At 60.9% G+C, this 57671-nt stretch carries 49 protein-coding genes, 2 tRNA genes and 1 other RNA gene (2 of these 52 only partly in view); 32 read left to right on the top strand and 20 right to left on the bottom strand.

The window, feature by feature from the left end; all coding sequences use genetic code 11:
• From BUQ73_RS28545 to hsdR, 3 genes are all read right to left on the bottom strand, one after another.
• Nucleotides 1–585: the start of a restriction endonuclease subunit S gene (locus BUQ73_RS28545; RefSeq protein ID WP_237772736.1), read on the bottom strand. 720 nt of this gene lie to the left of the window's left edge; only the first 585 of its 1305 coding nucleotides appear in the window; its start codon is at nucleotides 583–585; its stop codon lies off the left edge, out of view.
• Entirely contained in the window at nucleotides 582–2123 is a 1542-nt protein-coding gene (locus BUQ73_RS01890; RefSeq protein WP_079226454.1) for an N-6 DNA methylase, read from the bottom strand. The genes BUQ73_RS28545 and BUQ73_RS01890 overlap by 4 nt, the downstream gene beginning before the upstream one ends.
• A gap of 299 nt (nucleotides 2124–2422) precedes the next feature.
• Nucleotides 2423–5896 (bottom strand): type I restriction-modification system endonuclease, encoded by a 3474-nt coding sequence (gene hsdR, locus BUQ73_RS01895; protein ID WP_079226455.1) that lies wholly within the window; start codon nucleotides 5894–5896, stop codon nucleotides 2423–2425.
• 201 nt (nucleotides 5897–6097) lie between these two features.
• Here hsdR and BUQ73_RS01900 point away from each other — a divergent pair, with 201 nt between their 5' ends.
• Nucleotides 6098–7153, top strand: coding sequence for a hypothetical protein (locus BUQ73_RS01900; protein WP_079226456.1), 1056 nt, complete (start codon nucleotides 6098–6100; stop codon nucleotides 7151–7153).
• Between the two features lie 48 nt (nucleotides 7154–7201).
• On the opposite strand, the gene BUQ73_RS01905 is transcribed toward BUQ73_RS01900, so the two are convergent.
• Nucleotides 7202–8281 (bottom strand): helix-turn-helix transcriptional regulator, encoded by a 1080-nt coding sequence (locus BUQ73_RS01905; protein ID WP_237772737.1) that lies wholly within the window; start codon nucleotides 8279–8281, stop codon nucleotides 7202–7204.
• Nucleotides 8282–8367: 86 nt separating this feature from the next.
• On the opposite strand from BUQ73_RS01905, the gene BUQ73_RS01910 reads away from it, so the two are divergent.
• Nucleotides 8368–9243: a hypothetical protein gene (locus BUQ73_RS01910; protein ID WP_079226457.1), complete on the top strand. Its 876-nt coding sequence runs from the start codon at nucleotides 8368–8370 to the stop codon at nucleotides 9241–9243.
• Nucleotides 9244–9258: 15 nt separating this feature from the next.
• Nucleotides 9259–9600: a hypothetical protein gene (locus BUQ73_RS01915; protein WP_079226458.1), complete on the top strand. Its 342-nt coding sequence runs from the start codon at nucleotides 9259–9261 to the stop codon at nucleotides 9598–9600.
• Between the two features lie 88 nt (nucleotides 9601–9688).
• Here the strand turns inward: BUQ73_RS01915 and BUQ73_RS01920 are convergent, their stop codons facing one another.
• The 7 genes from BUQ73_RS01920 to BUQ73_RS01950 form a co-directional block, all read right to left on the bottom strand.
• A complete protein-coding gene (locus tag BUQ73_RS01920) occupies nucleotides 9689–9958 on the bottom strand; it encodes a DUF3077 domain-containing protein (RefSeq protein ID WP_079226459.1) in 270 nt (89 codons plus the stop codon).
• Nucleotides 9959–10020: 62 nt separating this feature from the next.
• The gene (locus tag BUQ73_RS01925; RefSeq protein WP_079226460.1) at nucleotides 10021–10263 is read right to left on the bottom strand and encodes a hypothetical protein; all 243 of its coding nucleotides are present in this window, start codon (nucleotides 10261–10263) and stop codon (nucleotides 10021–10023) included.
• Nucleotides 10264–10657: 394 nt separating this feature from the next.
• Nucleotides 10658–11049: a transfer-messenger RNA gene (gene ssrA, locus BUQ73_RS01930) on the bottom strand.
• A 102-nt stretch (nucleotides 11050–11151) separates the two neighbouring features.
• Nucleotides 11152–11445, bottom strand: coding sequence for a hypothetical protein (locus BUQ73_RS01935; RefSeq protein WP_079226461.1), 294 nt, complete (start codon nucleotides 11443–11445; stop codon nucleotides 11152–11154).
• 258 nt (nucleotides 11446–11703) lie between these two features.
• Entirely contained in the window at nucleotides 11704–14514 is a 2811-nt protein-coding gene (locus BUQ73_RS01940; protein WP_079226462.1) for an FAD-binding and (Fe-S)-binding domain-containing protein, read from the bottom strand.
• A 74-nt stretch (nucleotides 14515–14588) separates the two neighbouring features.
• Entirely contained in the window at nucleotides 14589–15734 is a 1146-nt protein-coding gene (gene lldD / locus BUQ73_RS01945; RefSeq protein ID WP_027917706.1) for an FMN-dependent L-lactate dehydrogenase LldD, read from the bottom strand.
• A gap of 63 nt (nucleotides 15735–15797) precedes the next feature.
• Nucleotides 15798–17468 (bottom strand): lactate permease LctP family transporter, encoded by a 1671-nt coding sequence (locus BUQ73_RS01950; RefSeq protein ID WP_079226463.1) that lies wholly within the window; start codon nucleotides 17466–17468, stop codon nucleotides 15798–15800.
• A 256-nt stretch (nucleotides 17469–17724) separates the two neighbouring features.
• Here BUQ73_RS01950 and BUQ73_RS01955 point away from each other — a divergent pair, with 256 nt between their 5' ends.
• Nucleotides 17725–18492 carry an FCD domain-containing protein gene (locus BUQ73_RS01955; protein ID WP_060484221.1) on the top strand — a complete coding sequence of 256 codons (768 nt, stop codon included), beginning with the start codon at nucleotides 17725–17727 and terminating at the stop codon, nucleotides 18490–18492.
• A gap of 163 nt (nucleotides 18493–18655) precedes the next feature.
• Here BUQ73_RS01955 and smpB read toward each other — a convergent pair whose 3' ends face one another.
• A complete protein-coding gene (smpB, locus tag BUQ73_RS01960) occupies nucleotides 18656–19138 on the bottom strand; it encodes an SsrA-binding protein SmpB (protein ID WP_027917703.1) in 483 nt (160 codons plus the stop codon).
• Nucleotides 19139–19301: 163 nt separating this feature from the next.
• Here smpB and BUQ73_RS01965 point away from each other — a divergent pair, with 163 nt between their 5' ends.
• On the top strand, nucleotides 19302–19736 hold the full coding sequence (locus tag BUQ73_RS01965; RefSeq protein WP_027917702.1) for a type II toxin-antitoxin system RatA family toxin: 435 nt from the start codon (nucleotides 19302–19304) through the stop codon (nucleotides 19734–19736).
• Nucleotides 19729–20019, top strand: a complete 291-nt coding sequence (locus BUQ73_RS01970) for an RnfH family protein (RefSeq protein WP_079226464.1) — start codon at nucleotides 19729–19731, stop codon at nucleotides 20017–20019. Before BUQ73_RS01965 ends, BUQ73_RS01970 begins: the two co-directional genes overlap by 8 nt.
• A 61-nt stretch (nucleotides 20020–20080) precedes the next feature.
• Here the strand turns inward: BUQ73_RS01970 and BUQ73_RS01975 are convergent, their stop codons facing one another.
• Nucleotides 20081–20614 carry an outer membrane protein assembly factor BamE gene (locus tag BUQ73_RS01975; RefSeq protein ID WP_079226465.1) on the bottom strand — a complete coding sequence of 178 codons (534 nt, stop codon included), beginning with the start codon at nucleotides 20612–20614 and terminating at the stop codon, nucleotides 20081–20083.
• A 97-nt stretch (nucleotides 20615–20711) separates the two neighbouring features.
• Between BUQ73_RS01975 and fur the strand changes: the two genes are divergently transcribed.
• Entirely contained in the window at nucleotides 20712–21116 is a 405-nt protein-coding gene (gene fur, locus BUQ73_RS01980; RefSeq protein WP_008096237.1) for a ferric iron uptake transcriptional regulator, read from the top strand.
• Nucleotides 21117–21361: 245 nt separating this feature from the next.
• Here the strand turns inward: fur and recN are convergent, their stop codons facing one another.
• Nucleotides 21362–23035, bottom strand: coding sequence for a DNA repair protein RecN (gene recN, locus BUQ73_RS01985; RefSeq protein ID WP_079226466.1), 1674 nt, complete (start codon nucleotides 23033–23035; stop codon nucleotides 21362–21364).
• 191 nt (nucleotides 23036–23226) lie between these two features.
• On the opposite strand from recN, the gene grpE reads away from it, so the two are divergent.
• The 8 genes from grpE to BUQ73_RS02025 all read left to right on the top strand — a co-directional run bounded on the left by grpE (nucleotide 23227) and on the right by BUQ73_RS02025 (nucleotide 33648).
• Complete coding sequence (grpE, locus tag BUQ73_RS01990) at nucleotides 23227–23781, top strand: nucleotide exchange factor GrpE (RefSeq protein WP_079226467.1); 555 nt, start codon at nucleotides 23227–23229, stop codon at nucleotides 23779–23781.
• Nucleotides 23782–23883: 102 nt separating this feature from the next.
• Complete coding sequence (gene dnaK / locus BUQ73_RS01995) at nucleotides 23884–25809, top strand: molecular chaperone DnaK (RefSeq protein ID WP_079226468.1); 1926 nt, start codon at nucleotides 23884–23886, stop codon at nucleotides 25807–25809.
• A 197-nt stretch (nucleotides 25810–26006) separates the two neighbouring features.
• Nucleotides 26007–27131, top strand: a complete 1125-nt coding sequence (gene dnaJ / locus BUQ73_RS02000) for a molecular chaperone DnaJ (protein WP_027917696.1) — start codon at nucleotides 26007–26009, stop codon at nucleotides 27129–27131.
• Nucleotides 27132–27144: 13 nt separating this feature from the next.
• Nucleotides 27145–27948 carry a 4-hydroxy-tetrahydrodipicolinate reductase gene (gene dapB, locus BUQ73_RS02005; RefSeq protein WP_079226469.1) on the top strand — a complete coding sequence of 268 codons (804 nt, stop codon included), beginning with the start codon at nucleotides 27145–27147 and terminating at the stop codon, nucleotides 27946–27948.
• Between the two features lie 329 nt (nucleotides 27949–28277).
• The gene (gene carA, locus BUQ73_RS02010; RefSeq protein ID WP_003249935.1) at nucleotides 28278–29414 is read left to right on the top strand and encodes a glutamine-hydrolyzing carbamoyl-phosphate synthase small subunit; all 1137 of its coding nucleotides are present in this window, start codon (nucleotides 28278–28280) and stop codon (nucleotides 29412–29414) included.
• 106 nt (nucleotides 29415–29520) lie between these two features.
• Complete coding sequence (carB, locus tag BUQ73_RS02015) at nucleotides 29521–32742, top strand: carbamoyl-phosphate synthase large subunit (protein WP_079226470.1); 3222 nt, start codon at nucleotides 29521–29523, stop codon at nucleotides 32740–32742.
• Nucleotides 32739–33221 carry a transcription elongation factor GreA gene (greA, locus tag BUQ73_RS02020; protein WP_177326679.1) on the top strand — a complete coding sequence of 161 codons (483 nt, stop codon included), beginning with the start codon at nucleotides 32739–32741 and terminating at the stop codon, nucleotides 33219–33221. Before carB ends, greA begins: the two co-directional genes overlap by 4 nt.
• Nucleotides 33199–33648, top strand: coding sequence for an MFS transporter (locus BUQ73_RS02025; protein ID WP_079226471.1), 450 nt, complete (start codon nucleotides 33199–33201; stop codon nucleotides 33646–33648). Before greA ends, BUQ73_RS02025 begins: the two co-directional genes overlap by 23 nt.
• A gap of 12 nt (nucleotides 33649–33660) precedes the next feature.
• Here the strand turns inward: BUQ73_RS02025 and yhbY are convergent, their stop codons facing one another.
• A complete protein-coding gene (yhbY, locus tag BUQ73_RS02030; protein WP_027917692.1) occupies nucleotides 33661–33969 on the bottom strand; it encodes a ribosome assembly RNA-binding protein YhbY in 309 nt (102 codons plus the stop codon).
• 102 nt (nucleotides 33970–34071) lie between these two features.
• Between yhbY and rlmE the strand changes: the two genes are divergently transcribed.
• The 16 genes from rlmE (at nucleotide 34072) to BUQ73_RS02115 (ending at nucleotide 50050) form a co-directional block, all read left to right on the top strand.
• On the top strand, nucleotides 34072–34698 hold the full coding sequence (gene rlmE, locus BUQ73_RS02035; protein WP_079226472.1) for a 23S rRNA (uridine(2552)-2'-O)-methyltransferase RlmE: 627 nt from the start codon (nucleotides 34072–34074) through the stop codon (nucleotides 34696–34698).
• A gap of 203 nt (nucleotides 34699–34901) precedes the next feature.
• On the top strand, nucleotides 34902–36806 hold the full coding sequence (gene ftsH / locus BUQ73_RS02040) for an ATP-dependent zinc metalloprotease FtsH (RefSeq protein WP_060509363.1): 1905 nt from the start codon (nucleotides 34902–34904) through the stop codon (nucleotides 36804–36806).
• An 8-nt stretch (nucleotides 36807–36814) separates the two neighbouring features.
• Nucleotides 36815–37666, top strand: a complete 852-nt coding sequence (gene folP / locus BUQ73_RS02045) for a dihydropteroate synthase (protein WP_079226473.1) — start codon at nucleotides 36815–36817, stop codon at nucleotides 37664–37666.
• Nucleotides 37667–37682: 16 nt separating this feature from the next.
• On the top strand, nucleotides 37683–39023 hold the full coding sequence (gene glmM, locus BUQ73_RS02050; protein ID WP_079226474.1) for a phosphoglucosamine mutase: 1341 nt from the start codon (nucleotides 37683–37685) through the stop codon (nucleotides 39021–39023).
• Nucleotides 39024–39089: 66 nt separating this feature from the next.
• Nucleotides 39090–39845 carry a triose-phosphate isomerase gene (tpiA, locus tag BUQ73_RS02055; RefSeq protein WP_079226475.1) on the top strand — a complete coding sequence of 252 codons (756 nt, stop codon included), beginning with the start codon at nucleotides 39090–39092 and terminating at the stop codon, nucleotides 39843–39845.
• A gap of 4 nt (nucleotides 39846–39849) precedes the next feature.
• Nucleotides 39850–40245, top strand: coding sequence for a preprotein translocase subunit SecG (gene secG, locus BUQ73_RS02060; protein WP_060484224.1), 396 nt, complete (start codon nucleotides 39850–39852; stop codon nucleotides 40243–40245).
• Between the two features lie 21 nt (nucleotides 40246–40266).
• Nucleotides 40267–40352, top strand: a tRNA-Leu gene (locus BUQ73_RS02065).
• Between the two features lie 100 nt (nucleotides 40353–40452).
• A tRNA-Met gene (locus BUQ73_RS02070) sits at nucleotides 40453–40529 on the top strand.
• A gap of 130 nt (nucleotides 40530–40659) precedes the next feature.
• Nucleotides 40660–41118, top strand: a complete 459-nt coding sequence (gene rimP / locus BUQ73_RS02075; protein WP_033696040.1) for a ribosome maturation factor RimP — start codon at nucleotides 40660–40662, stop codon at nucleotides 41116–41118.
• A 59-nt stretch (nucleotides 41119–41177) separates the two neighbouring features.
• Entirely contained in the window at nucleotides 41178–42659 is a 1482-nt protein-coding gene (gene nusA, locus BUQ73_RS02080; protein ID WP_027917685.1) for a transcription termination factor NusA, read from the top strand.
• Nucleotides 42660–42686: 27 nt separating this feature from the next.
• Nucleotides 42687–45227, top strand: a complete 2541-nt coding sequence (gene infB, locus BUQ73_RS02085) for a translation initiation factor IF-2 (protein ID WP_079226476.1) — start codon at nucleotides 42687–42689, stop codon at nucleotides 45225–45227.
• A 116-nt stretch (nucleotides 45228–45343) separates the two neighbouring features.
• Complete coding sequence (gene rbfA, locus BUQ73_RS02090; protein WP_033696035.1) at nucleotides 45344–45742, top strand: 30S ribosome-binding factor RbfA; 399 nt, start codon at nucleotides 45344–45346, stop codon at nucleotides 45740–45742.
• A gap of 3 nt (nucleotides 45743–45745) precedes the next feature.
• A complete protein-coding gene (gene truB, locus BUQ73_RS02095) occupies nucleotides 45746–46663 on the top strand; it encodes a tRNA pseudouridine(55) synthase TruB (RefSeq protein WP_027917683.1) in 918 nt (305 codons plus the stop codon).
• 149 nt (nucleotides 46664–46812) lie between these two features.
• The gene (gene rpsO, locus BUQ73_RS02100; protein WP_012274241.1) at nucleotides 46813–47082 is read left to right on the top strand and encodes a 30S ribosomal protein S15; all 270 of its coding nucleotides are present in this window, start codon (nucleotides 46813–46815) and stop codon (nucleotides 47080–47082) included.
• Between the two features lie 249 nt (nucleotides 47083–47331).
• Nucleotides 47332–49437, top strand: a complete 2106-nt coding sequence (pnp, locus tag BUQ73_RS02110) for a polyribonucleotide nucleotidyltransferase (RefSeq protein WP_027917682.1) — start codon at nucleotides 47332–47334, stop codon at nucleotides 49435–49437.
• Between the two features lie 262 nt (nucleotides 49438–49699).
• Entirely contained in the window at nucleotides 49700–50050 is a 351-nt protein-coding gene (locus tag BUQ73_RS02115; RefSeq protein ID WP_079226478.1) for a BON domain-containing protein, read from the top strand.
• A gap of 80 nt (nucleotides 50051–50130) precedes the next feature.
• On the opposite strand, the gene BUQ73_RS02120 is transcribed toward BUQ73_RS02115, so the two are convergent.
• Nucleotides 50131–50433 (bottom strand): putative quinol monooxygenase, encoded by a 303-nt coding sequence (locus BUQ73_RS02120; RefSeq protein WP_079226479.1) that lies wholly within the window; start codon nucleotides 50431–50433, stop codon nucleotides 50131–50133.
• Nucleotides 50434–50493: 60 nt separating this feature from the next.
• Between BUQ73_RS02120 and BUQ73_RS02125 the strand changes: the two genes are divergently transcribed.
• Nucleotides 50494–50907, top strand: coding sequence for a VOC family protein (locus BUQ73_RS02125; protein WP_054885629.1), 414 nt, complete (start codon nucleotides 50494–50496; stop codon nucleotides 50905–50907).
• Between the two features lie 158 nt (nucleotides 50908–51065).
• Here BUQ73_RS02125 and BUQ73_RS02130 read toward each other — a convergent pair whose 3' ends face one another.
• From BUQ73_RS02130 to pgi, 4 genes are all read right to left on the bottom strand, one after another.
• The gene (locus tag BUQ73_RS02130; protein ID WP_079226480.1) at nucleotides 51066–54002 is read right to left on the bottom strand and encodes a DUF748 domain-containing protein; all 2937 of its coding nucleotides are present in this window, start codon (nucleotides 54000–54002) and stop codon (nucleotides 51066–51068) included.
• A gap of 78 nt (nucleotides 54003–54080) precedes the next feature.
• Nucleotides 54081–54950, bottom strand: a complete 870-nt coding sequence (locus BUQ73_RS02135; protein WP_079226481.1) for an oxygenase MpaB family protein — start codon at nucleotides 54948–54950, stop codon at nucleotides 54081–54083.
• A 42-nt stretch (nucleotides 54951–54992) separates the two neighbouring features.
• The gene (gene acs, locus BUQ73_RS02140; RefSeq protein ID WP_079226482.1) at nucleotides 54993–56927 is read right to left on the bottom strand and encodes an acetate--CoA ligase; all 1935 of its coding nucleotides are present in this window, start codon (nucleotides 56925–56927) and stop codon (nucleotides 54993–54995) included.
• A 239-nt stretch (nucleotides 56928–57166) separates the two neighbouring features.
• On the bottom strand, nucleotides 57167–57671 hold the end of the coding sequence (pgi, locus tag BUQ73_RS02145; RefSeq protein ID WP_079226483.1) for a glucose-6-phosphate isomerase. It continues 1160 nt past the right edge of the window; only the last 505 of its 1665 coding nucleotides appear in the window; its start codon lies beyond the right edge, outside the window; its stop codon occupies nucleotides 57167–57169.

Below are 57671 nucleotides of genomic sequence, written 5' to 3' on the forward strand. Positions count from 1 at the left end.
GCTGGATTTTTGGGTATGCCCGTCCCGCCACGTCTCCGTCAACCGCCCGGAAACGGCGGCGGTGAGGACAGACTGACGAAAGCCTTTGAGTAACGCTGGTACTCCGTCGATACGGGCCTTCAGGGTTTCCACTTGAGCCAGCAATTTGTCTATATGGGCAGCGATTCGGGTTTGCTCCTCAAGCGGCGGAGCCAGATATCTTGCATCTCTTACAATTTTGAAATGTCGTGCATATCCTTTGCTCTCAATTGGTAACCATCGCAAAAAGAAAAACAGGAAACGGGCATTCATTTCAGGATTCGGCCTGAGAATTTTTACCCCGTCCGCGCCCGGAATAAACGCGAAATCTATCCACTTAATTTCGCGCGTATGATCGCCGAATATTATCAGTGGACTATCTTCCGCCACGACCAAGCTCGCATCGTCCAGATAGCCAGAAATGAATATTCGCCCTTGATCGATTATGGGGAACCTACCCTCAGCCAGAGCGTCAGCGGTTTTTACCTTCTTCCCTGCCGTGGAGATTTGAGTGAATACATCATCGAAGCTGACAGGTAACCAATTCGTGGTAGCCCCATTAGTCATACGTCCTCCTCGCTTGCAGAAAATCCCATCACTTCTGCCAGGAGTAGTTTCTGCGCCGTAGCTTCGTCCCCTGCGCCCAAGCTGTACATCAGTTGATCCAACTCTCGCAGCGCTTCGGTCAATTCGGCCATCACTTCTCCGGCCATCACTTCCGGGGTGGGTAAGTCGGCCGCGTTGACGCTACTGTTGTCCTTCAGCCAGCTGATATCTAGCGAGTCTCCGCGCTCGCGAATCTGATCGCGGCTAAACACGCGGAATCGGCTCAGTTCGCCGATGCCTTCGATGTTCTCCGCACGCGGGCTACTGCCATTCGGGTCAACGCCATAGGCCTTTTCAAAGGCCTCGAGGTGCTGTGCCCCAAACGGGGAACGTTTGCCAAAGCTGGGCATGTTGCTGCGCAGGTCATAGAACCATACTCGCTGGGTGCAGCCTTCGTCCTGGCGCGGGTTGTCCTGGCTGCCTTTCTGAAAGAACAGTACGTTGGTCTTCACGCCTTGCGCGTAAAAGATGCCGGTCGGCAGACGCAGGATGGTGTGCAGGTTGCATTTGTTCATCAGGTCGCGACGCACATCCGTGCCGACGCCAGCCTCGAACAGCACGTTGTCCGGAAGAACTACGGCAGCGCGGCCGCCGGGCTTGAGGCCACGGTAGATGTGCTGCAGGAACGCCAGCTGCTTGTTGCTAGTGCGGTAGGTAAGGTCGTCGCGGGTCGGGCCTCCGCCGCCTTTGGCAGTACCGAACGGCGGGTTGGAGAGTATGACGTCGACCTTGGGCAGGTTAGCGCCGGTCTGACCCAGGGCGTTGCCAAGGTGCACCACACCTTCTTCATCACCTTCCATGCCATGCAGCAAGGTGTTCATCAACGCCAGACGGCGAGTACCTGGCACCAACTCCACCCCGACAAAGGCGCGATTGCGCTGGAAGCTGCGGGCTTTTTCGTCGAGGTTGTAGTGGTCGTCGGTCTGGCTTTTGATGTAAGCGTCAGCGGCAATCAAGAAGCCTGCGGTGCCAGCGGCCGGATCCTGGATGGTTTCACCGGGCTGCGGTTTGATGCAGCGGATAATGCTGTCGATCAACGGACGCGGTGTGAAGTACTGGCCAGCACCAGACTTGGTCTCGCTCGCGTTCTTCTCCAGCAGGCCTTCATAGAGATCGCCGAGGCCATCTTCGCGGGCGCTGAACCAGTCGATGCCATCCAGACTCTTGATCAGTTGCTCCAGATGACGCGGTTCCTTGAGCCGGGTCTGGGCGTCGGCATAGATGGCGGCAATCAGCGGGTCGCTGTTTTTGCCCAGGTCCAGCAACATTTGTCGATAGTAGTCGAGCAGGTTGAGCCCGGATTTACCCGCCAGGTCTGGCCAGCGTGCACCCACTGGCAGCTTGTGGTTGAAGGCGTCGTTGTTCTGGACCTGTTCGTATTCCATCTTGATGAACAGCAGCAGTACCAGTTCGGTGACGTAATCGCTGTAGTTGATCCCGTCGTCGCGCAGTACGTCGCACAGGTTCCAGAGCTTCTGGACGATGTCGGAGTTGGTCATGGTAACTCTCAAAAAAGATAGGAATGCGAGCCCGCGTTGCTTGAGCAGCGCGAATTGCAAAGGAATGTCGAGGCCGGTTTTGCTGGAAAGCTGCCGGGCAAAGAAAACCCGCTCAATGTGTGCGTAGCTGCCGGAGCAACCATAGGCATGGCGGGTGTATTGCGGGGGAGGTTATGCACGGCAGGTCTGTTTTGCAAGCTGATTCGGGCACTGGCCCAGTGAGCGGATAACACGAATTTCCGCTCGACCGGGGCGCAGTATGGACACCTGCTGACTGGCCTTCGAGTGAATAGAACGCTTCAAGCCGCCGACCACAAATTATCGTTCAACGCTTCCAGCACCTGATCAAGCTTACCGCCAAGATTGCGGTCCAGGCCTCTGATGCCGCCATCGACCCGGAATGCGTCATTGACTTGCTGCGTATCGATCACCACCTCATGCACCAACTGCCTGGCAAGGCGATCCAGCCAGCGGCGCTGCACTGGGGTCCAGGCCTGCATGGCATAAATGCGTTTCATGGCTTCTGCCACACGTTGATCGAACGGCAACAGTGCCTCGCCAATAGCAGCCTGGCGAATATACCCAAGGATGCTTGCCGCGATTTCCTGGTTGGTCTGATTACGCCAGGCGCTTTTCAGGCTGGCTTCGTTGAAACCGTTCTGATCGAGCAGCAACCGCACTTCGCGCAAGTGCTCGCGAGTCAGATCCTTGGGGCGGTTTACCACAACGCTTAGCGCGGCCGACTGGTTCAGCTGTTTGTGGATGAACTCGTGGAAGCTTTCCAGGAAGTCAGCCGGCTTGCCATAGTTGCCGTAGTTCTGCTCACGCACCACCAACTCGTCTTCGTGCGCAGAGATGATCGGATACCGCTCCGACCCGAGCAGGGCACTGACAGCCGCCAGCTGATTGATCAGTTGGCCGTGTTGGCGAACGAAGTTGGCAGCTTGCTGCGGCCCAAGCTCGTGCAAATGGGTATGCAGTTTGCCGGGTTCGACGCCCCAGGACTGCTGCAATTCATCGAGCTTCTGTTTGATGGCCGGATTGTTTTCGGCCTTGTGCTCGGCTTTGCGCAGGATACGCATGACCCGTTGATTCAATTGGTCGAGCACGTCATGGGCGTGACTGCTGTCTTCCTGGCTGCCAGGGGCGTCGTGGCTGGCGTCGTCAGTCAGCTCACCCACCAATTGCTCCAGGGAGATATTCGGGTTCTTGACCAACGGTTTCATGGTGTCGACCTCTTCCAGGCTGGCATAGAGGTCGACGGGGTCATAGATGCGGAATACCGTTTTCCCTATCTCGTCACAGCGTCGGGTAGCCCGGCCTTTCATCTGCTCATAGAGGATGCGCGAGCGCACGCGGCGCATGAACACCAGGTTGCAGATGGTCGGCACGTCGATGCCGGTGGTCAGCAGGTCTACGGTAATGGCGATACTCGGGTGCGGTTCATTCTTGTAGCAGCGAATCAGTTGCTCGACCCGATCGCTCTGGCCAGTAATGATGCGCACGGTCGCTTCGTTGTATTGCTCCCCATAAGCGGCCTTGAAGGCGTCATCCAGCAGGTTTTTCACGCGTTCTGCGTGGGCCTGGTTGACGCAGAAGATCATGGTCTTCTCTTCGCCGAACGGGTCCAGTTCCTTGGCCAGCTCATCGCAGATGACCTTGTCGAAGGCAGGCGTGATGACGCGGCGGTTGAACGACTCGATATTGAAATTGAGCTCGTCTTCCAGTTCCGTCGTATCGACTTCACCGGTCTGGGCGTTGATGACACTGACCGACTCGCCCTTCTCATAGTGGATGCCACGCTGGGTAAGCTGGGTTTCGTAGCGGATTGGTGGCTCATGATCGATCAGCCAGTCATCGGCCACGGCCTCCCGGTAGCTGTAGGTGAACACCGGCTTGCCAAAAATCTCGCTGGTCTGTTTTGCGGGCGTAGCCGTGAGGCCGATACGGCAGGCGTCGAAGTAATCCAGCACGCGACGGTACTGCGAGAGGTACTGGCTGGCATCGCGCACGACCAGTTCGCCCTCGGTCATCTCCTGGTCGAGGGTGTAGCCCCGGTGGGCCTCGTCGACGATGATGCAGTCGAACTCGCCTACAGGTGGCGGGTTGTCCGAGCGGAAAATGCGGCTGACCATGGCTTGCACCGTGGCCACCTGAACTCGGGTTTGCGCTTCGGCAGCCATGTCGCCCAGTGCCTTGATGTCGTAGATCTGGGCCAGGGTGTGGTTCTGCTCAAGCGTGGTGTCGTTGAACGAATCAATGGCCTGCTCGCCAAGGGCGCTGCGGTCTACCAGGAACAGAATACGTTTGAAACGTTCTGCCTTGAGGAAGCGGTACATCAGGCCAATGATGGTGCGGGTCTTGCCGGTGCCTGTCGCCATCGCCAGCAGGCAATTGCGTTGGTTGCCGGCCAGCGCCTGTTCGACGGCCTTGATGGCCTTCTCCTGGTAGTCGCGCAACTTCAGATAGCCAAAGCCTTCTTTTGCCAGCCTTTCCTCGGCTTCTGCCTTGCTGCGTTTGAGCAGGTCGAGGAGGTCGCCAGGTGTGTGGAAGTCTTGCAATGGCCGACGGGTATTGGCAGGGCTGCGCAAATCGCGGAACCAGGTACCAGACTGTTCAGCAAGCTGCTTGATATAGGGGCGACCATTGCAGGCAAAGGCAAAGGGCACCTGGAAGTGGCCATTGCTGCCATCAACCCAAGGCTGGGGTTGGCCGGCCAGCGGCCAGGGCTGTACATGTTCGGCAGAGAATCTGAATTCTCGAGCGTACCGCTCGGCTTGGGTGATCCGGTCGGCAACATCGATGCCTTGCCGTTTGGCTTCGACAATGGCGATGGGTACCAGGCCGGCGAACAGTACGTAGTCGGCGCAGGCTTTCGGGCTACTGGTGGGCCATTCGGCGATTGCCTTGTTTTTGCCTTTCTCCGGGCGTGCACCTTTGCTGTAGGTCAGTTCCAGAGAGTCGGCTTCCCAACCTGCGTCGTTCAGCTGCTGGTCGATGAGGATGCGGGTAAGGTCCTCCGACAGCTGGAACTTGTTGCTGGCCTTCCTGGTTTTTTCGGCAACGTCCTTGCTGGCCTGCGGCTGTGCGGCGATTTGCTGCTGCAGTGCCTTCAGGCTTTGCTCATGTTCTGCGCGCAACTTGGTCAAAGCCGCTTCGTGCTCTGCTGCCAACTGCTTGTGATTTCTCGACTCGGCATCCATCTGCTCGGCGAGGACTGCATATTCCTCTGCTTCACGCTTGAGCAGGGTGGCAAGTTGCTGATTGCTTTCCAGCTGCTGGCTGGACTCGCTGAGCTGCGCCTTGAGCTGTTCGATCTGGCTTTGCAGGTCACGTAGCGAAGTGCTTGGGTCGCTAGGTGTAACGAAAGGCCCGGGCTTGAACGAAGCGGTGTTCTTGCCAAATGACTGGTGGTACCAGATAGCCAAGGCACGCCCCACCTTCAGCCCATCCATGGCCTCGCGGTGCTGCGTGCGGAACTCGTGAGTGGCCTTGTTCCCTTCCACGCGCAAGGTGTGAAACAGGTTGCGAATGTTCTGATCCAGCTGGATCTCACGGCTGAGCTTGTACAGCAGGTCAGATTGGGTGGTGTGGGCTTCGAACACGATACCGGCACGGCTGGCCAAGTCCTGGGCCAAGGCTTCGCCGAGCTGGCGAAGTTTGATCAGCGTGGTGTTTGGATCGCTGGCGAATGCCTGCTCGGCGGTACGCGCAAGCTGAAGGAACACGGGGTCATGTTCCTGAAGAAAGGCGAAATTGCTGCTGGCTGCCATGGTCGTTCCTTCGGTTGCTTGGCCACTTTGTGCGCACATCTGCAGATGCGTAAGTGGCGGTAGCTTAACCAAGGTAAGGCGGTGTTGGCCATGGCAGAGGGCCATCGTGCAGGCGGCCGTGCACTGTAGCGGGCATGGATGCTGCCGATATAGGCGCTAGTGGCTATTTGCAGTCGTATTCGAAATACAAGGAAAAGCTCAATGACGCTGTACGAGTCGATCGTTCTGGAAGTGGAGCAGGGGGCTTTGCCTCGTCAACTTCGGGCCACGGACCTGCTGGGAGAGGACCGTCGAGTCATTCGCCAGACACTTGAAGGGAACGTTGAGTGTTATCGGGTTGGCTTTGGTTTCTTCAAGAAGAGCCATATCCGCACGCAGATGGCCAATGCGGCCCAAGGCACGGGCCATTGGGTCAAGGCAGGCCAGGCGCCGCAGTACAAGCGTATTGCCGAGGGGCTCTATGAAGTATTAGGCCTGACCGAGCAGGAGGAAACCGCCGTGGAGGCCGAAGCACCCCAGCCGGTGGCCGCACAGGCGAACCTGCAGGCCGCACCAAGCATCGAAGCGCATTTGATGAATCATCTGATTCAGACACCTTTCCAGATCTTCGACCGCAAGCGTCGAACGCTTTATCCCGAGCAACCGGTGACGGGCTTCAAGGCTCGCCTGGACACTTACTTCTGGCCATCCCCGGCAACTGGCTACATTGCCACTGAAAAGGTTCTGGACGATTTCATTGCGCGGGCGCGTTTGCTGGCTGAGGATCTGGACCGCAATGCCGACGCAGTGCTTCAGCTGTTCGCTGAAATCTGTGCGTGGGGCGGGGTGCGCGTGCCCACTGAAGATGCCCAGGTGGTGGTCGACAACCTGCGCCTCGCCCAGCGTCGCAGCCGCAAACAGGCAGCCGCAATGAATGGCGCCTGGACCAAGCTGTACGCAATGTTCTATCCCGATGATTTCCTTATCTATGACTCGCGGGTGGCAACGGCATTGCTCGAATTGGCCGAGCAGGCACTAACGGATAATGACGTCGCGCTGTTGCGCCAGCGCTACCCGGCACTGGGCCGCGTTGCTGGCCGCGGCGGCTCGCGCCCTCGGTCGACCAGTATGGTCTGGCGCAATGCCTACACTTGCTGGGCGGCTCAACTCGACGCCAATGCGCTGGGTCAGGCCATGTTGGTGGCTCTGAACCAGGCAGGCTCCGAGCAGTACAGATTGCGACATCTTGAGGCGACGTTGTTCATGGAAGGTTACTGAGGCGTTGACCAGGTCGATCATTTCGACCTGATCTGCCGCTGCGGGGTATCACAGCTCGTCGCCAGCGTACATTTTCAGGGCCCGACGCAATGCATGCTTGATGTGTTCGCGAAGGTAGTCGGGCCCCATAACTTCAATTTCGTCAGCGTTACTCATCAAGAACAGGCGCAGGCCCTGGGTATCTTGAATAGTGCATTGCAAAATCGCTCCGCCAGGGACGTGCTCGATCTGCTGATTTTCGCTTAGCGGGTTTTCCGTGAGGCGGTTAAGGAGGTTGGTTTCAAGGCGTAGCCGCAAGCCAATTGGCACTTCGTGGTGAATGGTCATGAGATCTCGCTGCACCTCAAACGAGCCAACTTGGTAACCCTCCGGCTCAGGCGTGTCACGCCAATAGGTCTCAACGCCGACCATCCGATGAAGCATGAGCACGCACTGCTTGTCCGGGCCATTGCTGCTGTATTTCCCGCGCGGGGCATTCGGCTCGGGCGCTTTATCTTTGGGCCATTGTTCGGATTCGACGAAGGCCGAGAGATAGATGTTGGAGTCTTGGAATGACAGGGCGAGCGGCTTCAAGATGTAGGTGCATTCGATATCGCCAACATCGCGGGGCTTGTAAACAACCTTTAGCGTTTGGCCCTCAAGCATCGCCGCTTGGATCGTCTCGAGGTGAGCTGGATCATAAGCGCCGGGCAGCAGGGTCATGAAGCGAGTGCCCGTAGTGATTCTGCCCTGGCCGACCAGGTCGTGTTTCGAATTTCGGCCAATCACCCCAAGCGCGTAGTTCCGGAGCTCCACGAGTTGATCAGCAACCACTTTGAATCCGAAACGCTCGGCATGCTGCAGCATGGCTTCCAGCGTCATTGATTCAGATGGCGTCAGTGCGAGATCCAGCCGAGCCTTTCGCAGCTTCCAGCGATACGACTTTTGCCCTACCGGCTTTTCACCAGAGACCAGTCCCTCCGATGCGAGGTTCTGGAGGTCGCGCAATGTAGTTTTGAGATGGGGGACCTGTTCGATCCAATGGGCCTGTTGAGCGTGAAGCTCTTCAGTGGCCAGCGAGCCACGCTCACGCTGCAAGATACCCAGCAGTGCCTTGCACCTGCTTTCTTTGGAAATTTTCTTAGCCACAGGCGCCTCACGGACAAAATGTGTCCCTATTGTCCGTCAGTATCACTTTGCCAGCAAGAAAGGCCCTCAAATTAGTGGAGCGTCGCATGAAGATCAAGGTCTCGCACCGTAGTTTCCCCGCTTACAAAGACCGCGCAGAGGTCAATGCTTTTATTGAGTGGCTCGCTGAGCTGCTTGGATCGAACAAGGACGTGAAGCATGGATACACCAACCGGCAGACGGCCAAGCACTGGCAGTTCTGCAACCTCCACGATGCCTATGAGCAATACGAATGGCATCACTCGGGTGTGCCGCATTTGAACATCAGCGCAGGCAGTTGCGCCGACAGCAATGCTGCAGCCCTCGAAGCGCTGGCTGCAGACCTTGGCGCCGCAGCCTGTGACGACACGATGCTGCGTGGCACTCAGGCGACGATGTCCTGGGGCGGGGTTTCTGCTCGAAACAACCAATGGCTTGAAGAGAATCGTGTGGGGCTGGCAGCGATGATTGAACAGGTCGCACAGGTACTGCGCCAGGGAAATCTCGATAGCCCGAAATTCCTCAGTGATCTGCGCTTCAACGCTGGTATGACCAAGATTTACTCGCTGATATGCGAAAACTTCATCATCTATGACAGCCGCGTCGCTGCGGCCTTGGGCTGGCTTGTGATGAGATATTGCAGCGAACGAAAACTGACTGCCCTCCCGGAGGGGCTTCGCTTCCCTTGGGCGCCGGCGAAGGAGGCTCAGAACGCTACCGCGCCGAAGAACCGCGACCCGGGTAACGAGCATGAATTCAAGTTTCCCCGCTTGCGACGTGGTCATCACCACGCGCTCTGGAACATGCGCGCGAGCTGGGTGCTGAGTGAGGCTTTGGCTCATCCGTTGGCGCAGGGAAGCCGCTTCCACGAGGGAGCCGGGAAGCCTGTTCGGAAACTCGAAATGGGGCTGTTCATGATGGGTTACGACCTTGGCAGCCGCTGAGCGCAAGGGGTGCCTATGAGCAAGCTGCCTGAACTTGAAGCGCTGATCCTGAATCTGGTTGGTTCGGGGATTACCAGTTCGATGTTGAGAGAATTGGTCGCCAGGCAGGCACCCCACGTGTCTCGCCAAGAGCTCGATGCTGCGCTTGTGGCGCTTCAGTTCTCCGGTGCATTGCATCAGTTGCACAGTGAGATGGGGTACCTCTGGGCGGTGGGGCCAACCGAGGATGAATTTTTTGAACACATCAATCCTGATGTGCTGGAGCAGATTCTCAACCCAGGAGAATTTGTTGAGCTGGATGTGGATCAGCTACTGGCTGAGCTGGATGCCATGATTGTCCGGGCGCGGAAGAAATGATTGGCTGACTCTGGGATTGCCGGGGCCGCTTTGCGGCCCTTTCGCGACACAAGGCCGCTCCTACAAAAAAGCGGCTGCCAAGGCCAGTTCAAGGCGTTTTTGTCATGCCTAACTCAGCGTCATCCAGCAGAGCCTTGGCCAAGGCGCAGAGGTAGTGCGAGGCCCAGAGCAGTTGGGGTTTGTCTTCCATCAGCCCGTCGATGCTCAGGTCTCGCGCATAGCCCATCAGTTCCGAGGCCTGTTCGCGGGCGGCCTGGCAAGGGATGCCGGCTTCGATGCGAAATAGCGGGTGGGTCTGGTTTTCACCTTGGAAGAAGGTGGTTTTGCCTACGGTGAACCGGGTTTCTTCGGTGGCCATTTTTTGATCTCCCTGAAGTCGTAGATGCCTGGCTTGGCCGGCCAGGCAGATCAAGATGCAGATCAGTGCAGCGTCTGCGGATCGGCGGGCTTCTGGATCTGGGCCAGCGCCGTTTCGAGCAATTTGCGCAAGCTGTCGAGCTCGTGCATTGACGTCATGATCAACAACGACACAGGTGACTTGGGCTGCATCAGCATTGCCTGCTGGGCGACGGCCTCGGCGCATAGCGCGTAGTCAGCGGCCATCATCAGCGTGTCTTCCAGGGAATGGAGGAGGTGGGGTGGATCGGGGACTATCTTCAACATGATTGCTTCCATTTCAGGGCTGTCACCATCTGCTGTCAAACAGAGGGTGGCAGCTGTACGCGGGTTGACAGACCGGCGGAAACAACAAGTTCCGGCGCACGCAAGCGTGCCCGCACGTACAGCCGCCATAACGACGAACCGTTTTGTTGTTTACCGTCGCGACCTGTCAAAGTCATGCCGCTGATGTGCAACGACCCAGCGAGACTAAGACCCTGAAAAACGTACCGCAACGGAAAACAGGGTCGGAGAGTATCTTTGGGAAACGGACTACAAGAAAGGAGTTAAATCTGATTTTTTCGCTGCATTTCGAAACAATCTGTAACGCCAGGGCAGTCGTGATTTGATTATTCCAGGCACAAAAAAAGACGCCCTAAGGCGTCTTCTTTTTTGGATTTGGTGGAGCCGGGGGGATTTGAACCCCCGTCCGCCAGTACTCCGCTGTCGGTACTACATGCTTAGCCGTGTCTACTGATTTAATCCGCAGCCGCCCGACGGGCAGGGTGCTTTGGATGAGTTGGGTAAGTTTTAGTCGCTTTGCCCCCAACGTGCTACACGACGATCCTGTTCTGTATGACAATCATTTCGGGTTTACAGGCATCCCCTGATGATTGCTGGAGCCGAAGCTACCAGGAGAGCGGGCTCAGCTGCTTACGCAGCGAGAGCGTAACCCTCGTAGTTTTCGTCATTGGCAACTATAGAAAGTTGCAACAGTGGATTTACGAGTTCTGTTACCAACTCGGCATGCACCTAGAGTTTCGCTACCGGCGTCGAATCCTGATCGGCCCCACACTAGCTCTTGGCTAACGCACCTTACGGCACGTGAGGCTGAGTATACGCCATTGCGCGGGCGGCGTCGACAACCGGTCCTGTCGCCCGCGCTGCGAGGGCTCAAGCACCGCTGCCGCCGGCTGCACCGCCGCCTTTCTCGGTCTTTTCCAGGCGCTCCAGCACCTTGCTGGTGATGGCGATGCAGTCCTTGGTGTTGCCTGCGGCCTGGGCGGACTTGGCCTTGTCGACTTGCTCGGTGAGGGCTTTGTCCAGGCCTTCGGAGGTGGCGCCGGCGGTGGCCATGCTGTCGTCGATCTTCTGCAGGTTGGTGGTGCACAGGTCATCGGCGGCGAATGCCGGCGAAGCGAGGAGGGTAGCGGCCGCGAAGAGGGCCGAAAGCGCGGTACCTTTCATGGGTGTCTCCTTTCATGGCCGCTGGGAGGTGGGCCTATAAAGGTGGACTGCCGGGTTTTGGCGAGGGTTCAATCGGGGTGATGGCTCGTCGACAGGGTGGTGTGTGGCGGGATGTTGCCAACGATGGGCAATTGTGGGAGCGGCCTTGTGTCGCGAAAGGGCTGCGAAGCGGCCCCAGGATTTCAGCTTCGCAGCTTGCACTGCTGGGGCCGCTTTGCGGCCCTTTCGCGACACAAGGCCGCTCCCACAGGGATAACCTCAAATTGCGCGTGGGCGGGTGACGCGGTCTACGAGGTAGACCAGGCCGTGGTAGTCGATACCGCTATGGCTGGACAGGCCGATCTCGCAGGTGCGGCTGGTGGAGATGCCTTCGCTGCAATACTGCACCGCATCCTTCAGGCTGCGCAGCGAGTGGGCGTTGAGCTCCGGCGTGGTGAAGCCCTTGTCGCCGGCAAAGCCGCAGCAGTGAATGCCTTCCGGAATCACCACCTGCTTGCTGCAGCGGCGTGCCAGGTCGATCAGCGCCTGGCTTTCGCCCAGGTGCTGGGTGCTGCAGGTCACGTGCACGGCTACCGGCTCTTCCTGGGGGGTGAATTCCAGTTTGTCGACCAGGTGGGTACGGATGAAACGCACTGGGTCGTAGAGGTCCAGCCGGGTTTCGCCAAGGTCCTGGACCAGGCGCAAGGTGCAGGGGCTGGTGTCGCAGTAGATCGGGTCGAGGCCGCCGCGGCTGGCGTGGAGCAGGGCGTTGATCAGCTCCTGGCGCTTGTGTTCGGCCTGCTCGGGGTAGCCTTTGGAGGCGAACGGCTGGCCGCAGCAGAGGCTGTCGGCGTTGTCCGGGAACACCACCTGGTAGCCGGCCTTTTCCAGCAGGGCGCGAGTCTTGTCGAGCAGCGAGCTTTGCTCGCGGTCGGCGTAGGCGGGGCCCATTACGCGTGACACACATGCGGCGAGGTAGACCACGCGGGGGCGGGCATCGTTGCTCGCCGGGCCGAAGTCCATGGTGCGTAATGGTTGTGGCATGGCCGGGGTCCACTGCGGCAGGCGGCCTTTGCTGGCCTTGCTCAGTGATGCGCTGAGGCGCCCGAGGCGGGGGGCGCCGAGCAGTTTGCGGGCGGTGTTGGCGGCTGTCAGGGTGAAGCGGGCGCCGCCAAGGGCGGTGTGGAAATGCTCGGCCAGCCAGTCGGCGGTCCTGGCGTGGTCGGCGGCCTGGCTGCGCAGTTTCTTCACCAGCTCGCCGGTGTTGATGCCGACCGGGCAGCGCTGGGCACACAGGCCGGTGGCGGCGCAGGTGTCGATGCCTTGGTACTGGTAGGTTTGCAGCAGCTCGCGGGTGTCGACGCCGGCGCGTTTTTTCGCCTGGATGTCGCGCCACATGACGATGCGCTGGCGTGGGCTGAGGGTCAGGCCTTTGGAAGGGCACACCGGTTCGCAGAAACCGCACTCGATGCACTTGTCGACGATCTCGTCGGCAGCGGGCAGCGGCTTGAGGTTTTTCAGGTGGATGTCCGGATCTTCGCTCAGCACCACGCCGGGGTTGAGAATGCCGTTGGGGTCGAGCAGGCGCTTGAGCTTCCACATCAGCTGGTAGGCGTCGTGGCCCCATTCCAGCTCCACGAATGGCGCCATGTTGCGGCCAGTACCGTGCTCGGCCTTGAGCGAACCGCCGAACTCGACGGCCACCAGTTGGGCCACGTCGTCCATGAAGGCCTGGTAGCGCGCGACTTCCTCGGCGCTGTTGAAGCCCTGGGTGAACACGAAGTGCAGGTTACCTTCCAGCGCGTGGCCGAAGATGATCGCCTCGTCGTAATGGTGCTTGTCGAACAGCTGGATCAGGCGGTTGACGCCCTCTGCCAGTTGCTCGACGGGGAAGGTGACGTCTTCGATGATCACCGTGGTGCCGGTCTGGCGCACGGCGCCGACGGCGGGGAAGGTGTCCTTGCGGATCTTCCACAGCTGGTTGTACACGGCCGGGTCCTCGCTGAACTCGACCTTCTGCTCCAGCGGGTAGTCGGCGATCGAGGCCATCACCAGCTGCAGTTGTTCGTGCAGCAGGCTCTGGCTGGCGGCGCGGGACTCGATCAGCAGCGCGCAGGCGTTGTCCGACAGGCCTTTTACCCACAGCGGCATGCCCGGCATGTTCTGCACCGAGCGCAGGCTGCGGCGGTCGAGCAGTTCAACGGCAGACACCGGCTGGCGCTTGAGCACGGTAACGGCGCGGCAGCAGCTTTCCACGCTGGGGAACACCAGCAGGGCGCTGGCCTTGTGTGGGTGGTCTGGCACGGTGTTGTAGGTGACGGCGCTGATGAAGCCCAAGGTGCCTTCAGAACCGACCAGCAGGTGCTGCAGGATATCCAGCGGCTGGTCGTAGTCCACCAGTGCATTGAGTGACAGGCCGGTGGTGTTCTTCAGCCGGTATTTGTGCCGGATACGGTCGGCCAGCTCGGTGTTGGCGCGGGTTTCGCGGCCGAGGCGGGCCAGCGAGTCGAGCAGTTCGGCGTGGCTGTTGGCAAAGGCCGCAACACTGGTTGGGTCTTCGCTGTCCAGGCGGGTGCCGTCGGCCAGCACCAGGCGCAGGCCGGCGAGGGTGTGGTAGGTGTTCTGCGCGGTACCGCAGCACATGCCACTGGCGTTGTTGGCGACGATGCCGCCGATCTTGCAGGCGTTGATCGAGGCCGGGTCGGGGCCGATCTTGCGCCCGTAAGGTGCCAGCCAGGCATTGGCCTGGGCGCCGATGACGCCGGGTTGCAGGCGGATCTGTTCACCCTGGCCGCGGATTTCACGGCCGTTCCAGTTATCGCCGAGCACGATCAGCACCGAGTCGCTGATGGCTTGGCCGGACAGGCTGGTGCCCGCGGCGCGGAAGGTTACCGGCACGCGTTCGCGCTGGGCCAGTTGAATCAGCCCGACCACTTCGTCCTCGGACTCGACGCGCACCACCAGCTTGGGGATCAACCGGTAGAAGCTGGCGTCGGTGCCGAAGGCCAGGGTGGAGGTCGGGTCGTCGAAACGGCGTTCGGCGGGGATCAGGCGTTCGACATCACGCAGGAACGCAGCGGGCAGGCTCATGCAATCTCCTCGCGGGGCCGCGGCGTCTGGCGCGCGGCGTGCCCCGGTCATTCAGGCGGTACTGTAGAGGGCGCTCAGGCGCCCAGTTCGCGGACCAGCGAATCGCGGGTGATCTCGCTGATCGACTTGGCGCCGGTCAGCACCATGGCCACGCGCATTTCCTTCTCGAACAGTTCGAGCAGGTTTTTCACTCCGGCCTGGCCATGCACGGCCAGGGCCCACAGGAAGGCGCGGCCGATCAGCACGGTGTCGGCGCCGAGGGCGATCATGCGCACCACGTCGAGGCCGCTGCGGATGCCGGAGTCGGCGAGGATCTTCAGGTCACCTTTGACGGCATCGGCAATCGCCGGCAGGGCGCGGGCGCTGGACAACACGCCGTCGAGCTGGCGGCCGCCGTGGTTGGACACGACGATGCCGTCGGCGCCGAACTTGACCGCATCACGGGCGTCATCGGCGTCGAGGATGCCCTTGATGATCATCGGGCCGTCCCAGAATTCGCGGATCCACTCCAGGTCCTTCCACGAGATCGACGGGTCGAAGTTGTTGCCCAGCCAGCCGATGTAGTCGGCCAGGCCCGTTGGGTTGCCACGGTATTTGGAGATGTTGCCCAGATCATGCGGGCGGCCCATCACGCCAACGTCCCACGCCCACTCGGGGTGAGTCATGGCCTGCAGCACGCGGCGCATCGGGCCGTTCGCACCGCTCATGCCGGAGTGGGCATCGCGGTAGCGGGCACCGGGTACCGGCATGTCGACGGTGAATACCAGGGTCTTCACGCCGGCGGCCTTGGCCCGCTCCAGGGCGTTGCGCATGAAGCCGCGGTCCTTGAGCACGTACAGCTGGAACCACATCGGCCGGTCGATGGCTGGGGCCACTTCTTCGATCGGGCACACCGACACCGTCGACATGGTGAACGGAATGCCGTGGGCCGCTGCCGCGCGCGCCGCCTGCACTTCGCCACGGCGGGCGTACATGCCGGTGAGGCCGACCGGGGCCAGGGCCACGGGCATGCTCAGGGTTTCGTCGAAGAGCTTGGTTTCGAGGCTGAGCGCGGACATGTTCTTCAGCACGCGCTGGCGCAGGGCGATGCTGGCCAGGTCCGAGACGTTGTGGCGCAGGGTGTGCTCGGCGTAGGCGCCGCCGTCGGCGTAGTGGAAGAGGAACGGGGGCAGCTTGCGTTGGGCCGCGGCGCGATAGTCGGTGGAGGCGGAAATGATCATGGATTCTCGCAGCGTGGGTTGAAGGAGATGCCGGGCGCGTCACGGCGCCCGGCCCCTTTCACTTTAGTGATGAACCAGCATGCCGGTCAGCCAATAGGCCTGGATCAAGGTGATCAGGCCGACGATGGTGGCGAAGAACAGGCTGTGCTTGACGGTGAAGCGGAACAGGTCGGATTCCTTGCCGACCAGGCCGGTGGCGGCGCAGGCCACGGCGATCGACTGTGGCGAGATCATCTTGCCAGTCACGCCGCCGCTGGTGTTGGCCGCGACCAGCAAGGTGTCGTTGACCCCGATCTGGTGCGCGGTGGTGGCCTGCAGCGAGCTGAACAGGGCGTTGGACGAGGTGTCGGAACCGGTCAGGAACACGCCCAGCCAGCCGAGGAACGGCGAGAAGAACGGGAATGCGGCGCCAGTGCCGGCCAGGACCAGAGCCATGGTCGAAGACATGCCCGAGTAGTTGGTGACGAAGGCGAAGGCCAGCACCATGCCGATCGACAGGATTGGCCAGCGCAGTTCCCAGAAGGTCTCTTTGAAAGTGGTCAGACCAGTTTTGAAATTGATCTTCAGTACGGCCATGGAAATCAGCGCCGAAAGGAAGATCGCGGTACCGGTGGCGGAGATCGGGTCAAGCTTGAACACCGCAGGCATGGCGGTTGGCGCGGTGACGATCGGCGCGGTCTTGATCACCAGCTGGTCGAGGTGCGGGATGGCGAAGTTGAACACGAAGTTGTACATCGCGCCGCCCGGGGCGAAGGCCGCCTTGAACGGTTTCAGGGTCCAGATGGTGACCAGTACGGTGAGGATCAGGAACGGCGACCAGGCCTTGAAGATCTCGCCGAAGCTGTATGGGGTTGGCTGGCTGCCGCTCGGCTGCACCACGGCGGCGCCGACGCTGCCTTTGGCTTCGCTGAACGAGCGCTTGGGCTGCCAGACTTTGAGGAACAGGGTCAGGCAGATCAGGCTGGCCAGGGCCGAGGTGATGTCGGGCAGTTCTGGGCCGATGAAGTTCGAGGTGAAGTACTGGGTCACGGCGAAGCTCAAGCCGGCGACCAGGGCTGCGGGCCAGGTTTCTTTCACACCGCGCAGGCCGTCCATCATGAACACCAGCCAGAACGGTACGAACAGCGACAGCAGCGGCAGCTGGCGGCCGGTCATGGCGCCGATGTGGAAGGCGTCGATGCCGGTGACCTGGCCGGCCACGATGATCGGGATGCCCAGGGCGCCGAAGGCCACCGGTGCGGTGTTGGCGATCAGGCACAGGCCGGCGGCGTACAGCGGGTTGAAGCCCAGGCCCACCAGCAGTGCGGCAGTGATGGCCACCGGGGCGCCGAAGCCGGCCGCGCCTTCGAGGAAGGCACCGAAGCAGAAGCCGATCAGCAGCACCTGCAGGCGCTGGTCGTCGGTGATCGACAGCACCGAGCTGCGGATGACTTCGAACTGGCCGCTCTTGACCGTGAGTTTGTAGAGGAACACCGCGGCAACGATGATCCAGGCAATCGGCCAGAGGCCGTAAAGGAAGCCATAACCTGCGGCAGCCAGGGCCATGTCGACAGGCATCTGGAAGGCGAAGATCGCTACCAGGATCGACAGGGCAAGGGTGATGCTGCCAGCCACGTGGCCTTTGAGGCGGAACACGGCCAGGGCCAGGAAGAAGAACACGATAGGGATGACCGCCGCCAGTGCGGACAGGCCGAGACTACCAAGCGGGGTATAGAGTTGTTGCCAGGTTTGCATATGGGGTGGCCCCTAATTGTTGTTGGTCAGGCACTGGCATTGGATAATTGGTAAGACCAATTTACAATGGCTGGTCGCTAGGTTAAAAGCGCTGTCGTGGGTGTGTCAATTTGTCCCGTGCAAAACTTTGGTCGTGGGTCGATGAACGGGCAGCTGCTTGCTTGCGAAAACCGTCGGCTGATGCGTGCTGGCGCGGCGCGGATCGGCGAGAATAGACGCCCCCTGAAATTGGCTGGGGGTTTGTGGAGAGCATGTGATGGTTTTTGATCAGGTCCGCCAACGGCGCCTGTCCGACGACATCGTCGATCGGTTGGAAGGGATGATTCTGGAAGGCACGCTGACCTCCGGGCAGCGGCTGCCGGCCGAGCGCGTCCTGGCCGAACAGTTCGGTGTGTCGCGCCCGTCACTGCGTGAGGCGATCCAGAAGCTGGTGGCCAAGGGGCTGCTGGTAAGCCGCCAGGGCGGCGGCAATTATGTGGCCGAATCGCTCGGCTCGACCTTCAGCGACCCGTTGCTGCAGTTGCTTGAGCACAGTGCAGAAGCGCAGCGCGACCTGCTGGAGTTCCGCCATACCCTGGAGGCGTCATGCGCCTACTACGCGGCCCAGCGTGCTACCGAACCGGATCGTGCGCGGCTGAAGGCAGCGTTCGATACCTTGCAGGACTGCTATGCGCGCGCTGACGAGGTGACGCGGGCAGAGGAGGGCGCGGCCGATGCGCGTTTCCACCTGGCGATTGCCGAGGCCAGCCATAACGCGGTGTTGCTGCATACGATTCGTGGCTTGTTCGACCTGCTCAAGCGCAACGTGGTGACCAACATTGGTGGCATGTATCAGCAGCGTACGGAAACACGCGACATGCTGATCAGTCAGCACCGCGAGTTGTACCAGGCGATTGTCGAGGGCAGGGCGGAGGAGGCGCGGGAGGTGTCCAGCCGGCACATTCTGTATGTGCAGGAGGTGCTGGAAGAGGCGCAGGACGAGGCGCAACGGGTGGCGCGGGCGGAGCGGCGCAGCGGGCGTTGAGCGCACGTGCTTCAGGCTGAGCGCAGCTTTTGTAGGAGCGGCCTTGTGTCGCGAATGGGCTGCGAAGCGGCCCCAGGATTTCAGCTTCGCAGCTGAATTACCCGGGGCCGCTCTGCGGCCCTTTCGCGACACAAGGCCGCTCCTACAGCGGCCGGGGCCAGGATTACTCTTCCTTGCCCTTGTTCCGCACCGCACGCTGCAGCTCGCGGTTGGAGTCGCGTTCGCGCATGGTGTCGCGCTTGTCGAACTCCTTCTTGCCCTTGCCAAGCGCGATCTCGCACTTGATCAGGTGCTTGCTCCAGTACAGCGCCAGGGCCACGCAGGTGTAGCCCTTTTGCGCCACGGCAGCTTCCACGCGCTCGAGCTCGCGCTTGTTCAGCAGCAGCTTGCGGGTGCGCATGGGGTCGGCAATGACGTGGGTGCTGGCGGTGTTCAGCGGGGTGATGTGGCTGCCGAACAGCCAGGCTTCGCCATCCTTGAGCAGCACGTAGCTGTCGGTCAGGTGCGCTTTGCCGGCCCGCAGGCTCTTTACTTCCCAACCGGACAGGACCAGCCCGGCCTCGAACTTGTGTTCGATGAAGTAATCGTGTCGCGCTTTCTTGTTCTGCGCGATGGTCCCGGTCGGATGTTTCTTTTGTTTAGCCATAGGGGCGGCATTATAGGCAAGTCATCGCGCGGTCGGCTATGGGATTTCGGTGTGCTTGAGCCACTGCAATGAATACCGGACAATACAAGGCCTGTTCTATGCACAGAACCTGTTTTCGGCACGCTGCGAAGCGCCGCCACCCAGCCTTGGAAGTGATGCCTGGATGACTACCCATATTCAACGCTCCGCCCTGCTGCCGTACCCTGCCCAGGCACTCTACGATCTGGTCAACGACGTGGCCAGCTACCCTGAATTCCTGCCTTGGTGCTCGGCGTCGACGGTGATCGAGGCCAGTGACACGCACATGCGTGCGAAGCTGGAAGTGGCCAAGGGCGGCATGAGCCAGCAGTTCGTCACAAGCAATGTGCTGGTGCCGGGGCAGTCCATCGAGATGAACCTGGAAGAGGGGCCGTTTACCCAGCTGCATGGCCTGTGGGTGTTCAAGCCGCTCGGTGAAAAAGCCTGCAAGATCAGCCTCGACCTGACTTTCGACTATGCCGGTGCGCTGGTGCGCGCCACGCTGGGGCCGCTGTTCAACCAGGCGGCCAATACCCTGGTGGATGCCTTCTGCCAGCGTGCCAAGCAGCTCAATGGTTAACGTCGAGGTGGCCTACGCCACGGCGGAGCGCCAGTGGCTGTTGGCCTGTGAAGTGCCGGATGGGGTTAGCGTGCGCGAAGCGCTGCGCCTGTCCGGGATTGCCGGGCAAGTCGGCGGGCTGGATATCGAGCAATGCCCTGTAGGCATTTTCGGCAAAGTGATTGCGGATGCGCACGAGCGCCTGGTCGAGGAAGGGGACCGCCTGGAAATCTACCGGCCTCTGCTGCTCGACCCGGTCGAGGCGCGCAGGCAGCGGGCGGCACAGGCCAAGGCCAAGCGCTAGCTGATCTGGCTGGCAATAAAAAGCCCGGACCATGGTCCGGGCTTTTTCATCTGGCCGGCAATTACTGCGGCGAGGTTTCCAGTGGCGCTGGCGTCGGGACCGGGGTGGTCTCGATGGTATCGATCTCGCGCTGGATGGACTCTTCCGTCGAGCCTGGTTTGGCTGGTTTTTCAACCGGCTGCGGCTTGGCCTGCTCTGGCTGGGCTTCCGGGCTGACCGTGGTGGTGTTGCTGCCACCGAGGATTTCCTGGTCGCGGCTCACGCCTGGCATGAAGTCACCCGACAGGCTGACCAGTTGGTCGCTGTCGTTGAAGAAGATGCTCATGCGTTCCTGCTGGCGTTTGCCGCCACCCGGTTGCAGGCTGTACAGGTAATCCCAACGGTTGGTGTTGAACGTATCCTGCAGCAGCGGGTTGCCCATGATAAACCTTACTTGCCGACGGGTCATTCCGGGGCGTAATTGGTCTATCATGTCTTGCGTGACGACATTGCCCTGCTGGATGTCGATTTTGTAAACCCCGGGAAACGAGCAACCGGCGAGTGCGAGCAGTCCCGCGAGGGCGAGGCTGTTTAGCAAGAGCTTGGTGTTTTGCATCGGTGGGCGACTTCCACTATCTTGGCTGGACAACGTAAACCCCGATCATACCCGTATTAGTAGAAGCTGCGAAGCAGCATCGGCGAGAAAGCTGACCATGGTTGAAAATAGCGAATTGCGCAAAGCCGGCCTCAAGGTGACCCTGCCTCGAGTCAAGATCCTTCAAATGCTCGACTCCACCGAGCAACGTCACATGAGTGCTGAGGATGTCTACAAGGCGCTGATGGAGGCTGGCGAGGACGTCGGTCTGGCAACCGTCTATCGCGTACTGACCCAGTTCGAAGCAGCTGGTCTGGTGGTACGCCACAACTTCGACGGTGGCCACGCGGTGTTCGAGCTGGCTGACGGCGGTCACCACGACCATATGGTCAACGTGGAGACCAGTGAAGTGATCGAGTTCATGGACGCTGAAATCGAGCGTCGCCAGAAAGAGATCGTGGCCGAGCATGGCTACGAGCTCGTGGACCATAACCTGGTCCTTTATGTGCGTAAGAAAAAGTAACGATTTAGCGCGTTACGAATGACAAAGGCGACCTTCGGGTCGCCTTTGTGCTTTCTGGATCGAAGTTATCAGGGAAGTGACCCCTGTAGGAGCGGCCTTGCCGGGGCGCCGGACCGGTCGGAAAGGGCTGCGAAGCGGCCTCAGGATTTCAGCGAGAATGCATAAATTGCTGGGGCTGCCTTGCAGCCCTTTCGCGACGCAAGGCCGCTCCCACAAAGGCCGCTCCTACAAAGGTCGCGTCAGCTTCAGATCTTGCCAGAGACGACCATCTTGCGCGCATGCGCCAGGGATTCCTTGGTCAGGTCGATGCCGCCAAGCATCCGCGCCACTTCCTCGACTCGCTCGCGCTTACCCAGGCTGGCCACTGCGGTATGGGTGGTGTCGCTGTTGCGTACCTTGTGCACGAACAGGTGATGGTGCCCTTGCGCAGCCACCTGCGGAAGGTGCGTCACGGTCAGTACCTGGCCGCGCTCGCCCAGGCGGCGTAGCAGTTGGCCGACGATTTCGGCTGTCGGGCCGCCGATGCCGACGTCGACTTCGTCGAATACCAGGGTCGGAATGCGCGAGGTTTGCGCCGTGATCACCTGAATTGCCAGGCTGATACGCGACAGCTCACCGCCGGACGCCACCTTGGCCAGGCCCTTGAGCGGCTGGCCGGGGTTGGCGCTGACCAGCAGTTCGATCTGCTCCAGGCCGTGCGGTGACAGGTCGTTGCCTTCGTTGGGCGTGAGTTCGATGCAGAATCGGCCACCTGGCATGCCCAGACGCTGGATTTCCTGTTCAACCGCGACGGCCAGTTGCTTGGCTGCCTGCTGGCGCAGGGCGCTCAGCTCCAGTGCCTTCTCTTTATAGTGCTGGGCGAAGGCGCCGAGCTCCTCGCCCAGGCGCTCGATCGACTCGTCGCTGGCATTCAGGCCTTCCAGTTCGTCCATTAGCTGTTGCTGCAGGTGCGGCAGCTCGGTGGGGTGCACGCGGTGTTTGCGCGCCAGCGTATAGATGGTGTCGAGGCGCTCTTCCAGGGCTTGCAGGCGCATGGGGTCGGCATCGAAGTTGTCGAGGAAGCGGTTGAGTTCGCCCATCGCCTCTTCTACCTGAATTTGTGCGCTGGCGATCATGTTCGCGGCCTCGCCCAGCGCGCGCGGGGCGTTCGCTGCGGCGCCGAGGCGGTTGAGGCTGGAGGTGAGGGCGCTGAGCACGTTGCCTGAATCGCTTTCGCTGCACTGGTCGATGACCTGACGGCAAATGCCAAACAGGGCTTCGGCGTTGGTCAGGTTCTTGTGCTCCTGCTCCAGGTGCTCCAGTTCGTTTTCGCCCAGGCCGAGGTTGTCGAGTTCTTCAAGCTGATAGCTGAGCAGCTGATGGCGGGCGCGTTGCTCGTCGCCGGAATTGCTCAGCCGCTCGAGCTCCAGGCGGGTCTGGTTCCAGCGCTTGGCGGCAAGCTGCACCTGGCGGGCCAGGTCAATGGCGCCGGCGTATTCGTCCACCAGGCGGCGGTGGGTGTCGGTTTTCAGCAGCGACTGGTGCTCATGCTGGCTGTGGATGTCGATCAGCAGCTCGCCAAGTGCCTTGAGGTCGCCAAGCGGGCAAGGGGTGCCGTTGATGTAGCCGCGGCTGCGGCCTTCGGCAGTGATGACCCGGCGCAGGATGCACAACCCGTCGTTGTCCAGGTCGCGCTCGGCGAGCCAGGCATGGGCTTCGGGGATGTCCACCAGGTCGAACGTGGCAAGGATGTCTGCCTTGTCGGTGCCGGGGCGCACCACGCCGCTGTCGGCACGGTCGCCCAGGGCCAGGCCGAGGGCGTCGAGCATGATCGACTTGCCCGCACCGGTCTCGCCGGTGATGACCGACATGCCGCGGGCGATTTCGAGGTCGAGGTGCTCGACGATGGCGTAGTTGTGAATGGACAGGTGCACCAGCATGGGGGCGGCTCCCGAAGTTCAGGTCTGGTTATTTATACAGTACTTTTTTCGAGCCTGCCAATGCCCTCTGGCGGATTCTGTTGTGGCCCGGAAAACCCACTTGCCCCTTGAACCTGTTTTTTCCGGCCCCATATAGCCGGCAGACACGGCGAGCTTTGCTCGTACAACAGAAATTGCGGAGGAGAGAACCCATGGCTGACGAACAGCTGAACGAGAAAGACCTTAATGCCGAAGAGGCCGCTGCAGTGGATAACGGCGCCCGCGTTCAGGAGCTCGAGGAGCAGCTGGCCGCCGCCAAGGATCAATCCCTGCGTGTCGCAGCAGAAGCGCAGAACAGCATTCGTCGCGCTGAGCAGGAGGTCGACAAGGCCCGCAAGTTCGCCCTCGAGAAGTTCGCTGGCGACCTGCTGCCGGTGATCGACAGCCTGGAGCTGGCCCTGGCGCACTCCAGTGCCGACGACGAACAGGTCAAGACCATTCGCGATGGTGTCGAGCTGACCCTGAAAATGTTCCAGGACACCCTCAAGCGCTACAACCTCGAAGCCATCGACCCGCACGGCCAGCCATTCAACGCCGAGCACCACCAGGCGATGGCTATGCAGGAAAGCGCCGACGTAGAGCCGAACAGCGTGCTCAACGTGTTCCAGAAGGGTTACCTGCTCAACGGTCGCCTGCTGCGCCCCGCCATGGTGGTGGTGAGCAAGGCACCGGCTGCCCCGCAACCTTCTATCGATGAGAAGGCTTGAAATCTGTCGGGGCATCCCCATCTAGGTGTCAAGCGTTCAAGTATTACCGCAGTTGGCCAGAAGTAGCCGCTGCCACCAAATTCAAGTTTCGGGAGAGCTAACATGGGCAAAATCATCGGTATCGACCTGGGGACCACCAACTCGTGCGTCTCCATTCTGGAAAACGGTAACGTCAAGGTCATCGAAAACGCCGAAGGCGCGCGTACTACCCCTTCGATCGTGGCCTACGCCAACGACGGCGAAATCCTGGTTGGTCAGTCGGCCAAGCGCCAGGCTGTCACCAACCCGCACAACACCCTGTTCGCAGTGAAGCGCCTGATTGGCCGCCGCTTCGAAGAAGACGTCGTGCAGAAAGACATCAAGCTGGTGCCATACAAGATCGTCAAAGGCGGTAACGGCGACGCTTGGGTACAGGCCAGCGGCAAAGACATGGCGCCACCACAGATCAGCGCCGAAGTACTGAAGAAAATGAAGAAGACCGCCGAAGACTACCTCGGCGAGCCTGTCACCGAAGCGGTCATTACTGTTCCGGCCTACTTCAACGACAGCCAGCGCCAGGCCACCAAAGATGCCGGCCGCATCGCCGGTCTGGACGTCAAGCGCATCATCAACGAGCCGACTGCCGCTGCACTGGCTTACGGCATGGACAAGGCCAAGGGCGACCACACCGTCATCGTTTATGACCTGGGTGGTGGTACCTTCGACGTTTCGGTCATCGAAATCGCCGAAGTCGACGGTGAGCACCAGTTCGAAGTACTGGCCACCAACGGCGACACCTTCCTGGGTGGCGAAGACTTCGACATGCGCCTGATCGACTACCTCGTGGACGAGTTCAAGAAAGAGTCCGGCATGGACCTGAAGAACGACCCACTGGCGCTGCAGCGTCTGAAAGAAGCTGCTGAAAAAGCCAAGATCGAGCTGTCCTCCGCTCAGTCGACCGACGTCAACCTGCCGTACATCACTGCAGACGCGACCGGTCCTAAGCACCTGAACGTGAAGATCTCCCGCGCCAAGCTGGAGTCGCTGGTCGAAGACCTGGTCAACCGTACCATCGAGCCTTGCCGCATCGCTCTGAAAGACGCCGGCATCGACGCCAGCAAGATCGACGACGTGATCCTGGTCGGTGGCCAGACCCGTATGCCGATGGTGCAGAAGGCTGTTGCCGACTTCTTCGGCAAAGAAGCGCGCAAGGACGTCAACCCGGACGAAGCCGTGGCCATGGGTGCTGCCATCCAGGGCGCCGTGCTGGCCGGTGACGTCAAAGACGTACTGCTGCTGGACGTCAGCCCGCTGACCCTGGGTATCGAAACCATGGGCGGCGTGATGACCGCGCTGATCGAGAAGAACACCACCATCCCGACCAAGAAGTCGCAGGTGTTCTCGACTGCCGATGACAACCAGGGCGCCGTGACCATCCACGTGCTGCAGGGTGAGCGTAAGCAGGCTGCGCAGAACAAGTCGCTGGGCAAGTTCGACCTGGCTGACATTCCGCCAGCGCCACGTGGCGTACCGCAGATCGAAGTGACCTTCGACATCGACGCCAACGGCATCCTGCACGTCGGCGCCAAAGACAAGGCCACCGGCAAGGCTCAGTCGATCGTGATCAAGGCCAACTCCGGCCTGTCCGACGAAGAAATCGAGCGTATGGTGCGTGACGCCGAGGCGAACGCCGAGGAAGACCGCAAGTTCGAAGAGCTGGCCGCTGCCCGCAACCAGGGTGACGCGCTGGTGCACTCGACTCGCAAAATGGTTGCTGACGCTGGTGACAAGGTTACTGCTGAAGAGAAAACCGCGATCGAAGCTGCCGTGGTTGCCCTGGAAGCCGCTGTCAAAGGCGACGACAAGGCTGCCATCGACGCCAAGGTCGAAGAGCTGTCCAAGGTCTCGGCACCAGTTGCTCAGAAGATGTACGCCGAGCAGCAGGCTGAACAGCCTCAGGGCGGCGCGCAGCAAGCCGAGCCGGAAGCCAAGCACGATGACGTGGTTGACGCCGAGTTCGAAGAAGTGAAAGGCGACGACAAGAAGTAATCGTTGCATGCTGTCGACCCGTTCACCGGCTTGTGCCGGTGAACTGGTAGGATGTCGCCGCGCGGGGGCTTGCTCCCGCGTTGGCGTATCTGGAATTCGAGATTTTTTACAGCATTTGTCCGCGCCATTCGTGGTTTGCAGGCAGGTGCTGACGGCGCGGCGCAGATGCCGGACGCCCCACAAGGTGCAAATGACCTATGTCCAAGCGTGATTATTATGAGGTCCTGGGTGTCGAGCGCGGCGCCAGCGAAGCTGACCTCAAGAAGGCCTACCGCCGCCTGGCGATGAAATACCACCCGGACCGCAACCCGGGCGACAAAGAGTCGGAAGACAAGTTCAAAGAGGCCAACGAGGCCTACGAAGTGCTGTCCGATGCGAGCAAGCGTGCGGCGTTCGACCAGTACGGCCATGCCGGCGTCGACCCGAGCATGGGTGGCGGTGGTGCTGGCTTCGGTGGCGCCAACTTCTCCGACATCTTCGGTGACGTGTTCAGCGACTTCTTCGGTGGCGGTCGCGGCGGTGGTCGTGGCGGTGCCCAGCGTGGCAGCGACCTGCGCTACACCCTGGAGCTGAACCTGGAAGAAGCGGTGCGTGGCACCACGGTCAGCATCCGCGTGCCGACGTTGGTCAACTGCAAGCCGTGCGATGGCTCCGGTGCCAAGAAGGGCTCGACCCCGTCGACCTGCCCGACCTGTGGCGGTATTGGCCAGGTGCGCATGCAGCAAGGCTTCTTCTCGGTGCAGCAGACCTGCCCACGCTGCCACGGCCAGGGCAAGATCATCACCGACCCGTGCACTTCGTGCCATGGCGAAGGCCGTGTCGAGGAATACAAGACCCTGTCGGTCAAGGTGCCAGCTGGTGTCGATACCGGCGACCGCATCCGCCTGTCTGGCGAGGGTGAAGCGGGTACCCATGGTGGTCCGACCGGCGACCTGTACGTTGTGATCAGCGTGCGCGAGCACGAGATCTTCCAGCGCGACGGCAAGCACCTGTATTGCGAAGTGCCGATCAGCTACACCGATGCTGCCCTAGGTGGCGAGCTGGAAGTGCCGACCCTCGATGGTCGCGTGAAGCTGAAGATTCCCGAAGGCACCCAGACCGGCAAGCAGTTCCGCTTGCGTGGCAAGGGTGTGGCGCCGGTGCGTGGCGGTGGTGCAGGTGACCTGCTGTGCCGCGTGGCGGTGGAAACCCCGGTCAACCTCAGCCGCCGCCAGCGTGAGCTGCTCGAAGAGCTGCGCAGTTCGCTGGAAGGCGACAGCTCCCATTCGCCCAAGGCCAGTGGCTGGTTCGATGGCGTGAAGCGCTTCTTCGGCGATCTCTGACAAGGATATGGCTATGCGACGTATTGCAGTGATGGGCGCGGCAGGGCGGATGGGCAAGACCCTTATCGAAGCCGTGCAGCAAACCCCGGGTGCAGGGCTGACGGCGGCAATCGACCGCCCAGATAGTTCGCTCGTCGGCGCTGATGCCGGTGAGCTGGCGGCCCTTGGTCGGATTGGCGTTTTGCTGTCCGATGACCTGGCCAAGGTCGCCGACGAATTCGACGTGCTGATCGATTTTACTCATCCGTCGGTGACCCTGAAGAACCTGGCCTTCTGCCGTAAGCACGGCAAGGCCATGATCATCGGCACCACCGGTTTTACCGTTGAGGAAAAGCAGCTGCTGGCCGAGGCGGGCAAAGATATCCCGATCGTGTTCGCGGCCAACTTCAGCGTGGGTGTCAACCTTAGCCTCAAGCTGCTCGATATGGCGGCGCGGGTGCTGGGCGATGATGTCGACATCGAGATTATCGAAGCGCATCACCGGCACAAGGTCGATGCCCCCTCTGGTACCGCGCTGCGCATGGGTGAAGTGGTTGCCAATGCGCTGGGGCGTAATCTGCAGGAAGTGGCTGTGTATGGTCGTGAAGGCCAGACCGGTGCGCGTGATCGCAAGACCATCGGTTTCGCCACTGTGCGTGCCGGCGATGTGGTGGGTGATCACACCGTACTGTTTGCAGCCGAAGGCGAGCGCCTTGAAATCACCCACAAAGCCTCCAGCCGCATGACCTTCGCCAAGGGTGCGGTGCGTGCAGCGCTGTGGCTGGATGGGCGCGAGCCGGGCCTGTACGACATGCAGGACGTGCTCGAGCTGCGCTGATCAGCTCGAGCGGTGTTGGCTTCTTCGCGGGCAAGCCCGCTCCCACAGCATTCATGCATGGCTTAAGTGCTGTGCGGCCCCTGTGGGAGTGGGCTGGCCCGCGAAGAGGGCGGCACAAGAATGACGCTCTGTCGCAATCATGTGTTTTAGAGGCACATATGCGGTAGACCGAAAACGCACTTTTCTGTAAGCTACAGCTTTAGTGTGTCCACTAAAAGCGCGCAGCGAATTGAATTCAGCACATAAAAGCGGGGTGACGTGTCCATACGTCACTCCGCTTTTTTGCAACCTGCGATCGCCCTTTCATGCTTGATTTACGGGAGGTCTTCTTGACAAAGCCAGCCATACTCGCCCTTGCCGACGGCAGTATTTTCCGCGGTGAAGCCATCGGTGCCGACGGTCAGACCGTTGGTGAGGTGGTATTCAACACCGCTATGACCGGCTACCAGGAAATCCTTACAGACCCTTCCTACGCGCAGCAGATCGTTACCCTGACCTACCCGCACATCGGCAACACCGGTACTACACCGGAAGACGCCGAGTCGAACCGTGTCTGGTCCGCTGGCCTGGTCATTCGTGACCTGCCGCTGCTGGCCAGCAACTGGCGTAACACCCAGTCGCTGCCTGAGTACCTCAAGGCCAACAACGTCGTCGCCATCGCCGGCATCGACACCCGCCGCCTGACCCGTATCCTGCGCGAAAAAGGCGCTCAGAACGGCTGCATCCTGGCTGGTGACAACATCAGCGAAGAAGCCGCCATCGCTGCTGCTCGCGGCTTCCCAGGCCTGAAGGGCATGGACCTGGCCAAGGTCGTCTCCACCAAGGAACGCTACGAGTGGCGCTCCAGCGTGTGGGAACTGAAAACCGACAGCCACCCGACCATCGACGCTGCCGACCTGCCGTACCACGTGGTTGCCTTCGACTATGGCGTCAAGCTGAACATCCTGCGCATGCTGGTCGCTCGCGGCTGCCGCGTGACCGTGGTGCCTGCCCAGACACCGGCCAGCGAAGTGCTGGCGCTGAATCCGGATGGCGTGTTCCTGTCCAACGGCCCTGGTGATCCGGAGCCATGCGACTACGCGATCCAGGCGATCAAGGAAATCCTCGAGACCGAGATCCCGGTGTTCGGCATCTGCCTCGGCCACCAGCTGCTGGCCCTGGCCTCCGGCGCCAAGACCGTGAAGATGGGCCACGGGCACCACGGTGCCAACCACCCGGTCCAGGACCTGGATACCGGCGTGGTCATGATCACCAGCCAGAACCACGGTTTCGCCGTTGACGAAGCCACCCTGCCGGGCAACGTCCGCGCCATCCATAAGTCGCTGTTCGACGGCACCCTGCAGGGTATCGAGCGCACCGACAAGAGCGCGTTCAGCTTCCAGGGTCACCCTGAGGCGAGCCCAGGCCCGACCGACGTCGCGCCACTGTTCGATCGTTTCACCGATGCCATGGCCAAGCGCCGCTGAGCATCCTGCATCAAGGCCCCGGGCCGGCTCGCGCCGCGCCCGGAAGCGCCTGACCCAGATTGTTCAAGACGGCTTGCCGACTGACCCGCGGATTTGAGTGACAACCATGCCAAAACGTACAGACATCAAAAGCATCCTGATTCTCGGCGCTGGCCCGATCGTGATCGGCCAGGCCTGCGAATTCGACTATTCCGGCGCCCAGGCCTGTAAAGCCCTGCGCGAAGAAGGTTTCCGCGTCATCCTGGTGAACTCCAACCCGGCCACCATCATGACCGACCCGGCCATGGCCGACGCCACCTACATCGAGCCGATCAAATGGCAGTCGGTGGCCAAGATCATCGAAAAAGAGCGCCCGGACGCGGTGCTGCCGACCATGGGTGGCCAGACTGCACTGAACTGCGCCCTGGACCTGGAGCGCCACGGCGTTCTGGAAAAGTTCGGCGTCGAGATGATCGGTGCCAACGCCGACACCATCGACAAGGCCGAAGACCGTTCGCGCTTCGACAAGGCCATGAAGGACATCGGCCTGGAATGCCCGCGTTCCGGCATCGCCCACAGCATGGAAGAGGCCAACGCGGTCCTCGAGAAGCTCGGCTTCCCGTGCATCATCCGCCCGTCGTTCACCATGGGCGGCACTGGCGGCGGTATCGCCTACAACCGTGAAGAATTCGAAGAGATCTGCACCCGCGGTCTGGACCTGTCGCCGACCAAAGAGCTGCTGATCGACGAATCGCTGATCGGCTGGAAGGAATACGAGATGGAGGTGGTCCGTGACAAGAAGGACAACTGCATCATCGTCTGCTCCATCGAGAACTTCGACCCGATGGGCGTGCACACCGGTGACTCGATCACCGTAGCGCCGGCACAGACCCTGACCGACAAGGAATACCAGATCATGCGCAACGCCTCGCTGGCGGTGCTGCGTGAAATCGGTGTCGAAACCGGCGGTTCCAACGTGCAGTTCGGTATCTGCCCGGATACCGGTCGCATGGTCGTGATCGAGATGAACCCGCGCGTTTCGCGTTCGTCCGCCCTGGCTTCCAAGGCCACCGGCTTCCCGATCGCCAAGATCGCCGCCAAGCTGGCCATTGGCTACACCCTCGACGAACTGCAGAACGACATCACCGGTGGTCGCACCCCGGCGTCCTTCGAGCCGTCGATCGACTACGTCGTCACCAAGCTGCCACGCTTTGCCTTCGAGAAATTCCCGAAAGCCGACGCCCGCCTGACCACCCAGATGAAATCCGTGGGTGAAGTCATGGCCATCGGCCGTACCTTCCAGGAATCCCTGCAGAAAGCCCTGCGCGGCCTGGAAGTCGGTGCCTGCGGCCTCGATCCGAAAGTCGACCTGGCCAGCCCGGAAGCCGCTGGTATCCTCAAGCGCGAACTGACCGTGCCGGGTGCCGAGCGTATCTGGTACGTCGCCGACGCCATGCGTTCGGGCATGACCTGCGAAGAAATCTTCGCCCTGACCGGCATCGACATGTGGTTCCTGGTTCAGATGGAAGATCTGATCAAGGAAGAAGAAAAGGTCAAGACTCTGGCCCTGTCGTCGATCGACAAGGACTACATGCTGCGCCTCAAGCGCAAGGGCTTCTCGGACCAGCGCCTGGCCAAGCTGCTCGGCATCACCGACAAGAACCTGCGCCGTCACCGCCACAAGCTGGAAGTGTTCCCGGTTTACAAGCGCGTCGACACCTGCGCCGCCGAGTTCGCCACCGACACCGCCTACCTGTACTCGACCTATGAGGAAGAGTGCGAGGCCAACCCGTCGACCCGCGACAAGATCATGATCCTGGGTGGCGGCCCGAACCGTATCGGCCAAGGTATCGAGTTCGACTACTGCTGCGTACACGCCGCACTGGCGCTGCGTGAAGACGGTTACGAGACCATCATGGTCAACTGCAACCCGGAAACCGTCTCCACCGACTACGACACTTCCGACCGCCTGTACTTCGAGCCGCTGACCTTGGAAGACGTGCTGGAAGTCTGCCGCGTCGAGAAGCCGAAGGGCGTCATCGTTCACTACGGCGGCCAGACTCCGCTGAAACTGGCTCGTGCCCTGGAAGAAGCCGGCGTACCGATCATCGGTACCAGCCCGGACGCCATCGACCGCGCCGAAGACCGTGAACGCTTCCAGCAGATGGTTCAACGCCTGAACCTGCTGCAGCCGCCAAACGCCACCGTGCGCAGCGAAGATGAAGCCATCCGTGCTGCTGGCAGCATCGGTTACCCGCTGGTCGTACGCCCATCTTACGTACTGGGTGGCCGTGCCATGGAGATCGTCTACGAACTGGACGAGCTCAAACGTTATCTGCGTGAAGCTGTACAGGTTTCCAACGACAGCCCGGTACTGCTCGACCACTTCCTCAACTGCGCCATCGAGATGGACGTGGACGCGGTCTGCGACGGCACCGACGTAGTGATCGGCGCGATCATGCAGCACATCGAGCAGGCCGGCGTTCACTCCGGTGACTCGGCGTGCTCGCTGCCGCCTTACTCGCTGAGCAAGGAAGTGCAGGACGAAGTCCGCGTACAGGTCAAGAAAATGGCCCTGGAACTGGGCGTTGTCGGCCTGATGAACGTGCAGCTGGCCCTGCAGGGCGACAAGATCTACGTGATCGAGGTCAACCCGCGTGCCTCGCGTACCGTGCCGTTCGTTTCCAAGTGCATCGGCACCTCCCTGGCAATGATCGCTGCCCGCGTCATGGCTGGCAAAACCCTGAAAGAGCTGGGCTTCACTCAGGAAATCATCCCGAACTTCTACAGCGTCAAGGAAGCCGTCTTCCCGTTCGCCAAGTTCCCAGGGGTTGACCCGATCCTCGGCCCTGAGATGAAATCGACCGGTGAAGTCATGGGTGTCGGTGACAGCTTCGGTGAAGCCTTCGCCAAGGCCCAGATGGGTGCCAGCGAAGTGCTGCCGACCGGCGGTACCGCGTTCATCAGCGTGCGTGACGACGACAAGCCGCAAGTGGCTGGCGTGGCACGCGACCTGATCGCCCTGGGCTTCGAAGTGGTTGCAACGGCGGGTACTGCCAAGGTCATCGAAGCGGCTGGCCTGAAAGTGCGCCGTGTGAACAAGGTGACCGAAGGTCGTCCGCACGTGGTCGACATGATCAAGAACGACGAAGTGTCGCTGATCATCAACACCACCGAAGGCCGCCAGTCGATCGCCGATTCCTACTCGATTCGTCGCAATGCGCTGCAGCACAAGATCTACTGCACCACTACCATTGCGGCTGGTGAAGCCATCTGCGAGGCGCTGAAATTCGGTCCCGAGAAGACTGTTCGTCGCCTGCAGGATCTGCATGCAGGACTCAAAGCATGAGCATGACCAAGTACCCGATGACCGTCCAGGGCGCTCGCGCCCTGGAAGAGGAGCTGACCTTCCTGAGCAAGACCGAGCGCCCGCGTCTGAGCCAAGCCATTGGTGAAGCGCGTGAGCTGGGCGACCTCAAGGAAAACGCCGAATACCATGCCGCCCGTGAGGAGCAGGGCATGGTCGAGGCGCGTATCCGCGATATCGAAGGCCGTCTGCAGAACTCGGTGGTGATCGACGTCACCACCATCGCCCACACCGGCAAGGTGATTTTCGGCACCACAGTGGTGCTGGCCAACACCGAGACCGATGATGAGGTGACCTACCAGATCGTTGGCGAAGATGAAGCTGACGTGAAACAAGGCAAGCTTTCGAGCAGCGCACCAATCGCCCGTGCCATCATTGGCAAGGAAGAAGGTGACACCGTGGTGGTCAAGACGCCAAGCGGTACGGTCGAGTACGAGATTGTCGAAGTCAAACACATCTGATCGGCGCCTGCGGGCGCCATCCCTCGAGGGGATCCTCTGGCAACTGGCTCAGGTTTTCTGGGTCGGTGGCCTGTGGGTGTTCCATGTAGGGCTGGTGCCGGCGCTGAAAGTCAGTGGCCTGGCACCCTTGCTGGTGCAGGATGTCGCCGGGCAGATCGACCGCTGGTTGATCGGTGTGGCATTGCTTGGCTTGTTGACCCAGCTGGCGGTGCTGGCGAGGGTGGACGGCCTGGCGGCCTGGTGGCGGCAGTTTCGCGGGCAGATGCTGTTGTTGGGCTTTGCGGCCTGCGTGGGGTATTACACCTTGCGCTACGGCATCTCGGTCGGCGAGCGCTGGCAGATGTTCTGTTTCCTGGTGCTGGGCTTCTCCGGCATCGTGCTGGTGGCCCAGCCGGTCCCGGTCAGGGCGCGCCAGGCGCGCCACTGATCGGAGCCACCGTTACTTGTAGCGGTGGATGTTGGACAGCTGCTTATTCGGCTGTGGGTTCTTGCGGTAGATCAGGGCTTTCTTGCCGATGGTCTGCACCAGTTCCGCACGGCCTGCCTTGCACAGCTCGGCAATGACAGCAGCGCGCTCTTCGCGATCTTCCGAGCGAATTTCGACCTTGATCAGTTCGTGGTCGACCAGCGCACGCTCCAGTTCGGCGATCACGCCTTCGTTCAAACCGTTGCCAGCAACGATCAGGACCGGCTTCAGGTCATGACCAATGGACTTGTATTGCTTCTTCTGCTCGTTATTGAGCGGCATAATCTGACCCTTTCCGTCTGATTCTGTAAAATTGACCGGCATTTTACCCGAGGGCCACCGGCTCCGCCCAGTCAATCACGACGCATATCATCGAGGTGCCCCGTGGTACAACGTTCCAAAAGCAGCGCAAACTGGCTGCGAGAGCATTTCAACGACCCTTTTGTTAAGCAGGCACAGAAGGATGGCTACCGCTCGCGTGCGAGCTACAAACTGCTGGAGATCCAGGAAAAGGACCGTCTGATCCGCCCCGGCATGAGCGTGATCGACCTCGGCGCGGCCCCTGGGGGCTGGTCGCAGGTGACCAGTCGTCTGATTGGTGGTCAGGGCCGCCTGATCGCCTCTGACATCCTGGAAATGGACTCGATCCCCGATGTGACCTTCATTCAGGGCGACTTCACCGATGACGCAGTGCTCCAGCAGATCCTCGCGGCGGTCGGCGATTCGCACGTAGACCTTGTGATTTCCGACATGGCCCCCAATATGAGTGGTACGCCCGAAGTGGACATGCCGCGCGCCATGTTCCTCTGCGAACTGGCTCTGGATCTGGCAGCCCGGGTGTTGAAGCCTGGCGGTGATTTCCTGATCAAGATTTTCCAGGGCGAAGGCTTCGACATGTACCTGAAGGACGTGCGCACCAAGTTCGACAAGGTGCAAATGCGCAAGCCGTCCTCTTCCCGGGACCGATCCCGCGAGCAGTACCTGTTGGGCAAAGGTTTCAAAGGCGTTTGAAAGGCGTGAAGCGCGGCGGCTGATAGTTATTTCCAATCGGCCGCAGCGTCTGGATCGTCCGAACTTCGTGTAGTCTAGGTTTCACAAAGGGTTACAGACGGTGCCTGCGGATGCGTAGGTAATGTAGTAAGTTAGGGCGATGAATATCATGCGAGGCACGGCTGCGTCGTGCGCCGGCCTCAGAGGGTAGCGAATTGAACGACATGGCAAAGAATCTGATCCTGTGGTTGATCATCGCAGCTGTCCTGGTGACAGTGATGAACAACTTCTCCAGCCCTAACGAGCCGCAGACCCTCAACTATTCCGACTTCATCCAGCAGGTCAAGGATGGCAAGGTCGAGCGTGTGACCGTCGACGGCTACATCATTACCGGCAAGCGCGCCGATGGTGACAACTTCAAGACCGTGCGTCCGGCCATCACCGACAATGGCCTGATCGGCGATCTGGTCGACAACCACGTGGTCGTCGAAGGCAAGCAGCCTGAGCAGCAGAGCATCTGGACTCAGCTGCTGGTGGCAAGCTTCCCGATCCTGGTGATCATCGCCGTGTTCATGTTCTTCATGCGCCAGATGCAAGGCGGTGCAGGTGGCAAGGGCGGGCCGATGAGCTTCGGCAAGAGCAAGGCGCGCCTGCTGTCCGAAGACCAGGTCAAGACCACCCTGGCTGACGTCGCCGGTTGCGACGAGGCCAAGGAAGAGGTTGGCGAGCTGGTCGAGTTCCTGCGTGACCCGGGCAAGTTCCAGCGCCTGGGTGGTCGCATTCCGCGCGGTGTGCTGATGGTTGGCCCGCCGGGTACCGGTAAGACCCTGCTGGCCAAGGCCATTGCCGGTGAAGCCAAGGTGCCGTTCTTCACCATTTCTGGTTCCGACTTCGTCGAGATGTTCGTCGGTGTCGGCGCCAGCCGTGTCCGTGACATGTTCGAACAGGCCAAGAAGCACGCGCCGTGCATCATCTTCATCGACGAGATCGACGCTGTGGGTCGCCACCGTGGCGCCGGCATGGGCGGTGGTCACGACGAGCGTGAGCAGACCCTCAACCAGTTGCTGGTGGAGATGGACGGCTTCGAAATGAACGATGGCATCATCGTCATTGCCGCCACCAACCGCCCGGACGTGCTCGACCCTGCACTGCTGCGCCCTGGTCGCTTCGACCGTCAGGTCGTGGTCGGTCTGCCGGACATCCGCGGTCGTGAACAGATCCTCAAGGTGCACATGCGCAAAGTGCCCGTTGGCGAAAACGTCAACCCGGCGGTCATTGCCCGTGGTACCCCAGGCTTCTCCGGTGCCGATCTGGCCAACCTGGTCAACGAGGCTTCGCTGTTTGCCGCTCGCTCCAACAAGCGCCTGGTCGAAATGAAAGAGTTCGAACTGGCCAAGGACAAGATCATGATGGGCGCCGAGCGCAAGACCATGGTCATGTCCGAGAAGGAAAAGAGAAACACCGCTTATCACGAGGCTGGGCACGCAATTGTCGGTCGCCTGGTGCCTGAGCACGATCCGGTCTACAAGGTTTCGATCATCCCGCGTGGTCGTGCCCTGGGTGTGACCATGTTCCTGCCCGAAGAAGACCGCTACAGCCTTTCCAAGCGCGCGTTGATCAGCCAGATCTGCTCGCTGTACGGCGGCCGGATCGCCGAAGAAATGACCCTGGGCTTCGATGGTGTCACCACGGGTGCTTCCAACGACATCATGCGAGCCAGCCAGATCGCTCGCAACATGGTCACCAAATGGGGCTTGTCGGAAAAACTCGGTCCGCTGATGTATGCGGAGGAGGAGGGCGAGGTGTTCCTCGGTCGCAGTGCCGGCAGCCAGCACGCCAGTGTATCCGGCGAGACAGCAAAGCTGATCGACTCCGAAGTGCGCAGCATCATCGACCAGTGCTACGCCACTGCCAAGCAGCTGCTGATCGATAACCGCGACAAGCTCGAGGCAATGACCGAAGCCCTGATGAAGTACGAGACCATTGATGCCGATCAGATTGACGACATCATGGCTGGTCGTACTCCGCGCGAACCCCGTGACTGGGACGATGACAAGGATTCGGGCACTCCGACTGCCCAGAATGATCGCCCGGAATCGCCGATCGGCGGCCCAGCAGCTCAACACTAAGGGCATCTATGAGCTCAGTGCAGTACCCGACCCGGTTGCCTTGCGGCAACCGGGTTCTTGATCTGTCTCGTACCCATGTCATGGGTATTCTCAACATCACTCCCGATTCTTTCTCCGATGGCGGGCGTTTCAGCCAGCGCGACGAGGCGTTGCGGCATGCTGAGGCGATGATCGCGGCAGGCGCCACGCTGATCGACATCGGTGGCGAGTCGACCCGCCCCGGCGCGCGTGCGGTTTCGGTCACCGAAGAGATCGAGCGTGTGGCGCCAATGGTCGAGGCCATCAACAGCCGCTTCGATGTGGTCATTTCGGTCGATACCTCAACGCCTGCGGTCATTCGCGAGTCGGCGCGGCTGGGCGCCGGCCTGATCAACGACGTGCGTGCCCTGGAGCGCGATGGTGCCCTGGATGCGGCGGCGGACACTGGCTTGCCGGTTTGCCTGATGCATATGCGAGGTGAACCCGGGAATATGCAGGACGACCCGCATTACGAAGATGTGACTGCCGACGTAACGCGCTATCTTGAACAGCGGATGGCCGCTTGCGCAGCGGCGGGCATCCCCGCCGAACGAATCATTCTTGATCCGGGCTTCGGTTTCGCCAAGACGCTGGCGCACAACCTCAGCCTGTTCAAGCACATGGAAGCGCTCTACCGCCTTGGGCGCCCGCTGCTGGTGGGCGTTTCGCGCAAGAGCATGATCGGCCTGACGCTGGATCGTCCGGTCGGTGAGCGACTGTACGGCAGCCTGGCGCTGGCGGCTCTGGCCATGACCAAGGGGGCCAGCATCCTGCGCGTCCATGATGTGGCTGAGACCGTTGATGTGGTGCGCATGATTGCCGCGATACAGAACGCCGAATAAGAACATTGGAGTCCCTATGAGCAGAAAATATTTTGGTACCGACGGCATCCGTGGCCGCGTCGGTGAATACCCGATCACTCCGGATTTCATGTTGAAGCTGGGCTGGGCTGCCGGCATGGCCTTCCGCAAGCAAGGCAATTGCCGTGTGCTGGTGGGCAAAGACACGCGTATTTCCGGTTACATGTTCGAGTCCGCACTCGAAGCTGGTTTGTCTGCAGCCGGTGCTGACGTGATGTTGCTCGGTCCGATGCCGACACCGGCCATCGCATACCTGACCCGCACCTTCCATGCTGAGGCGGGCATCGTCATCAGTGCCTCGCACAACCCACACGATGACAACGGCATCAAGTTCTTCTCAGGGCAAGGGACCAAGCTGCCTGATGAAGTCGAGCTGATGATCGAAGAGTTGCTTGATCAGCCGATGACCGTTGTCGAGTCGGGCAAGCTGGGCAAGGTTTCCCGTATCAACGACGCGGCCGGCCGCTATATCGAGTTTTGCAAGAGCAGTGTGCCAAGCAGCACCAGTTTCGACGGCCTCAAGCTGGTGGTCGATTGCGCCCATGGTGCCACCTACAAGGTTGCCCCGAGCGTGTTTCGCGAGCTCGGCGCCGATGTGACCGTGCTGCACGCGCAGCCAGACGGCCTGAACATCAACGAGGGCTGCGGCTCGACCCACATTGAATCGTTGCAGGCCGCCGTGCTGGTGGGGCATGCCGACCTGGGTATCGCCTTCGACGGCGATGGTGACCGGGTATTGATGGTCGATCACACCGGGGCCATCGTCGATGGCGACGAGTTGCTCTTCATCATTGCCCGCGACCTGCACGAGCGTGGCAAGTTGCAGGGCGGGGTGGTTGGGACCCTGATGAGCAACCTTGGCCTGGAGCTCGCGCTCAAGGACCTGGATATCCCCTTCGTACGGGCCAAGGTAGGCGATCGCTATGTGATGGCCGAACTGCTCGAGCGTGACTGGTTGCTCGGTGGCGAAAATTCCGGGCATGTGGTGTGCTGTAACCACACCACCACCGGTGATGCGATCATTGCCGCGTTGCAGGTGCTTATGGCGCTCAAGCGCCGTGGCGAGACCCTGGCACAGGCGCGTCAGGCACTGCGCAAATGCCCTCAGGTGTTGATCAACGTGCGTTTTGGCGCAAGCAAGGTCGACCCCCTGGCGCATCCGGCAGTAAAGGAGGCCAGCGCCAAGGTGACCGAGGCCATGGCCGGGCGCGGGCGTGTGCTGCTGCGCAAGTCCGGCACCGAGCCTTTGGTGCGGGTGATGGTCGAAGGTGACGACGAAAACCAGGTGCGCGGCCACGCTGAAGCCCTGGCCAAGCTGGTCGCAGAAGTTTGTGCCTGAAATAGGCTTGCCAGCGCAGATCGGGTTGGGTAAGATCTGCGCCCACTTTGACCGACGAGGTAAAGCATGCGTCGCCCCATGGTAGCTGGTAACTGGAAGATGCACGGTACCCGCGCCAGCGTCGCTGAGCTGATCCTGGGCCTGGGCAATATGTCCGTGCCGAACGGTGTTGAAGTTGCGGTGTTCCCACCGGCGCTGTTCATCAATCAAGTGGTTGATGGGCTGCAAGGCAAGGGGATCACTGTTGGAGCACAGAATTCTGCGGTAAAGCCTGAACAAGGCGCGCTGACGGGTGAAGTTGCACCCAGTCAGTTGGTTGAAGCAGGTTGCAAGTTGGTCTTGATTGGCCACTCCGAACGTCGCCAGATCATCGGCGAAAGTGAAGAAGTGCTGAAAGATAAGTTTGCAGCCGCTCAACTTAGTGGTTTAATGCCGGTGCTCTGCGTAGGGGAGACCCTCGAAGAGCGTGAGGCAGGCAAGACACTCGAAGTTGTCGGGGGTCAACTAAGCAGTATCATCGACGCGTTCGGTGTTAAAGCTTTTGCCAATGCAGTTATTGCTTATGAGCCGGTTTGGGCCATTGGCACAGGTTTGACGGCTTCGCCTCAACAAGCTCAGGATGTGCATGCTGCCATCCGTGCTCAGTTGGCGGCCGAAGACGCCGAAGTTGCCGCAAACGTGCAGCTTCTCTACGGCGGCAGCGTGAAGGCGGCCAATGCGGCCGAACTGTTCGGCATGCCGGATATCGATGGGGGGCTCATTGGTGGAGCGTCCCTGAACGCAGACGAATTCGGTGCAATTTGTCGCGCCGCAGGAAACTGAACAAATGCTGGAAACAGTTATCGTTGTTTTTCATCTGTTGGCAGCGCTGTCGCTTGTAGTGCTGGTTCTGTTGCAACAGGGTAAGGGTGCGGAAGCAGGTGCATCTTTCGGCGCAGGTGCCTCAAACACTGTGTTCGGGAGCCAAGGTTCTGCTACCTTCCTGAGTAAATTAACTGCTATACTCGCTGCCACTTTCTTTTTGACAGCACTTGGGTTAGGATACTTCGCGAAGCAACAAGCTCACCAGCTTAGCCAAGCAGGTCTTCCAGATCCAGCGGTGCTAGAAGTGAAAGAGCCGCAAAAACCGGCAGTTAATGATGATGTACCGGTGCTCCAAGAGCAGAAGAGCGAAACCACCAGCAAAGGTGATGTACCTCCTCCGGCTGAAGAGCAGAAGTAACGGGTTTCAAGTAGTAGTATTGCCGAGGTGGTGGAATTGGTAGACACGCAACCTTGAGGTGGTTGTGCCCATAGGGTGTAGGGGTTCGAGTCCCCTTCTCGGTACCAATTGAAGCTTGAGAGCCCGCTTTAGCGGGCTTTCTTGCAGGTGAAGGTTTGGGTTTGACCCCTAAGCAGGTTAAGTCTTATACTTTCGCCCCAGCTTTGTCGCGGGGTGGAGCAGCTTGGTAGCTCGTCGGGCTCATAACCCGAAGGTCGTTGGTTCAAATCCAGCCCCCGCAACCAGCTTCAGCGGAGCCCCTTTTCAGGGGCTTTTTGCTAGCCGAACAATTTACGGCGTCGTTGTCCTACGGCGCTTTCAGGGATGGGCGCTTCGCCCATTTTTTATTTGCACAGCATGCACGAGGGGGTTCAGGTGTCGAGCAAGCTAGAACAGTTGCAGGCCTTGTTGGCCCCGGTGGTCGAGGGTCTGGGCTATCAGTGCTGGGGGATCGAATACGTATCCCAGGGTAAGCATTCGGTACTGCGCATCTATATCGACAAGGAAGACGGCATCCTGGTGGACGACTGCGAAGCGGTCAGCCGTCAGGCCAGCGCGATCCTCGATGTGGAAGATCCGATCAGCAGCGAATATACCCTTGAGGTCTCCTCTCCAGGCATGGATCGCCCACTGTTCACTCTGGAACAGTTTGCCTCGCATGCCGGCGAACAAGTGAAGATCAAGCTGCGTTCACCCTTCGAGGGTCGTCGTAACTTCCAGGGCCTTCTCCGCGGTGTGGAGGATCAGGACGTGGTTGTCCAGGTGGATAATCAAGAGTTCCTGCTGCCGATCGACTCGATCGACAAGGCCAATATTATTCCCAGTTTTGACTGAGACGTGCCGGGCCCGGCGGACTATCCGGGCCCAATGGCTTGCGCAAGGCGAGGCGTACGATGAGCAAAGAAGTACTGCTGGTTGTTGAATCGGTATCCAACGAAAAAGGTGTACCGCCCGGCGTCATTTTCGAAGCGCTGGAAGTGGCCCTGGCTACTGCAACCAAAAAACGTTTTGAGGACGAAGTCGACCTGCGTGTGGAAATCAACCGCCACACCGGTAGCTACGAGACTTTCCGTCGCTGGACCGTGGTCGACGAAAACGACCTGGACGACCCGGCGATCGAAACCTGGCTGGACAAGATCAAGGACACTCACCCGGAAGCGAAAGTCGGTGATGTGATCGAAGAAAAGATCGAGTCCATCGAGTTCGGCCGTATCGCCGCGCAGACCGCCAAGCAGGTCATCGTGCAGAAGGTCCGTGAAGCCGAGCGCGCCCAGGTGGTCGACGCTTACCGCGAGCGGGTCAACGAGATCATCTCCGGCACCGTCAAGAAAGTTACCCGTGACAACGTCATCGTTGACCTGGGTAACAACGCCGAGGCCCTGCTGGCCCGCGAAGATATCATTCCACGTGAGACCTTCCGGGTCGGTGTGCGCCTGCGTGCGCTGCTCAAGGAAATCCGCACCGAGAACCGCGGCCCTCAGCTGATCCTGTCGCGCACCGCGCCGCAGATGCTGATCGAGCTGTTCCGCATCGAAGTGCCGGAAATCGCTGAAGGTCTCATTGAAGTCATGGCTGCCTCCCGTGATCCGGGTTCGCGTGCCAAGATCGCCGTCCGCTCCAAGGACAAGCGCATCGACCCGCAAGGTGCCTGCATCGGCATGCGCGGTTCGCGCGTCCAGGCCGTATCCGGCGAGCTGGGTGGTGAGCGTGTGGATATCGTCCTCTGGGACGAGAACCCGGCGCAGTTCGTCATCAACGCCATGTCGCCGGCCGAAGTCGCGGCGATCATCGTTGATGAAGATGCCCATGCAATGGACATTGCCGTTGCCGAAGACAACCTGGCACAAGCTATTGGCCGTGGTGGTCAGAACGTTCGCCTGGCCAGTCAGCTGACTGGCTGGACCCTGAACGTGATGACCGAGAAGGACATCCAGGCCAAGCAACAGGCTGAAACCGGCGACATCCTGCGCAATTTCATCGATGAACTGGAAGTCGACGAGGAGCTGGCCCAAGTGCTGGTCGACGAAGGCTTCACCAGCCTCGAAGAAATTGCCTACGTACCGTTGGAAGAAATGCTCAACATCGATGGCTTTGACGAAGATATCGTCAATGAGCTGCGCGCTCGTGCCAAGGACCGTTTGTTGACCAAGGCCATCGCTACCGAAGAAAAACTGGCAGACGCCCATCCGTCCGACGACCTGCTCTCTCTCGAGGGTATGGACAAGGACCTGGCAGCGGAACTGGCGGTGCGCGGCGTGGTTAACCGCGAAGACCTGGCCGAGCAGTCGATTGACGACCTGCTCGACATCGACGGCATCGACGAAGAGCGTGCCGGCAAGTTGATCATGGCCGCCCGAGCCCACTGGTTCGAGTAATTAGGCGCGGCCTGAGGAGAGAAGTGCATGACGCAAGTCACGGTGAAAGAACTGGCCCAAGAGGTCGAGGCACCGGTAGAGCGCCTGCTGCAGCAGATGCGTGAGGCAGGTCTGCCGCACACCGACGCCGGTCAGGTAGTGACCGACAATGAGAAGCAGACTCTGCTGACCCATTTGAAGAGCAGCCACAAGAGCAAGGCGGAAGAGCCGCGCAAGATTACCTTGCAGCGCAAGACCACCAGCACCCTGCGTGTCGCCGGTAGCAAGAGCATCAGCGTAGAAGTACGCAAGAAGAAAGTTTTCGTGCAGCGCAGCCCTGAAGAAATCCAGGCTGAGCAGAAGCGTGAGCAGGATGAGCGCCGCGCGGCTGAAAATGCCGCTCGCGACAAGGTCGAGGCCGAAGTTCGCCAGCGCAATGAAGAGCAGGCTCGCCGTCAGGCAGCCGATGCGCCAGCTACAGCCCCGGCGCCTGTCGCCAAGGCCGAGCCAGCGCCTGCCGCAGCTCCAGCTCCGGTAGTCGCCGACGTTCCAGCGTCCGAGGACGCTGCAGCCCGTGCTGCCGAGCGCAAGAAGGACGAAGCCCGTCGCAACGAAGGCCGCACCCGTGACGAAGACCGTCGTGGTGGCGAGCGTCGTGGCGAAGCGCCGCGCGTGTCGATCAAGGTCAAGGTCAAGGAGAAGGAAAAGGCTCCGACTCCTCGTGCCGCACCGCGCACCACCGACGAAGAGAGCGATGGCGCTCGTCGTGGCCGTGGTGGCAAGAGCAAGCTGAAGAAGCGTAACCAGCACGGCTTCCAGAACCCGACCGGCCCAGTCATTCGTGACGTGACCATCGGCGAGACCATCACCGTCTCGGAACTGGCCAACCAGATGTCCGTCAAGGGCGCCGAAGTGGTCAAGTTCATGTTCAAGATGGGCACCCCGGTTACCATCAACCAGGTGCTCGACCAGGAAACCGCTCAGCTGATCGCAGAAGAGCTGGGCCACAAGGTCACCCTGGTCAGCGACACCGCCCTGGAAGACTCCCTGGCAGAATCGCTGAAATTCGAAGGCCAGACCGAGTCGCGTGCACCTGTGGTTACCGTCATGGGTCACGTTGACCATGGCAAGACCTCGCTGCTCGACTACATCCGTCGTGCCAAGGTTGCTGCTGGCGAAGCCGGTGGTATTACCCAGCACATCGGCGCCTACCACGTGGAAACCGACCGCGGCATGGTCACCTTCCTCGATACCCCGGGCCACGCTGCGTTCACTCAGATGCGTGCTCGTGGTGCCAAGGCGACCGACATCGTCATCCTGGTGGTGGCGGCGGACGACGGCGTGATGCCGCAGACCCGCGAAGCCGTTCAGCATGCCAAGGCAGCTGGCGTTCCGCTGGTGGTTGCAGTGAACAAGATCGACAAGCCGGGTGCCGACCTCGATCGCATCCGCAACGAACTGGCCGTCGAAGGCGTGACCTCCGAGGACTGGGGTGGTGACACTCCGTTCGTCAAGGTTTCGGCGAAGATGGGTACCGGTGTCGACGAACTGCTCGAAGCCGTCCTGCTGCAGGCCGAGATCCTCGAGCTGACCGCTACCCCGACCGCTCCAGGTCGTGGCGTTGTGGTTGAATCGCGCCTGGACAAGGGCCGTGGCCCGGTGGCGACCATCCTGGTTCAGGACGGTACCCTGCGTCAGGGCGACATGGTCCTGTGCGGCTCCAACTATGGCCGCGTGCGTGCCATGCTCGACGAGAACGGCAAGCCTGTGAAGGAAGCCGGCCCGTCGATCCCGGTCGAGATTCTCGGCCTGGACGGTACCCCGGAAGCCGGCGACGAGCTGTCCGTGGTTGCCGACGAGAAGAAGGCCCGCGAAGTTGCCCTGTTCCGTCAAGGCAAGTACCGCGAAGTCAAGCTGGCCCGTGCTCACGCAGGCAAGCTGGAAAACATCTTCGAGACCATGGGTCAGGAAGAGAAGAAGACCCTCAACATCGTCCTCAAGACCGACGTGCGTGGTTCCCTGGAAGCACTGCAGGGCTCGCTCGGCGGCCTGGGTAACGACGAAGTTCAGGTGCGCGTGATTGGTGGCGGTGTCGGTGGTATCACCGAAAGCGACGCCAACCTGGCGCTGGCTTCGAATGCAGTACTGTTCGGCTTCAACGTGCGTGCCGATGCTGGCGCGCGCAAGATCGTCGAGCAGGAAGGTCTGGATATGCGTTACTACAACGTGATCTACGACATCATCGAAGACGTCAAGAAGGCTCTGACCGGTATGCTCGGCAGCGATGTTCGCGAGAACATCCTGGGTGTCGCCGAAGTGCGTGACGTGTTCCGTTCGCCGAAGTTCGGCGCCATCGCTGGCTGTATGGTCATCGAAGGTACCGTGTACCGCAACCGTCCGATCCGCGTACTGCGCGACGACGTTGTGATCTTCGAAGGCGAGCTGGAATCGCTGCGTCGCTTCAAGGACGACGCATCCGAAGTTCGTTCGGGCATGGAGTGCGGTATTGGCGTCAAGAGCTACAACGACGTCAAGGTCGGCGACAAGATCGAAGTCTTCGAGAAAGTCCAGGTTGCTCGTACCCTTTAAGGGTGAGCAGGGCGCCAGCCCCCGCCGCAGGGCGGTGGGCAGCGCCTCAGTAGGTAGCGCCCGGTCAGGCTTCAGCCTCACCGGGCGTTTGCCGCTTTAAGTTACAGGTAGCAAGAATGGCCAAAGAATACAGCCGTACCCAACGTATCGGTGATCAGATGCAGCGCGAGCTGGCCGAACTGATCCGCCGTGAAGTCAAAGACCCACGCGTCGGTCTGGTGACCATCACCGCAGTGGATGTCAGCCGCGACCTGGGCCATGCCAAGGTCTTCATCACCGTCATGGGCGAAGAAGCGCCAGACGCCGTGCAGCAGTCGCTCAAGGCACTGAACAGCGCCGCAAGCTTCCTGCGCCTGCACCTGGGCCGCTCGATGCAGCTGCGCAGCGTGCCGCAGTTGCACTTCCACTTCGATGAAAGTGTCAGCCGAGGTGTCCACCTGTCGGCGCTGATCGAACGTGCAGTGGCCGAAGACCGCCTGCACAAGGATGCCGACGAGCCGGACGCCAAGGAGTAAGCGGTGGCCCAGGTCAAACGTATCCGCCGCAACGTCAGCGGCATCATCCTGCTCGACAAGCCGCTGGGCTTCACTTCCAACGCCGCGTTGCAGAAAGTTCGCTGGTTGCTCAATGCCGAGAAGGCCGGCCACACCGGCAGCCTCGACCCGCTGGCCACCGGCGTGCTGCCGCTGTGCTTCGGTGAGGCGACCAAGTTTTCGCAGTACTTGCTCGATTCTGACAAAGGCTACGAAACGGTCATGCAGATGGGGCAGACTACCAGCACCGCGGACGCCGAGGGCGAAGTCCTGCAGACCCGCGAGGTGACCGTTGGTCGCGCCGATATCGAAGCCGTGATTCCGCGGTTTCGCGGTGAAATCCTTCAAGTACCGCCGATGTACTCGGCGCTCAAGCGCGACGGCCAGCCGCTTTACAAACTGGCGCGTGCAGGAGAGGTAGTGGAGCGCGAGGCGCGTTCTGTTACTATTGGCCGCTTGGAGTTGCTCGAGTGCGAAGGCACCCGTGCACGGTTGTCGGTTGGCTGCAGCAAAGGCACCTATATCCGTACCCTGGTGGAGGATATCGGCGAGGCCCTGGGCTGCGGCGCTTATGTCGCCGAGCTGCGCCGGACCCAGGCCGGGCCATTCGCCCTGGCCCAGACGGTAACCCTCGAGGAACTCGAGCAGGCCCATGCCGAAGGTGGCAACGAAGCGCTCGATCGCTTCCTGATGCCGTCCGACAGCGGGCTGCAGGACTGGCCACTGGTGTGCCTGTCCGAGCACAGCGCTTTCTACTGGCTGCATGGCCAGGCAGTGCGTGCGCCGGATGCACCGCAGTTCGGCATGGTCCGCGTACAGGATCATAATGGCCGCTTCATCGGTATCGGTGAAGTGAGCGAAGACGGGCGCATTGCGCCGCGTCGACTGATTCGGTCGGAATGACCGAAACCACAGGCGCAGGCTTAGGCTGAAACCGGTGGACTGAGGGTGGCTGTCAGTAGGCACGGTCACAGCTCATTTTATTAATACAGGGTTTTGTCCCTGGCCTATTGGACCCCGCTTGCGGGATCCGTTTAATTTGGAGAAGCCTCATGGCCCTCAGCGTTGAAGAAAAAGCTCAAATCGTTACCGACTTCCAGCAAGCCGCTGGCGACACTGGTAGCCCGGAAGTTCAGGTTGCTCTGCTGACCGCGAACATCAACAAGCTGCAAGGCCACTTCAAGGCCAACGGTAAAGACCACCACTCCCGTCGTGGTCTGATCCGTATGGTTAACCAGCGTCGTAAGCTGCTGGACTACCTGAAGGGCAAAGACACCACTCGTTACAGCGCCCTGATCGGTCGCCTGGGCCTGCGTCGCTAATAGCGGCCTGGTCAGTGGTGTGCATGGCGTGTCGCAGGCTTCGGCTATGCTGCTTTGCAGCATCGCCGTCGGACACGCCACGCGTATCTCCGAGGTTGGCAGCCTGGTTTTGCTGAGCGGTTTACCGCGCAGTAGCCAGGCTCCCAACCTCGTGTTGTATCTGGACGGTCAATGGGGCCGATTCCCCGTTCTGCCCAAGAATTCGCAAGAAACCAGTTCCCCCAGAGCCACTGAAAAAGGTAGGAAACCGTGAACCCGGTAATCAAGAAATTCCAGTTCGGTCAATCGACCGTTACTCTCGAAACGGGCCGTATCGCCCGTCAGGCAACCGGCGCCGTGCTGGTTACCGTCGACAACGACGTCACCGTGCTGGTGACCGTGGTTGGCGCCAAGCAGGCCGACCCAGGCAAGGGTTTCTTCCCGCTGTCGGTCCACTACCAGGAAAAGACCTACGCCGCCGGCAAGATCCCGGGTGGCTTCTTCAAGCGTGAAGGCCGTCCTTCCGAGAAAGAGACGCTGACCTCGCGCCTGATCGACCGTCCGATCCGCCCGCTGTTCCCTGAAGGTTTCATGAACGAAGTGCAGGTTGTCTGCACCGTCGTTTCCACCAGCAAGAAGACCGATCCGGACATCGCTGCGATGATCGGTACCTCGGCTGCCCTGGCGATCTCCGGCATTCCGTTCGAAGGCCCGATCGGCGCTGCCCGCGTTGCTTTCCACGAAAGCACCGGCTACCTGCTGAACCCGACCTACGAGCAACTGGCTGCCTCGAGCCTGGACATGGTCGTTGCCGGTACTTCCGATGCCGTGCTGATGGTTGAGTCGGAAGCCCAAGAGCTGACCGAAGACCAGATGCTGGGCGCCGTGCTGTTCGCCCACGACGAATTCCAGGCTGTTATCCAGGCTGTCAAAGAGCTGGCCGCAGAAGCTGCCAAGCCGACCTGGGACTGGAAACCGGCCGTTGCCAACACCGAACTGTTCAACGCCATCCGCGCCGAGTTCGGCGAAGCCGTTTCGCAGGGCTACACCATCACCGTCAAGGCTGACCGCTATGCACGCCTGGGCGAGCTGCGCGATCAGGCCGTTGCCAAGTTCTCCGGTGAAGAAGGCCAGCCTTCGGCTGGTGAAGTCAAAGACATCTTCGGCGAAATCGAATACCGCACCGTTCGCGAAAACATCGTCAACGGCAAGCCACGTATCGACGGCCGCGACACCAAGACCGTACGCCCGCTGAACATCGAAGTCGGCGTGCTGCCGAAGACTCACGGTTCGGCGCTGTTCACCCGTGGCGAAACCCAGGCCCTGGTCGTTGCGACCCTGGGTACTGCGCGTGACGCCCAGCTGCTGGACACCCTCGAAGGCGAGAAAAAAGACCCGTTCATGCTGCACTACAACTTCCCACCGTTCTCGGTAGGTGAGTGTGGTCGCATGGGTGGTGCCGGCCGCCGCGAAATCGGTCACGGCCGTCTGGCCCGTCGTTCGGTTCAGGCCATGCTGCCAGCCGCTGACGTGTTCCCGTACACCATCCGCGTGGTTTCGGAAATCACCGAATCCAACGGTTCCAGCTCCATGGCTTCGGTTTGCGGTGCTTCCCTGGCTCTGATGGACGCCGGTGTGCCGATGAAGGCTCCGGTTGCCGGTATCGCCATGGGCCTGGTCAAGGAAGGCGACAAGTTCGCAGTCCTGACCGACATCCTGGGTGACGAAGACCACCTCGGCGACATGGACTTCAAGGTTGCAGGTACCGCCAAAGGTGTTACCGCGCTGCAGATGGACATCAAGATCAACGGCATCACCGAAGAGATCATGGAAATCGCCCTGGGCCAGGCCCTGGAAGCGCGCCTGAACATCCTCGGCCAGATGAACCAGATCATTGGCGAGTCGCGTACCGAGCTGTCGGCCAACGCCCCGACCATGATCGCGATGAAGATCGACACCGACAAGATCCGTGACGTCATCGGCAAAGGCGGCGCCACCATTCGCGCCATCTGCGAAGAGACCAAGGCTTCGATCGACATCGAAGACGACGGCTCGATCAAGATCTTCGGCGAAACCAAGGAAGCGGCAGAGGCTGCCAAGCAGCGCATCCTGGGCATCACCGCCGAAGCCGAGATCGGCAAGATCTACGTCGGCAAGGTCGAGCGTATTGTCGACTTCGGCGCCTTCGTCAACATCCTGCCTGGCAAGGACGGCCTGGTGCACATCTCGATGCTGAGCGACGCTCGCGTAGAGAAAGTCACCGACGTGCTGAAAGAAGGTCAGGAAGTCGAAGTACTGGTACTGGACGTGGACAACCGCGGCCGTATCAAGCTGTCGATCAAGGACGTTGCCGCGGCCAAGGCCTCGGGCGTCTAAGCGACTGACACGCTTCAGGAAAAGGGCCCTTCGGGGCCCTTTTTTTATGCGCTCCGGGAACCTTTTGCGGACTTGCATCTTGCATGCAGGTTTTGTGGCCTGATTGCAAAATGCACGACTGCTACTATCTGGATATTTTCATAAGTCATTGATTTATAAGGAAACAAGCGAAACGGTAAAGCTGGCACAGCACATGCAACTACACTCTTACCTGCCGCCAGGACTTACGGCGCAGACCTTTCGAAAAACAGGAGTGACCCACATGAAGAAGTTCGCCATTGCTGCCGCTACTGCTACCGCTCTGACCCTGACCATGGCTAACGCGGCGTTCGCCCAACAGTCCACCCAGGCCCCCATGACGATCGCGGCCGGTGAGGTGACCAAAGCCAAGGAAGCGACCTCGGACACCTGGATCACTACCAAGGTGAAATCGGACCTCATGACCGAGAAGGGCATTCCAGGCAGCGACATCAAGGTCGAGACCAACAAAGGTGTCGTATCTCTGTCGTCGACCACTGCCATTACCGAATCGCAGAAAAAAATGGCGGTTGATATCACCAAGAAAATCAAAGGCGTGAAGGCCGTTTCCGCTGATGGCCTGAAAGCCGAATAAGGAATGTCCCGTCGGCCAAACGGATTTGGCCACCTTCACTGAAAAAGCCCCGGCCTGTGCCGGGGCTTTTTCATGGGCGTTCAATACACCGGATTGCGGGCGATCACATCGCTCTCGAAGCATTCCTGTTCGATGATCAGAGGCTCGACCTGCGGGCGGCTGTCGCGGAAATGTGCGGTCTGCGTGTGCGCTTCGTACGCATCATCGTCGCGGTAGATCTCGTACAGGTAGATCACGTCGGGGTCGAGCCTGTCCTGGGATACGTCGAACACCAGGCAACCTGGTTCGGTAGCGACGGAGGCAGCGGCATTGACCTTGATGGCGGTCAGGAAGGCTTCGGCGCAACCAGGTTTTACACGGGTCTTGATGAACAGGCTATACACAGGACGATCCTTTTGTTTTAAATTCTATCCTGAATTGTATACAAAAATGGAGTCGCGCCAATGTCCGAATTACCTGCTCGTCCCGGTCGCCTGAATGGCCTGCGCCATATTGCCCTGCTGGTGCCCAACCTGGAGGAGTGCGAGCGTTTCTACGTCGATGTGATGGGCATGGAGGTGTTGAACCGGGCCAACGAGGACCTGGTGTATCTGACCTGCGGTAACGACAATCTGTCGCTGGGGCGTGGGGCAGGGGCGGCCAATGGGCTGCAGACCCTCGACCATTACGGCTTCATCGTCGATAGCGTGGAAGAGCTGGAGGCCTGGTACCAGTACTTCAAGGCGCGTGGAGTGACCTTGCTCGACAAACCGTTCAATCATGGTGATGGTGCGCGCAGCTTCCACCTGCTGGACCCTGCGGGGAACAAGGTGCAGCCGCTGTATCACCCATCGGTGTCGGGGCAGCGGCTGGTGTAATAGCTGGCCTGAAGCGGTTTTGTGGGAGCGGCCTTGCGTCGCGAAAGGGCCGCAGAGCGGCCCCCGGATTTCAGCTTTGGTACACCTATTTCTGGGGCCGCTGCGCGGCCCTTTCGCGACACAAGGCCGCTCCTACAAGGGCGCATACAGGCTTGTGGCTACTCAGCATCCAGGTGCATCGGGGTAATCACCCGTCCATCACTTTCAGCCTGCCCCAGGTTGGTGTCGATGAAGTACACCCGGTCATCCTCGAGCTTGCCCTTGTCGACCAGGTAGTCCTTGATGCTGCTGGCCCGCTCCTGGCCAAGGGTACGCAGCAATGCCGTGCTTTCAGCCCAGGACTTGATCACCGCCTCGCGCAGCTTGGTGGTGCGCTCGTCCCGGCTCAATTGTTCCCACTCGGCTGGGGGTTGCTGCTTCAGGCGAGTGCGGTAGATGCCTTCAAGCATCGCCGGTTTGTCGCTGTCGTCGACCTGCAGCATCGAGGCGTTGGCCGGTACTTTGTCGCCACGGCGCTGCAGGATCTTGTACCAGGTAGCCTGGTATTCACGTTCCAGGCGCTGCTGGGCGATCAACGGGCCGTCGCTGCTCTGGGCGCTGGTGCCTTCGATTTCCAGGCGCAGTTCCGGGCGCTCCTTGAGTGCTGAAGCCAGCTTGTCCAGGGTCGACTGCGCATCGCCACCAAGCTCGCTGGAGCCAGGGGCGAAGGCCACTGTACCCAAGTCTTCTGAGCCACCACCGGCAATCAGCCCGCCGATGAACTTGAACGGCGCCTGGGCCGCACGCAGCACCAGGTTGCGCAGGGTCTGCCAGACGATCGGCATGACGCTGAACTGCGGGTTGTTGAGGTCGCCCGAAACCGGAAGTTCGATGGAGATCCGCCCTTCGGTGTCCTTGAGCAAGGCGATCGCCAAGCGGATCGGCAGGTCCACCGCATCCGGGCTGTCGACCTTTTCCCCCAGTTGCAGCTGTTCGACCACGACCTTGTTCTCGGCCTTGAGCTGGCCGTTGGTGATCAGGTAATGCAGGTCGAGGTTCAGCCGGCCTTTACGGATACGGAAACCGGCGAACTTGCCGGAGTAGGGGGTCAACGTGGTCAGTTCGACGCGCTTGAAGCTGGTGGCGATATCCAGGCTGGCCAGCGGGTTGAACGGGTTGAGCGCGCCCTTGATGGTGACCGGGGCATAACGGTCGACCTTGCCTTTGACGTCGACCTTGGCCGGTGCCGGCTTGCGGTTGTCGATGGTGCCGATCTGGCCGTTGAGCTGCTGGATGGCGGTGGCGAAGTTCGGTGTCAGGGTCAGGTCGGCGAAGTTGGCCGAGCCATCGTTGATGTCGATCTGGCCGATGTGGATGCCGAGGGGCTTGCTGGCTGCGGCACTGGCTGGCTTGGCCGGGCTGCTGGCCGCCGCGCCGGCCGGTTGCGGGATCAGCAGGTCGTCGACGCTGGTGGTGCGGTCTTCGTTGATGATGAAACGCGCGTAGGGCTGCAGCAGGGTGACTTTGTCGATGGACAAGGCATCACCGTGCACATACGACAGGCCATCGACGTTTACTTGCTGCCATTTGACGAAATCACGGCCCTTGATGGTGTCCAGGGTATGCAGCTGGTTGACCTGGGCCTTGCCAGCAACCGTGAAGGCCAGTGGCTCGGTGCGCTTGAGGTCGACCTTGAGGTCGCTGGCGAGCATGCCGCTGCGCAGTTCGAGGCGAATGAACGGGCTGATGTACGCCTGGGCGATACGCAGGTCGATGTCACGGGTGCTGACATCGAGCTTGGCGGTGACGGGCGCCAGGTTCACTTCACCTGCCGCCTGCAGCTTGCCTTGCTTGCCAACGCCGGTGTCGAGCTTGAGGGTGAAAGGCGACTGGTTGAGGCTGTCGAAACCCTGCATGTCGAGGTTCAGCGGGCCGACATCCAGCGCTACCGGCTCCTTCTGGCTACGGTCGGCGAGGTGTACCTGGTAGTTGCGCAGTTGCACGTCCTTGAGCAGTACTTGCCACGGCTTGCTCGGCGCCTTTGCGGCTTTTTCCTGCGGCGTTGGTTCGGCAGCCGCCGGCTCGGCTTTCTCCTTTGGCGTGGCTTTGGCCGGCTGGCTGGCGAACAGCTTCTGCCAGTCGAGTTGGCCGTCCTTTTCCAGGGCCGCCCAGGTTTCCAGCTTTTCGCTGCGAACCTTGCCGACGGTGACCAGCTGCTTGGCCAGGTCGATGGACGTCTCGCTTACTTCCAGGCTGGCCAGGCGCACCAGCGGCCGGTCATCCGGGGCCTTGATGGCGAACGGTGCGATCTTGACCGAGGTGTTGTCCAGCAACAGCTCGGTTTCCTTGGACAGGTTGAGCTTGTAGTGGGTGTCGAGGTTGAACACGCCGTCTTCCAGCACCAGCGGCACGGCATCGCGCACGTAGGGCCAGAATAGCTTCATCTTGCCATCGGTGACCTTCAGTGTGCCTTCCGAGGCCATCGGTGCGAGACTGAGGGTACCGCTCCAATCCACTCGTCCACCGTTAGGGCCGATTGCCACCAAGGTCATGTCGGCATTGTCGTCAGGCAAGGTGCTGAGGTTTTTCAGCTCCAGGTTCATGTCGTCGTAGATGAACTCGATCGGCTCGCTCGGGCGCTGGTCCTCGAAGTGCAGATAACCGCCGCTGAGCTTGATGCTGCCAATACGCAGTGGGAACGGGTCGCTGGGCGGCTGCTCCGGCTTGGGTTCGCTGGCGGGCAACTTGAACAATTGGGTCAGGTTGAGCGTGCCGTTCTTGGCGAACAGCACCTCGTTGCGTGGCTTGTCGAGCTCGATGGCCTGCAGGTGCAGGGCGCCGCTCCACAGGCTGTCGAGCGCCAGGTTGGCGTACAGCCGTTCAAAGCCGACCTGCTCCTTGCCAGGCTCGCCGAGCTGCAGGCCCCAAAGTGTCAGCTCGAGGCTGAAGGGGTTGAGTTCGATGCGTTGCAGGTGTGCCGGCACGGTGGCGTACTGCGCCAACTGCTGGTTGGCAATACGCAAGGCGACACCAGGAAGAATGAGGAAGCCGAGCAGGCTGTATAGGGCTACCAGGGCCAGCAGGGCGCCGAGGGCGCGAGTCAATCCTTTGTACATGTGTCGCTTCGTCTGTCTAAGCAGGAGTGCTTGGAGTATGGCACGTTAAATCGGTTCCGCTGGGGCGACCATTCTCCGTCACTCGATACCCATGCGTCGCCTGGCCCGATGTGCCGAGCCGTCACGCATGGCCCAGCGCAGAATTGGCGCTGTGCTTTGCAGGCCAAGGCGGATCATGCGCCGTTGCAGCGGCCCTTGCTGCAGGCCGAGCATGGCCTGGCCCCAGTCCGGCAGCAGATCGATACCGGCATGCAACATCAGCTTGCCGACCGGCTCGGCAAGGCGGCTCGGGGCAGGGGCAGCGAGCAGGATCCCGACAACCTCCAGGCTACGCGCGCTGCATTGCAGTTGCGGGCGCATTCGCTGCAGGTAGTCCGCGACCTGCTGGCAAGAGCGGGGGACATTGCGCGCCCCGAGGCGTTCGGCGATCAGGGCGATCTCGGCGTAATAGGCGTCCTGATCGGCACGTGAAAGGCCGGGGTCGCGGTAGCGCAGGTGGGCCGCGAGGAAGCTGCTGACCTCCGCCACGTGCACCCAGGTCAGCAGGTCGGGGTCACTTGCGGCATATGGGCTGCCATCGGGCGCGGTGCCGGTCACCTGCAAGTGGATGGTGCGCACCTTGTCGATCAACCATTCGGCATCGCGGGTCGAGCCGAAGGTGGTGCCAGAGATGAACTGGCTGGTGCGGCGCAGGCGGCCGAGCAGGTCTTCGCGAAAGTTGGAGTGGTCCCACACCCCGGCCAGGGCCAACGGGTGCAACAGCTGCAGCATCAGGGCACTGATACCGCCGACCAGCATGCTCGGGAAGTCGCCATGCACCCGCCAACTAATGCTGTGCGGCCCGAACAGGCCGGGGTCGCCTTTGGGGGACTCGAGGTCGAGCTGGCCGAGGGCCAGCCCGGTGAGGCTCATGACCTGGGTTTCGATGCGGCGGCGTAGGGCTTCCATGGCGTCCTGTGCTTCAGGACGGCCATGGCAAGTGGCCGCCCGCTATTGATTGAGGCGTTTGTCGATCAGGCCCTGCACCACGCTTGGGTCGGCCAGGGTCGAGGTGTCGCCGAGGTTGTCCAGTTCGTTGCAGGCAATCTTGCGCAGTATACGCCGCATGATCTTGCCCGAGCGGGTCTTGGGCAAGGCCGGAGCCCACTGGATCAATTCTGGCTTGGCGAAGCTGCCGATCTCCTTGCTGACCAGTGCCAGCAGCTCGGCCTTGAGTGCATCGTCAGGGGTGATTCCATTCATGGTGGTGACGAAGGCATAGACGCCCTGGCCCTTGAGGTCATGGGGGTAGCCGACCACGGCGGCCTCGGCGACGCTGTCGTGCAGCACCAGCGCGCTTTCCACCTCGGCAGTGCCGATGCGGTGGCCGGAGACGTTGATCACGTCATCGATGCGGCCAGTGATCCAGTAGTCGCCGTCGGCATCGCGGCGGGCGCCGTCACCGGTGAAGTAGTAACCGGGCATGGGCTTGAAGTAGGTATCGACCATGCGCTGGTGATCGCCATAGACGCTGCGGATCTGCCCGGGCCAGCTTGCCTTGATCACCAGCAGGCCGGCGCCCGGGCCCTCGATCAGTTTGCCTTTTTCGTCCAGCAGCACTGGTTGCACGCCGAACATTGGCTGGTTGGCGCAACCGGGCTTGAGCCTTTGGGCCCCCGGTAGCGGCGTGAGCATGATGCCGCCGGTCTCGGTTTGCCACCAGGTGTCGACAATGGGGCAGCGCTTTAGCCCAACCTCTTCGAAATACCACTCCCAGGCTTCGGGGTTGATCGGTTCGCCAACGCTGCCGAGCAGGCGCAAGCTTTTGCGCGAGGTGCTCTGCAGCGGTGCCGAACCTTCACGCATCAATGCGCGCAGCGCGGTGGGGGCGGTGTAGAAGATGTTCACCTGGTGTTTATCCACCACCTGCCAGAAGCGCGACGTGTCTGGGTAGTTGGGTACGCCTTCGAACATCAGCGAAATCGCACCGTTGGCCAGCGGCCCGTAAACGATGTAGCTGTGGCCCGTGACCCAGCCGACGTCGGCCGTGCACCAGAACACCTCGCCGTCGCGGTAGTCGAACACCACCTTGAAGGTCATCGTCGCCTGCAGCAGGTAGCCACCGGTGGTATGCAGCACGCCTTTGGGCTTGCCGGTGCTGCCGGAGGTATAGAGGATGAACAACGGGTCTTCGGCATCCATCGGCTCTGGTGGGCAATCGTCACCTGCCTTGTCGGTCGCTTCGTGGTACCAGAGGTCGCGACCCTGGTTCCAGGCCACATCGCCGCCGGTGCGCCGCACCACGAACGCGCTGCTGACCGCAGGGCAACTGGCCAGGGCCTTGTCGACGTTCTGCTTGAGCGGGATGCGCTTGCCACCGCGCACGCCTTCATCGGCGGTGATCACGGTGCGGCAGTCGGCATCGAGAATGCGGTCACGCAGGGCATCCGGGGAGAAGCCGCCGAACACCACCGAGTGGATGGCGCCGATGCGTGTGCAGGCGAGCATGGCGTAGGCAGCTTCGGGAATCATCGGCATGTAGATGCACACACGGTCGCCCTTGTTCACGCCGCGTGCCTTGAGGGCATTGGCCAGGCGGCAGACCTGACGGTGCAGTTCGCGGTAGGTGATGGCCTTGGAGTCCTTGGGGTCATCGCCTTCCCACAGCAGGGCGGTTTGCTCGCCGCGCTGGGCAAGGTGACGATCGATGCAGTTGTAGCTGACGTTCAGTTGGCCACCGTCGAACCAGCGGGCCTTGCCGGTCCTCAGGTCACATTGCTGGACGCTCGACCAGGGTTTGATCCAGTCCAGGCGTTTGGCCTGTTCTGCCCAGAAAGTGTCGGGGTCATCGACCGACTGGCGGTAGAGGCGCTGGTAGTCGTCGGGGGAGAGGCTGGCGGACTGGCTAACGGCCAGGGCCTGGGGATACTGCCTGATATCGAACATGGCGGGTGGTCCTGCTCTTGTGAGGGGCGAGGGACAGCAGCGGCTATTCGATGGACAGTGTAGTCAGCGGGGATGTTCCTTGGAGGCTGGTGCTGAGGTTGCAGGAGCGGCCTTGTGTCGCGAAAGGGCTGCGCAGCAGCCCCAGGTTCTTCGAGTCAATGTTTGAATTGCTGGGGCCGCTTCGCGACCCTTTCGCGACGCAAGGCCGCTCCTACAAAGAGCGCTCCTGCCAGATCAGATCAACCGCGGTGACGGCCGCGGAAGTAGTTGATCAGGCCTTGGGTGGAGCCATCTTCGGCGCTGTCTTCCAGGCTGCCGACCAAGCGCTGGTACACGCCCTTGCCCAGTTCCTTGCCCAGTTCCACGCCCCACTGGTCGAAGGCATTGATGCCCCAGATCACGCTCTGCACGAATACCTTGTGTTCGTACATCGCCACCAGTGCGCCCAGGCGGCGCGGGCTGATGCGCTCGACCACCAGGGTGTTGCTCGGGCGGTTGCCCGGGATCACCTTGTGCGGTGCGAGTTTTTCGATGTCCGCTTCGTTCAGGCCCTTCTGGCGCAGTTCGGCCTCGGCTTCCTCACGGGTCTTGCCGAGCATAAGTGCCTGGCTCTGCGACAGGCAGTTGGCGTACAGCCACTGATGGTGGTCGGCCACCGGGTTGAAGCTGACCACAGGCACGATGAAGTCGGCCGGGATCAGCTGGGTGCCCTGGTGCAGCAACTGGTGGTAGGCATGCTGACCG

The sequence above is a fragment of the Pseudomonas putida genome (assembly GCF_002025705.1).
GTDB lineage: Bacteria > Pseudomonadota > Gammaproteobacteria > Pseudomonadales > Pseudomonadaceae > Aquipseudomonas > Aquipseudomonas putida_J.

Excerpts from the sequence above, each read along its gene's own strand:
- BUQ73_RS01920 (WP_079226459.1), bottom strand. The coding sequence starts at position 9,958 with ATGGCCACCGAAGAAACCCGGTTCACCGTAGGCAAAACCACCTTCTTC.
- secG (WP_060484224.1), top strand. The coding sequence starts at position 39,850 with ATGCTGGAAACAGTTATCGTTGTTTTTCATCTGTTGGCAGCGCTGTCG.
- BUQ73_RS01935 (WP_079226461.1), bottom strand. The coding sequence starts at position 11,445 with ATGAAAGGTACCGCGCTTTCGGCCCTCTTCGCGGCCGCTACCCTCCTC.
- BUQ73_RS01910 (WP_079226457.1), top strand. The coding sequence starts at position 8,368 with ATGAAGATCAAGGTCTCGCACCGTAGTTTCCCCGCTTACAAAGACCGC.
- glmM (WP_079226474.1), top strand. The coding sequence starts at position 37,683 with ATGAGCAGAAAATATTTTGGTACCGACGGCATCCGTGGCCGCGTCGGT.
- lldD (WP_027917706.1), bottom strand. The coding sequence starts at position 15,734 with ATGATCATTTCCGCCTCCACCGACTATCGCGCCGCGGCCCAACGCAAG.
- tpiA (WP_079226475.1), top strand. The coding sequence starts at position 39,090 with ATGCGTCGCCCCATGGTAGCTGGTAACTGGAAGATGCACGGTACCCGC.
- hsdR (WP_079226455.1), bottom strand. The coding sequence starts at position 5,896 with ATGGCAGCCAGCAGCAATTTCGCCTTTCTTCAGGAACATGACCCCGTG.
- BUQ73_RS02130 (WP_079226480.1), bottom strand. The coding sequence starts at position 54,002 with ATGTACAAAGGATTGACTCGCGCCCTCGGCGCCCTGCTGGCCCTGGTA.
- ftsH (WP_060509363.1), top strand. The coding sequence starts at position 34,902 with ATGGCAAAGAATCTGATCCTGTGGTTGATCATCGCAGCTGTCCTGGTG.
- smpB (WP_027917703.1), bottom strand. The coding sequence starts at position 19,138 with ATGGCTAAACAAAAGAAACATCCGACCGGGACCATCGCGCAGAACAAG.
- BUQ73_RS02125 (WP_054885629.1), top strand. The coding sequence starts at position 50,494 with ATGTCCGAATTACCTGCTCGTCCCGGTCGCCTGAATGGCCTGCGCCAT.
- rpsO (WP_012274241.1), top strand. The coding sequence starts at position 46,813 with ATGGCCCTCAGCGTTGAAGAAAAAGCTCAAATCGTTACCGACTTCCAG.
- BUQ73_RS01955 (WP_060484221.1), top strand. The coding sequence starts at position 17,725 with ATGGTTTTTGATCAGGTCCGCCAACGGCGCCTGTCCGACGACATCGTC.
- grpE (WP_079226467.1), top strand. The coding sequence starts at position 23,227 with ATGGCTGACGAACAGCTGAACGAGAAAGACCTTAATGCCGAAGAGGCC.
- carB (WP_079226470.1), top strand. The coding sequence starts at position 29,521 with ATGCCAAAACGTACAGACATCAAAAGCATCCTGATTCTCGGCGCTGGC.
- BUQ73_RS01975 (WP_079226465.1), bottom strand. The coding sequence starts at position 20,614 with ATGCAAAACACCAAGCTCTTGCTAAACAGCCTCGCCCTCGCGGGACTG.
- fur (WP_008096237.1), top strand. The coding sequence starts at position 20,712 with ATGGTTGAAAATAGCGAATTGCGCAAAGCCGGCCTCAAGGTGACCCTG.
- folP (WP_079226473.1), top strand. The coding sequence starts at position 36,815 with ATGAGCTCAGTGCAGTACCCGACCCGGTTGCCTTGCGGCAACCGGGTT.
- rbfA (WP_033696035.1), top strand. The coding sequence starts at position 45,344 with ATGGCCAAAGAATACAGCCGTACCCAACGTATCGGTGATCAGATGCAG.
- BUQ73_RS01900 (WP_079226456.1), top strand. The coding sequence starts at position 6,098 with ATGACGCTGTACGAGTCGATCGTTCTGGAAGTGGAGCAGGGGGCTTTG.
- infB (WP_079226476.1), top strand. The coding sequence starts at position 42,687 with ATGACGCAAGTCACGGTGAAAGAACTGGCCCAAGAGGTCGAGGCACCG.
- BUQ73_RS01950 (WP_079226463.1), bottom strand. The coding sequence starts at position 17,468 with ATGCAAACCTGGCAACAACTCTATACCCCGCTTGGTAGTCTCGGCCTG.
- yhbY (WP_027917692.1), bottom strand. The coding sequence starts at position 33,969 with ATGCCGCTCAATAACGAGCAGAAGAAGCAATACAAGTCCATTGGTCAT.
- BUQ73_RS01965 (WP_027917702.1), top strand. The coding sequence starts at position 19,302 with ATGACTACCCATATTCAACGCTCCGCCCTGCTGCCGTACCCTGCCCAG.
- BUQ73_RS01915 (WP_079226458.1), top strand. The coding sequence starts at position 9,259 with ATGAGCAAGCTGCCTGAACTTGAAGCGCTGATCCTGAATCTGGTTGGT.
- BUQ73_RS01925 (WP_079226460.1), bottom strand. The coding sequence starts at position 10,263 with ATGTTGAAGATAGTCCCCGATCCACCCCACCTCCTCCATTCCCTGGAA.
- BUQ73_RS01890 (WP_079226454.1), bottom strand. The coding sequence starts at position 2,123 with ATGACCAACTCCGACATCGTCCAGAAGCTCTGGAACCTGTGCGACGTA.
- dapB (WP_079226469.1), top strand. The coding sequence starts at position 27,145 with ATGCGACGTATTGCAGTGATGGGCGCGGCAGGGCGGATGGGCAAGACC.
- acs (WP_079226482.1), bottom strand. The coding sequence starts at position 56,927 with ATGTTCGATATCAGGCAGTATCCCCAGGCCCTGGCCGTTAGCCAGTCC.
- nusA (WP_027917685.1), top strand. The coding sequence starts at position 41,178 with ATGAGCAAAGAAGTACTGCTGGTTGTTGAATCGGTATCCAACGAAAAA.
- BUQ73_RS02115 (WP_079226478.1), top strand. The coding sequence starts at position 49,700 with ATGAAGAAGTTCGCCATTGCTGCCGCTACTGCTACCGCTCTGACCCTG.
- BUQ73_RS01940 (WP_079226462.1), bottom strand. The coding sequence starts at position 14,514 with ATGAGCCTGCCCGCTGCGTTCCTGCGTGATGTCGAACGCCTGATCCCC.
- recN (WP_079226466.1), bottom strand. The coding sequence starts at position 23,035 with ATGCTGGTGCACCTGTCCATTCACAACTACGCCATCGTCGAGCACCTC.
- dnaJ (WP_027917696.1), top strand. The coding sequence starts at position 26,007 with ATGTCCAAGCGTGATTATTATGAGGTCCTGGGTGTCGAGCGCGGCGCC.
- BUQ73_RS01970 (WP_079226464.1), top strand. The coding sequence starts at position 19,729 with ATGGTTAACGTCGAGGTGGCCTACGCCACGGCGGAGCGCCAGTGGCTG.
- dnaK (WP_079226468.1), top strand. The coding sequence starts at position 23,884 with ATGGGCAAAATCATCGGTATCGACCTGGGGACCACCAACTCGTGCGTC.
- BUQ73_RS02135 (WP_079226481.1), bottom strand. The coding sequence starts at position 54,950 with ATGGAAGCCCTACGCCGCCGCATCGAAACCCAGGTCATGAGCCTCACC.
- greA (WP_177326679.1), top strand. The coding sequence starts at position 32,739 with ATGAGCATGACCAAGTACCCGATGACCGTCCAGGGCGCTCGCGCCCTG.